Source organism: Flavobacterium sp. B114r (genome assembly GCF_056824125.1).
On record NZ_CP124858.1, the window covers coordinates 749,728 to 807,398 of the forward strand.

Annotated in this window: 48 protein-coding genes (2 of these 48 only partly in view); 19 read left to right on the forward strand and 29 right to left on the reverse strand. The window is 34.0% G+C overall.

The annotated features are described in order from the left end of the window. Together QLQ94_RS03470 and QLQ94_RS03475 are read left to right on the forward strand one after the other, a co-directional pair. Positions 1 to 948: the 3' portion of a D-TA family PLP-dependent enzyme gene (locus QLQ94_RS03470; RefSeq protein WP_482499214.1), read on the forward strand. Its footprint begins 168 nt before the window's first position; the window shows 948 of its 1,116 coding nt (coding positions 169-1,116); its start codon lies off the left edge, out of view; the stop codon is at positions 946 to 948. Between the two features lie 107 nt (positions 949 to 1,055). Further along, positions 1,056 to 2,126: a dipeptidase gene (locus tag QLQ94_RS03475; protein ID WP_271338211.1), complete on the forward strand. Its 1,071-nt coding sequence runs from the start codon at positions 1,056 to 1,058 to the stop codon at positions 2,124 to 2,126. Between the two features lie 198 nt (positions 2,127 to 2,324). Here QLQ94_RS03475 and QLQ94_RS03480 read toward each other — a convergent pair whose 3' ends face one another. After that, positions 2,325 to 3,104 carry a DeoR/GlpR family DNA-binding transcription regulator gene (locus tag QLQ94_RS03480; RefSeq protein WP_427402941.1) on the reverse strand — a complete coding sequence of 260 codons (780 nt, stop codon included), beginning with the start codon at positions 3,102 to 3,104 and terminating at the stop codon, positions 2,325 to 2,327. 189 nt (positions 3,105 to 3,293) lie between these two features. Here QLQ94_RS03480 and QLQ94_RS03485 point away from each other — a divergent pair, with 189 nt between their 5' ends. Then, positions 3,294 to 5,597 carry a family 20 glycosylhydrolase gene (locus QLQ94_RS03485; RefSeq protein ID WP_482499215.1) on the forward strand — a complete coding sequence of 768 codons (2,304 nt, stop codon included), beginning with the start codon at positions 3,294 to 3,296 and terminating at the stop codon, positions 5,595 to 5,597. 61 nt (positions 5,598 to 5,658) lie between these two features. On the opposite strand, the gene QLQ94_RS03490 is transcribed toward QLQ94_RS03485, so the two are convergent. The 3 genes from QLQ94_RS03490 to QLQ94_RS03500 all read right to left on the reverse strand — a co-directional run bounded on the left by QLQ94_RS03490 (position 5,659) and on the right by QLQ94_RS03500 (position 9,167). Then, positions 5,659 to 6,405 (reverse strand): succinate dehydrogenase/fumarate reductase iron-sulfur subunit, encoded by a 747-nt coding sequence (locus tag QLQ94_RS03490; RefSeq protein ID WP_271338214.1) that lies wholly within the window; start codon positions 6,403 to 6,405, stop codon positions 5,659 to 5,661. 80 nt (positions 6,406 to 6,485) lie between these two features. Continuing rightward, entirely contained in the window at positions 6,486 to 8,486 is a 2,001-nt protein-coding gene (locus QLQ94_RS03495; protein WP_271338215.1) for a fumarate reductase/succinate dehydrogenase flavoprotein subunit, read from the reverse strand. Between the two features lie 15 nt (positions 8,487 to 8,501). Next, a complete protein-coding gene (locus QLQ94_RS03500; RefSeq protein ID WP_271338216.1) occupies positions 8,502 to 9,167 on the reverse strand; it encodes a succinate dehydrogenase cytochrome b subunit in 666 nt (221 codons plus the stop codon). Positions 9,168 to 9,488: 321 nt separating this feature from the next. Between QLQ94_RS03500 and QLQ94_RS03505 the strand changes: the two genes are divergently transcribed. Further along, positions 9,489 to 10,850 (forward strand): hydroxymethylglutaryl-CoA synthase family protein, encoded by a 1,362-nt coding sequence (locus QLQ94_RS03505; protein ID WP_271338217.1) that lies wholly within the window; start codon positions 9,489 to 9,491, stop codon positions 10,848 to 10,850. Between the two features lie 70 nt (positions 10,851 to 10,920). On the opposite strand, the gene QLQ94_RS03510 is transcribed toward QLQ94_RS03505, so the two are convergent. From QLQ94_RS03510 to QLQ94_RS03525, 4 genes are all read right to left on the reverse strand, one after another. Beyond that, entirely contained in the window at positions 10,921 to 12,105 is a 1,185-nt protein-coding gene (locus QLQ94_RS03510) for an IS4 family transposase (protein WP_482498835.1), read from the reverse strand. Between the two features lie 439 nt (positions 12,106 to 12,544). After that, positions 12,545 to 12,982: a GNAT family N-acetyltransferase gene (locus QLQ94_RS03515; RefSeq protein WP_271338749.1), complete on the reverse strand. Its 438-nt coding sequence runs from the start codon at positions 12,980 to 12,982 to the stop codon at positions 12,545 to 12,547. A 207-nt stretch (positions 12,983 to 13,189) separates the two neighbouring features. Beyond that, a complete protein-coding gene (locus QLQ94_RS03520; protein ID WP_271338750.1) occupies positions 13,190 to 13,603 on the reverse strand; it encodes a hypothetical protein in 414 nt (137 codons plus the stop codon). 8 nt (positions 13,604 to 13,611) lie between these two features. After that, positions 13,612 to 14,967, reverse strand: coding sequence for a bactofilin family protein (locus QLQ94_RS03525; RefSeq protein WP_271338751.1), 1,356 nt, complete (start codon positions 14,965 to 14,967; stop codon positions 13,612 to 13,614). A gap of 122 nt (positions 14,968 to 15,089) precedes the next feature. Here QLQ94_RS03525 and QLQ94_RS03530 point away from each other — a divergent pair, with 122 nt between their 5' ends. From QLQ94_RS03530 to QLQ94_RS03540, 3 genes are all read left to right on the forward strand, one after another. Next, on the forward strand, positions 15,090 to 15,521 hold the full coding sequence (locus QLQ94_RS03530) for a helix-turn-helix domain-containing protein (protein WP_271338754.1): 432 nt from the start codon (positions 15,090 to 15,092) through the stop codon (positions 15,519 to 15,521). Positions 15,522 to 15,750: 229 nt separating this feature from the next. Then, positions 15,751 to 17,043 (forward strand): aminopeptidase P family protein, encoded by a 1,293-nt coding sequence (locus QLQ94_RS03535; RefSeq protein WP_271338752.1) that lies wholly within the window; start codon positions 15,751 to 15,753, stop codon positions 17,041 to 17,043. A 271-nt stretch (positions 17,044 to 17,314) separates the two neighbouring features. Continuing rightward, entirely contained in the window at positions 17,315 to 18,091 is a 777-nt protein-coding gene (locus QLQ94_RS03540) for an alpha/beta fold hydrolase (protein WP_271338753.1), read from the forward strand. 738 nt (positions 18,092 to 18,829) lie between these two features. Here QLQ94_RS03540 and QLQ94_RS03545 read toward each other — a convergent pair. Further along, positions 18,830 to 19,204, reverse strand: a complete 375-nt coding sequence (locus tag QLQ94_RS03545; protein WP_271337246.1) for a hypothetical protein — start codon at positions 19,202 to 19,204, stop codon at positions 18,830 to 18,832. A gap of 18 nt (positions 19,205 to 19,222) precedes the next feature. Then, on the reverse strand, positions 19,223 to 19,543 hold the full coding sequence (locus QLQ94_RS03550; RefSeq protein ID WP_078006835.1) for a roadblock/LC7 domain-containing protein: 321 nt from the start codon (positions 19,541 to 19,543) through the stop codon (positions 19,223 to 19,225). Positions 19,544 to 19,830: 287 nt separating this feature from the next. Here QLQ94_RS03550 and QLQ94_RS03555 point away from each other — a divergent pair, with 287 nt between their 5' ends. Then, a complete protein-coding gene (locus tag QLQ94_RS03555) occupies positions 19,831 to 19,974 on the forward strand; it encodes a hypothetical protein (protein ID WP_271337245.1) in 144 nt (47 codons plus the stop codon). Positions 19,975 to 19,983: 9 nt separating this feature from the next. Here the strand turns inward: QLQ94_RS03555 and QLQ94_RS03560 are convergent, their stop codons facing one another. The 7 genes from QLQ94_RS03560 to QLQ94_RS03590 form a co-directional block, all read right to left on the reverse strand. Continuing rightward, positions 19,984 to 20,658: an ATP-binding cassette domain-containing protein gene (locus QLQ94_RS03560; RefSeq protein WP_271337244.1), complete on the reverse strand. Its 675-nt coding sequence runs from the start codon at positions 20,656 to 20,658 to the stop codon at positions 19,984 to 19,986. A gap of 293 nt (positions 20,659 to 20,951) precedes the next feature. Then, a complete protein-coding gene (locus QLQ94_RS03565; RefSeq protein ID WP_271337243.1) occupies positions 20,952 to 23,717 on the reverse strand; it encodes a PD-(D/E)XK nuclease family protein in 2,766 nt (921 codons plus the stop codon). A 63-nt stretch (positions 23,718 to 23,780) separates the two neighbouring features. Beyond that, positions 23,781 to 25,244: an OmpA family protein gene (locus tag QLQ94_RS03570; RefSeq protein ID WP_271337242.1), complete on the reverse strand. Its 1,464-nt coding sequence runs from the start codon at positions 25,242 to 25,244 to the stop codon at positions 23,781 to 23,783. Between the two features lie 113 nt (positions 25,245 to 25,357). Next, entirely contained in the window at positions 25,358 to 26,551 is a 1,194-nt protein-coding gene (gene kbl / locus QLQ94_RS03575; protein ID WP_482499216.1) for a glycine C-acetyltransferase, read from the reverse strand. Between the two features lie 82 nt (positions 26,552 to 26,633). Next, on the reverse strand, positions 26,634 to 29,792 hold the full coding sequence (locus tag QLQ94_RS03580) for a UvrD-helicase domain-containing protein (RefSeq protein WP_271337240.1): 3,159 nt from the start codon (positions 29,790 to 29,792) through the stop codon (positions 26,634 to 26,636). Between the two features lie 143 nt (positions 29,793 to 29,935). Then, positions 29,936 to 30,535, reverse strand: a complete 600-nt coding sequence (locus tag QLQ94_RS03585; RefSeq protein WP_271337239.1) for a lipoprotein signal peptidase — start codon at positions 30,533 to 30,535, stop codon at positions 29,936 to 29,938. Between the two features lie 122 nt (positions 30,536 to 30,657). Continuing rightward, positions 30,658 to 30,873 (reverse strand): hypothetical protein, encoded by a 216-nt coding sequence (locus QLQ94_RS03590; protein ID WP_482499217.1) that lies wholly within the window; start codon positions 30,871 to 30,873, stop codon positions 30,658 to 30,660. Positions 30,874 to 31,050: 177 nt separating this feature from the next. Between QLQ94_RS03590 and QLQ94_RS03595 the strand changes: the two genes are divergently transcribed. Together QLQ94_RS03595 and QLQ94_RS03600 are read left to right on the forward strand one after the other, a co-directional pair. Beyond that, a complete protein-coding gene (locus QLQ94_RS03595) occupies positions 31,051 to 31,407 on the forward strand; it encodes a roadblock/LC7 domain-containing protein (RefSeq protein WP_427401252.1) in 357 nt (118 codons plus the stop codon). Positions 31,408 to 31,442: 35 nt separating this feature from the next. Next, a complete protein-coding gene (locus QLQ94_RS03600; protein WP_271337236.1) occupies positions 31,443 to 31,823 on the forward strand; it encodes a hypothetical protein in 381 nt (126 codons plus the stop codon). Positions 31,824 to 32,084: 261 nt separating this feature from the next. Here the strand turns inward: QLQ94_RS03600 and QLQ94_RS03605 are convergent, their stop codons facing one another. The 5 genes from QLQ94_RS03605 to QLQ94_RS03625 form a co-directional block, all read right to left on the reverse strand. Beyond that, the gene (locus QLQ94_RS03605; RefSeq protein WP_072964239.1) at positions 32,085 to 32,465 is read right to left on the reverse strand and encodes a TraR/DksA family transcriptional regulator; all 381 of its coding nucleotides are present in this window, start codon (positions 32,463 to 32,465) and stop codon (positions 32,085 to 32,087) included. 10 nt (positions 32,466 to 32,475) lie between these two features. Beyond that, positions 32,476 to 35,877 carry an isoleucine--tRNA ligase gene (ileS, locus tag QLQ94_RS03610; protein WP_271337235.1) on the reverse strand — a complete coding sequence of 1,134 codons (3,402 nt, stop codon included), beginning with the start codon at positions 35,875 to 35,877 and terminating at the stop codon, positions 32,476 to 32,478. 231 nt (positions 35,878 to 36,108) lie between these two features. Next, the gene (gene recO / locus QLQ94_RS03615; RefSeq protein WP_271337234.1) at positions 36,109 to 36,822 is read right to left on the reverse strand and encodes a DNA repair protein RecO; all 714 of its coding nucleotides are present in this window, start codon (positions 36,820 to 36,822) and stop codon (positions 36,109 to 36,111) included. 233 nt (positions 36,823 to 37,055) lie between these two features. Further along, positions 37,056 to 38,399, reverse strand: coding sequence for an NADP-specific glutamate dehydrogenase (gene gdhA / locus QLQ94_RS03620; RefSeq protein WP_271337233.1), 1,344 nt, complete (start codon positions 38,397 to 38,399; stop codon positions 37,056 to 37,058). 285 nt (positions 38,400 to 38,684) lie between these two features. Continuing rightward, positions 38,685 to 39,827 carry a cystathionine gamma-synthase gene (locus tag QLQ94_RS03625; RefSeq protein ID WP_271337232.1) on the reverse strand — a complete coding sequence of 381 codons (1,143 nt, stop codon included), beginning with the start codon at positions 39,825 to 39,827 and terminating at the stop codon, positions 38,685 to 38,687. A 105-nt stretch (positions 39,828 to 39,932) separates the two neighbouring features. Here QLQ94_RS03625 and QLQ94_RS03630 point away from each other — a divergent pair, with 105 nt between their 5' ends. Further along, positions 39,933 to 40,676: a DUF3298 and DUF4163 domain-containing protein gene (locus QLQ94_RS03630; RefSeq protein WP_271337231.1), complete on the forward strand. Its 744-nt coding sequence runs from the start codon at positions 39,933 to 39,935 to the stop codon at positions 40,674 to 40,676. Positions 40,677 to 41,214: 538 nt separating this feature from the next. On the opposite strand, the gene QLQ94_RS03635 is transcribed toward QLQ94_RS03630, so the two are convergent. The 4 genes from QLQ94_RS03635 to QLQ94_RS03650 all read right to left on the reverse strand — a co-directional run bounded on the left by QLQ94_RS03635 (position 41,215) and on the right by QLQ94_RS03650 (position 45,038). Continuing rightward, complete coding sequence (locus tag QLQ94_RS03635) at positions 41,215 to 42,366, reverse strand: ATP-binding protein (RefSeq protein ID WP_271337230.1); 1,152 nt, start codon at positions 42,364 to 42,366, stop codon at positions 41,215 to 41,217. A gap of 304 nt (positions 42,367 to 42,670) precedes the next feature. Next, positions 42,671 to 43,423, reverse strand: coding sequence for an SDR family NAD(P)-dependent oxidoreductase (locus tag QLQ94_RS03640; protein WP_271337229.1), 753 nt, complete (start codon positions 43,421 to 43,423; stop codon positions 42,671 to 42,673). A 217-nt stretch (positions 43,424 to 43,640) separates the two neighbouring features. Then, on the reverse strand, positions 43,641 to 44,147 hold the full coding sequence (locus QLQ94_RS03645) for a GNAT family N-acetyltransferase (protein ID WP_271337228.1): 507 nt from the start codon (positions 44,145 to 44,147) through the stop codon (positions 43,641 to 43,643). Between the two features lie 15 nt (positions 44,148 to 44,162). After that, positions 44,163 to 45,038 carry an aldo/keto reductase gene (locus QLQ94_RS03650; protein WP_271337227.1) on the reverse strand — a complete coding sequence of 292 codons (876 nt, stop codon included), beginning with the start codon at positions 45,036 to 45,038 and terminating at the stop codon, positions 44,163 to 44,165. Between the two features lie 223 nt (positions 45,039 to 45,261). Between QLQ94_RS03650 and QLQ94_RS03655 the strand changes: the two genes are divergently transcribed. From QLQ94_RS03655 to QLQ94_RS03690, 8 genes are all read left to right on the forward strand, one after another. Beyond that, positions 45,262 to 46,266: an AAA family ATPase gene (locus QLQ94_RS03655; protein ID WP_072964260.1), complete on the forward strand. Its 1,005-nt coding sequence runs from the start codon at positions 45,262 to 45,264 to the stop codon at positions 46,264 to 46,266. 80 nt (positions 46,267 to 46,346) lie between these two features. Further along, entirely contained in the window at positions 46,347 to 47,210 is an 864-nt protein-coding gene (locus QLQ94_RS03660; RefSeq protein WP_271337226.1) for a DUF58 domain-containing protein, read from the forward strand. A 146-nt stretch (positions 47,211 to 47,356) separates the two neighbouring features. Further along, positions 47,357 to 48,991 carry a hypothetical protein gene (locus QLQ94_RS03665; protein ID WP_271337225.1) on the forward strand — a complete coding sequence of 545 codons (1,635 nt, stop codon included), beginning with the start codon at positions 47,357 to 47,359 and terminating at the stop codon, positions 48,989 to 48,991. Beyond that, positions 48,991 to 49,992, forward strand: a complete 1,002-nt coding sequence (locus tag QLQ94_RS03670; RefSeq protein WP_271337224.1) for a vWA domain-containing protein — start codon at positions 48,991 to 48,993, stop codon at positions 49,990 to 49,992. The genes QLQ94_RS03665 and QLQ94_RS03670 overlap by 1 nt, the downstream gene beginning before the upstream one ends. Positions 49,993 to 50,131: 139 nt before the next feature. Further along, the gene (locus QLQ94_RS03675; protein WP_271337223.1) at positions 50,132 to 51,166 is read left to right on the forward strand and encodes a vWA domain-containing protein; all 1,035 of its coding nucleotides are present in this window, start codon (positions 50,132 to 50,134) and stop codon (positions 51,164 to 51,166) included. Positions 51,167 to 51,310: 144 nt separating this feature from the next. Further along, on the forward strand, positions 51,311 to 52,081 hold the full coding sequence (locus QLQ94_RS03680; RefSeq protein ID WP_271337222.1) for a tetratricopeptide repeat protein: 771 nt from the start codon (positions 51,311 to 51,313) through the stop codon (positions 52,079 to 52,081). Positions 52,082 to 52,181: 100 nt separating this feature from the next. Beyond that, positions 52,182 to 53,930 carry a BatD family protein gene (locus QLQ94_RS03685; protein WP_271337221.1) on the forward strand — a complete coding sequence of 583 codons (1,749 nt, stop codon included), beginning with the start codon at positions 52,182 to 52,184 and terminating at the stop codon, positions 53,928 to 53,930. 54 nt (positions 53,931 to 53,984) lie between these two features. Further along, complete coding sequence (locus QLQ94_RS03690; RefSeq protein ID WP_271337220.1) at positions 53,985 to 54,731, forward strand: tetratricopeptide repeat protein; 747 nt, start codon at positions 53,985 to 53,987, stop codon at positions 54,729 to 54,731. 82 nt (positions 54,732 to 54,813) lie between these two features. On the opposite strand, the gene QLQ94_RS03695 is transcribed toward QLQ94_RS03690, so the two are convergent. The 3 genes from QLQ94_RS03695 to QLQ94_RS03705 all read right to left on the reverse strand — a co-directional run. Next, on the reverse strand, positions 54,814 to 56,367 hold the full coding sequence (locus QLQ94_RS03695) for a vWA domain-containing protein (protein ID WP_482499218.1): 1,554 nt from the start codon (positions 56,365 to 56,367) through the stop codon (positions 54,814 to 54,816). Between the two features lie 446 nt (positions 56,368 to 56,813). Beyond that, positions 56,814 to 57,383, reverse strand: coding sequence for a 5-formyltetrahydrofolate cyclo-ligase (locus tag QLQ94_RS03700; RefSeq protein WP_271337219.1), 570 nt, complete (start codon positions 57,381 to 57,383; stop codon positions 56,814 to 56,816). Then, on the reverse strand, positions 57,370 to 57,671 hold the 3' portion of the coding sequence (locus QLQ94_RS03705) for a succinylglutamate desuccinylase/aspartoacylase family protein (RefSeq protein ID WP_271337218.1). 679 nt of this gene lie beyond the right edge of the window; the window shows 302 of its 981 coding nt (coding positions 680-981); its start codon lies beyond the right edge, outside the window; the stop codon is at positions 57,370 to 57,372. Before QLQ94_RS03705 ends, QLQ94_RS03700 begins: the two co-directional genes overlap by 14 nt.

Below are 57,671 nucleotides of genomic sequence, written 5' to 3' on the forward strand. Positions count from 1 at the left end.
CTGGATTTGTTTAAAACCTACAGCATCAATAAAATAAAATGCGCGACAATTGCCGAAGCTGAACTTGCCGCCATACACGAAATTCAGGACGTGCTTCTCGCCTATCAGCCTGTTGGCGTTAAAAAAGAAAGATGGATTTCATTAATACAAAAATATCCTAATACTTCTTTTTCGACTATCGTTGACAATCTTGATTCAGCAAAAGCTTTGAATAAAATTGCAAAAGAAAACGATTTAAAACTTACCGTTTATCTGGATCTTAATACAGGAATGAACAGAACCGGAATTTCGATTCATAAAGATTGGAGTGCTTTAATTTATGAAATTCTTGAGTTAGAAAATCTTCATTTCGCAGGAATTCATATTTATGACGGCCATTTAAAAGGCTATGCGGAAGAACGAATTGCTGCCGCTTCAAATTCTTTTTTTAGCATAAATGAGAGAATTGAAGCAATTGAACAAAAACTAGGTTACGAATTAAAAATTGTTGCCGGAGGATCGAATACATTTCCGTTTTATGCGACTCAAAAAAATGTAGAATGCAGTCCGGGAACTTTTGTTTTCTGGGATTCAAATTACCAGATTCATTTACCGGAACAAAATTTCGAACCCGCTCTGGTTATTGTTGGAACTATTGTTTCAAAGCCTACAAATGCTACATTTTGTATTGATATTGGATACAAAGCCGTAGCTTCTGAAAATCCTATTGATAAAAGATTAGTGATTTTAAATGATGAAAACCTAATCCCAACATCGCATTCAGAAGAACATTTAATTATAGAAAACAAAGGGAAAAACGAGTACGCTATTGGCGACACTATTTATGCCCAACCTTATCATGTTTGCCCAACCTGTGCCCTTTACGATTCGGTTCAGGTAGTAAATGCAGCGCATCAAATTTGCGATCAATGGCAGGTTGTTGCACGCAGCAGAAAAATTAACATCTAGGAGAAAAAGAATAGAAAATAGAGCGAAGAAGAAAGAGAATAGGCCTCACAATAACACTTGTAGAGAATCTCTGAGCCTTTGAACCTTTGTGACTTAAAAAAAATAATATGTTTATAATAGACGCACATCTAGACCTGAGCATGAATGCAATGGAATGGAATCGAGATTTAAGAAATGATGTACCTACATTACGTAATTTCGAAAAAGGAATGACAGACAAACCGGATCGCGAACGCGCCACGGTTTCTTTTCCAGATTTACGAAAAGGAAACATTGGTATTGTTGTCGCCACTCAAATTGCACGATTTGTAAAACCAGGCAGTATTATTCCGGGTTGGAATTCTCCTGAACAAGCCTGGGCACAAACACAGGGACAAGCTGCATGGTACAAAGCGATGGAAGAAGCCGGAGAAATTACAGCAATAACAGATAAAAAATCACTCCTAAAACAAATTGATTTATGGAATGACGGAACGCCAAACGATAAAAAACCTATTGGTTATATCTTAAGTCTTGAAGGTGCCGATTCTATTATTGATGTTTCGTATTTAGAAAAAGCATACAATTACGGATTACGTGCCATCGGACCTGCACATTACGGACCCGGACGCTACGCAAACGGAACGGATGCTACCGGAAAAATGCAGCAAAACGGTCTAGATTTGTTGAAAGAAATGGAACGTTTGAATATTATTCTGGACGCAACACATTTGTGTGATGATGCTTTTTGGCAGGCTTTAGATCATTATAACGGACCCGTTTGGGCAAGTCATAACAATTGCAGAAGTCTGGTCGATCATAACCGTCAATATAGCGACGAAATGATTCAGGCATTAATTTCAAGAGGAGCCGTAATTGGCGGAGCTTTAGATGCGTGGATGCTAGTACCAAATTGGGAAAGAGGTGTTTCGACTCCAAAAGGTACAAATTGCAATCTCGAAACTGTTTTCAAACACATGGATCACATTTGCCAATTGGCAGGAAATGCGAATCATATTGGTATTGGTTCAGATCTGGATGGTGCTTTTGGAACAGAACAAGGTCCGTACGATTTAGATACGATTGCCGATTTGCAAAAATTGGTTCTGATTTTTAAAAACAACGGATATTCTAATGAAGATTTAGATAAAATCTTTCATCAGAACTGGATTAATTTTTTAATGAAAAATTGGGATTAACCCGTTGAGTGTAATTATTTTTAACACATAGAAACATAGTTTTTTTAGCTCAAAATAAGACGTGTCACTTATTTAAAACACACATAGCTAGCTATGTGAAAGAAATGGGTTTCTTTTTATATTCTTCTTTACACATAAAATCTATGTTTCTATGTGTTAAATTGAAGTTAGTATGCATTACACCAAAAGAGGCTAGACTTAAAGAAATACTAAACTGGGAACTGCCTTCTTATACGATTGTAATTTTTCGTCGTTTGGATCAACTTCTGTAACGACATAATTAACCTCAGATAAGTTGGCAATTTTCATTTTTAGAACAGTATCGAGTTTTTCAGAAATAGTTAGAATCGCTGTTTTTTCAGAAGCCTGAATCATTGCTTTTTTTACCTGAACGGTTTCCCAATCAGAGTCTGAGAAACCACCTTCGATATCAAGAGCATTGGTTCCTAATATTAATAAATCGACTTTAATATTCGCCAATTGATTATAGACATCGCCGCTCACACACATTTGGCTGTAGGACGAAATGCTGCCGCCAATCATGATAATTTTAACATTGGGTTTATCCAAAAGTTCAACTGCTGATAAAACAGTAACGGTAAAAATGGTCAGATTCAAATCATCAGGAATCAAACGGATGAACTCACGAATTGTAGTTCCGCCGCCAATTAGTAAAACCATTCCATCATGAAGTAAACCTAACGTTTTTTGAGCAATAATTTGTTTAGATTCACCTGCATAAGTTTGATTATTAGAAGAAGCATGGTGATAGGCTTTTGTCATCGCACCACCTTTTACTTTAATCAATAAAGATTCTGATTCAAGTTCGTTAATATCACGTCTTACTGTATCTTCTGAAACAAATAATTTTGCAGAAAGCGTTTCAAAACTTACACGAGTATGCAAGTTTATCTCTTTTATAATAAGATTTTTACGTTCTTCTTTAGTGTAATTAATCACTTCATTATCATTACTCATGCAAATTCAATTTTATAGAAGCAAATGTAAACAATAAATGCAATATTATTGCGAAACAAATTATAACACAATGTAATAAAAAAGTTAATTTGTCTATTTTAAAGACATTTAAGTATAAATTCGTTTTGCAAAAAAAATGCAAACCTAACCAATAAACTATATTTTTGTCTAACAATCAAAAAAGCAACCATGCAAAAAAGCCTATTTCTCCTTTTACTATTTTGTTTTTCTTTCGGAAATGCCCAAACTTCTTTCACAAACAATTCTATTATCCCTGCTCCCAATTCATACAAAGCAACAGGAGATAGTATTCGTTTAAACGGACAGATAAAATTTACTTTCGAAAAAAATAAATACAGCGCAAGAGAACTTAAAACTGCACAAATTTTCGAGTCGGCTATAAACTCAAATATGCCAAACAAAAAAAGCAATCTTGAAGTTTTGTTTATTGCCAAAAATCCGGCTGAATCTTTAAAAAAAGAAGCTTATAAAATTGTCATTACTCCAAAAAAGATCACCGTTACCGGAAGTGAAGAAGGATTATTTTATGCTGTTCAGAGTTTATTGCAGCTTTTACCCAACAAACCAAAAAATCAGGAAATAAAACTACCTTGTGTTACCATAGAAGATGAGCCCAGATACAGCTACCGCGGGCTTCACCTTGATGTTTGCCGTCATTTTTTCTCTGTTGATGTTATAAAAGATTTTATCGCACAAATGTCTAGCTATAAGCTAAACAACTTTCATTGGCACCTAACTGACGATCAGGGATGGAGAATTGAGATCAAAAAATACCCAAAATTAACCGAAGTAGGTTCAAAAAGAGCACAGACTTTAGTGGGAAATAAATTCGAAAGATCACCCTACTTTTTTGACGGAAATCCGTACGGAGGTTTTTATACGCAGGAAGAAATCAAAGATGTAGTGAAATTTGCCGAAGATCATTATGTTAATATTATTCCGGAAATTGAAATGCCCGGTCATGCAACTGCAGCAGTTACGGCTTATCCTAATTTATCCTGTTTTCCGGATCGTCAATATAAAGTTATAGAATATTGGGGTGTTTTTGATGATATTTTCTGCGCTGGAAAAGAGGAAACCTTTACTTTTTTAGAAGATGTTTTGACCGAAATTATGGCTTTATTCCCAAGTAAGTATATTCATATTGGTGGAGACGAATGCCCGAAAACAAAATGGAAAGAATGCCCGAATTGCCAAAAACGAATCAAAGATTTAGGATTAAAAAACGAACATGAATTACAAAGTTACCTGACCACCCGAATAGAAAAATTCCTAAATGCACACGGAAGACAAATTCTGGGCTGGGATGAAATGCTGGAAGGCGGATTGGCACCAAACGCAGCGGTAATGTCATGGCAAGGTGAGTCTGGCGGAATTGAAGCCGCAAAACAAAAACACAATGTAATCATGAATCCGGAACAAGTGCTGTATCTGGATTATAATCAAGGCTATTCGCCAAATGAACCTTTAACAATTGGAAGATTAACGACAGTTGAAAAAATGTACAACTACAACCCAACTCCTGTTGATAGTTTAACCGTTGAAGAGCAAAAATATATTATAGGAGTTCAATCGAATCTTTGGTCTGAATATTTGACGAGTCCGGCAAAATTAAATTATATGATTTATCCACGAGTATTTGCTTTAGCCGAAATTGCCTGGACAGAGCCGAAAAACAAGAATTACAATCATTTTATTTTAAACCAAATTCCTTATCATTTAGAAAAACTGGAAGCGCAGAAACGATTGTATAAAGTCCCAACACCATTTGGCTCAGATGAAACAGCATTAATCGCATCAAAATATGTTCTGGATTTAAAACCAACCATCAAAAACGGTCAAATCTTCTACACTATTGACGGTTATAACCCTGACGAAACTGCTCAACTTTACACTAAACCCGTAACGATAAACATTCCGAAAGGAGAATTCAGAATCATCAAAACAGTTCAAATCAGTTCGAGCGGAAGAAGAAGTTCGATCAATAAGATATTAGTTCGAAATCCGGATTCAAAACCGGCTCTAGCCATAAAACCAACTAAGAAAGGTTTAAAATTCGATTATTATACCGGAACATTGTTTCAGCAAGTACAAGATTTAGATTTAGCAAAACCCGTTAATTCAGGAATTTTTGAAGGTGCGATAAGCAGTGAAAAATGGAAAACGAAAACGGAGCGTTATATTGGCTTAAAATTCGACGGATACATCTATATCGCAGAAACCGCAAATTATACGATTTCGACACTTTCAGACGACGGATCGAAGCTTTTTATCGATAATGAATTAGTGGTGAATAACGACGGAATTCATTGGCTCAACGAAGCATATGGGGTCATAAAGCTGGAAAAAGGTTTTCACAAATTGAACATCAGTTATTTTGATCAGATTGGCGGAACGACCTTAACTTGTTTTATCCAGCAGGAAGGAAAAGAAAAACAAGAAATAAGCGCTTCGCAATTGTATTATGAATAAGACATAAAAAAAGGTTCCGAAATATCGGAACCTTTTTTTATAAAACTAAAAGTCTTTTATATTATCCTTTTAAGCTTGCTGATAAATACTCACGGTTCATACGTGCAATATTTTCAAGAGAAATTCCTTTAGGGCATTCTACTTCACAAGCTCCAGTATTGGTACAGTTACCAAAACCTTCAAGATCCATGTGGTGTACCATGTTTAAAACACGATCAACAGCTTCTACTTTACCTTGAGGCAACAAAGCAAATTGAGATACTTTGGCAGCAACGAACAACATTGCTGATGAGTTTTTACAAGTTGCAACACAAGCTCCACAACCAATACAAGCAGCAGCATCAAATGATTTATCTGCATCGTGTTTGTTAATTGGAATTGTATTGGCATCAATTGTATTACCTGAAGTATTTACCGAGATAAATCCTCCTGCGTGTTGAATTCTGTCAAAAGAACTTCTGTCAACCACTAAATCTTTAATTACAGGAAAAGCTTTTGCTCTAAATGGCTCGATAAAAATCGTATCACCATCTTTAAACATACGCATGTGTAATTGACAAGTTGTTACTCCTCTATCTGGTCCGTGTGCTTCTCCGTTGATGAATAATGAACACATTCCGCAAATTCCTTCACGACAATCGTGGTCAAATGCTACTGGCTCTTCTCCTTTGTTGATCAATTGTTCGTTAAGAACATCAAGCATTTCAAGGAAAGACATATCTGGTTCGATTCCGTCGATTGGGTAATCAACAATTCCCCCTTTATCTTGGGCGTTTTTCTGACGCCATATTTTTAATGTAAGTTTCATACTGTTTTAGTTTGAAAGTCCTAAAGTCGAAAGTCAAAAGCCTTATTTGAGACTTTTGACTTTCGACTTTCGACCGAATTTTATTTGTAGCTTCTTTGAACTAATTTAATGTTTTCGTAAACCAGAGCTTCTTTGTGTAATACGGCATCACTTGGTTTTCCTTTGTACTCCCAAGCTGCAACGTATGCAAAGTTTTCGTCATCACGAAGTGCTTCTCCTTCTTCAGTTTGGTATTCTTCACGGAAGTGACCTCCACAAGATTCATTACGGTGCAATGCATCTTTCGCGAATAATTCTCCTAACTCTAAGAAATCGGCAACACGTGTCGCTTTCTCTAATTCCTGATTAAATTCGTTAGCGCTTCCAGGAACTTTTACATCTTTATAAAACTCTTCACGTAAAGCAGCAATTTCTACGATAGCCTCAGATAAACCTTGAGCATTACGAGCCATACCTACTTTATCCCACATAATCTTTCCTAATTTCTTATGGAAATAATCTACAGAATGAGTTCCTTTATTATTGATAAATCTGTCGATTTGATCTTTTACTTCTTTTTCTGCTGCTACGAATTCTGGTAAATCTGTAGAAATTTCTCCCATTTTAATATCCGGAGCTAAATAATCTCCAATAGTATAAGGTAATACGAAATATCCATCAGCCAAACCTTGCATCAAAGCAGAAGCTCCTAGTCTGTTTGCACCGTGATCAGAGAAGTTAGATTCTCCAATTGAGAAACATCCCGGAATTGTAGTCATTAAGTTATAATCAACCCAGGTACCACCCATTGTGTAGTGAACTGCAGGGTAAATCATCATTGGTGTTGTATAAGGATCCTCATCGACGATTTTGTAATACATCTGGAATAAGTTTCCGTATTTACTTTTCACGATTTCAGCTCCTAATTTTGTTACTAAAGCAGCATCTTTATCATTTAAACCTTTTACGAAAGCTTCTTCAGTTCCGTAACGTTTGATCGCAGCAGCAAAATCTAAGTAAACAGCTTCTCCGGTTTTATTAACTCCAAAACCAGCATCACATCTTTCTTTTGCAGCACGAGATGCAACATCACGAGGTACTAAGTTACCAAAAGCAGGATATCTTCTTTCTAAGAAATAATCTCTTTCAGCTTCAGATAAATCAGTTGCTTTTTTCTTTCCTTCACGGATCGCTTTAGCATCTTCTTGTTTTGCAGGAACCCAAATACGACCATCATTACGTAACGATTCAGACATCAAAGTCAGTTTTGACTGGTGATCTCCAGAAACCGGGATACATGTTGGGTGAATTTGCGTGTAACAAGGATTTGCAAAAAACGCTCCTTTTTTATGTATTTTCCAAGCTGCTGTTGCGTTACTTCCCATAGCATTTGTTGACAAGAAAAACACGTTTCCGTATCCTCCAGAACCAACAACTACTGCGTGAGCAGAATGTCTTTCTATTTCTCCCGTAATAAGGTTACGAGCGATAATACCTCTCGCTTTACCGTTCACGATAACAATGTCAAGCATTTCGTGACGGTTGTACATTTTCACTTTTCCACGACCAATCTGACGGTTCATTGCAGAATAAGCTCCTAGCAATAATTGCTGACCAGTTTGTCCTTGTGCATAAAATGTACGGGAAACCAAAGTTCCTCCAAAAGAACGGTTATCTAGTAATCCACCATATTCACGAGCCAATGGAACTCCCTGAGCCACACACTGGTCAATAATATTAGTAGAAACTTCAGCCAAACGGTGAACGTTTGCCTCACGTGCACGGTAGTCACCCCCTTTTACAGTATCATAAAACAATCTGTAAACCGAGTCACCGTCACCTTTATAATTTTTTGCCGCATTGATACCACCTTGTGCTGCAATAGAGTGCGCACGACGAGGTGAATCCTGAAAACAAAATGCTTTTACGTTATATCCCTGCTCCGCTAAAGTAGCCGCAGCTGAACCTCCAGCCAAACCTGTACCAACAATAATAATATCTAAATTACGTTTGTTTGCAGGGTTCACTAAATTAATATGATCTTTATAATCTGTCCATTTGTCCGATATTGGGCCGTGTGGAATTTTTGAATCTAATGCCATTATAATTTATATTAATTATTGTTTGAAATGATGAAATAATGCGATAATCACGAAAAGTGCCGGAACTACAACTGCAAAACCGTAACCCACTTTACTTAAAAATCTAGAATATTTATTGTGCATCCCCATTGATTGAAGAGATGAACCGAATCCGTGCCAAAGGTGAAAACCTAACAACACAAATGATACACAATAGATACCAGTACGAATTGGGTCATGAAATTTATGAACTAATTCACCATAATATCTTGTAGCATCCGGTGCGGCACCTGCAATATATTTATAGGTAACTTCAGGAAACCAAAAATCATAGAAATGCAATCCTAAGAAAGCCAAAATAACCAATCCAGAAATAATCATATTTCTAGAACTCCAGGAAGCATTAGCAGCTCCATTGTACTTTGCATATGCAATTGGTCTCGCAGCAGTGTTCTGAGCAGTCAATACAAATCCCATAACGAAATGGAAAATTACCCCGATTGCCAAAACTGGTTGCATTACATATTGAATCAGCGGATTGTATCCCATAAAGTGAGACGCTTCGTTAAAAACATCTTTACTAATAATAGAAATGAAATTTAAGGAAACATGCAGCGCTAAAAACGTGATTAAGAATATTCCCGAAAGGGCCATAGCCACTTTCTTTAAGATGGAAGCATTCAATAGTGCAGATTGTGCCATAATTGTTTAAGTAGTTTGTTTTAAAAAATTATACAAAAATAAAGCAATTAGACATGAACTACAACCATTTCGTTGTTATTTATAATGATTTTAAAGAGCTTTGCCCAATATTATTGCAAATTATTTAAAAACAAGAAAATAGATATTTTTCACAAGCCATTTTAACCTATTTCTAACTTTTACATAATTACCAAATTGCTATTTTTAGTCCCAATTTGATTTATTTTTCTCAAAAATAAACGCTACAACGATTTTAATCAACGAAAACAAGTAAATTCTAGAAGCATAATTTTACCTTTATCAGCTTCAAAAAACATGATAATGAAAACAGGAATTGACGCTATCTCTTTTGATGTAGCCAACATACATTTACCCATAAAAACCTTGGCAATTGCCAGAAACATTGAGCCTGAAAAATTAAAGAAAGGCCTCGGATTAATCAAAATGACTTTGCCGGACGTTCATCAGGACGCAGTTGTTTTTGGAGCAAACGCTTTGACTAAACTTATTCTTGAAAACGAAATAAACCTAAACGAAATTAGCAGGATTTATGTTGGGACAGAAAGCGGAATCGATAGCTCTAAACCTATCAGTTCTTTCTTAATCAGCTTAATGGAACAGAAATTTGGAGAAGATTCTCTGGAAAAATGTGATGTTGTCGATTTTACATTTGCCTGTATTGGCGGTGTAGACGCTTTACAAAACTGTATCGATTTTGTAAAACTAAATCCATCCAAAAAAGCAATAGTTGTTACGACTGATTTTGCGAAATATGATTTGAATTCAACAGGAGAATATACACAAGGTGCCGGAGCTCTTGCAATGCTAATAACATCGAACCCTAGAATTATTGCTTTTGATCATAATTGGGCAACAAGTACAAAAGGTGTTTTTGATTTTTTTAAACCCTACAGAACTATCTCAAAGGAATCGATTACGCAAAATGAGAATAACGATCCTTGGTTTGATAATTTAGAAGCCGAAATCGAAATTCATAAAGACCAGCCCGTTTTTGATGGTCAATATTCGAATCAATGCTATATGGATCGTACGAGATCTGCTTACTTTTCATTCAAGAAACTAAAAAACACAACCGAAACTTTATACAATTCCTGGAACAGCATTATCATGCACCTTCCCTACTCTTTTCAGGGACGCCGAATGTTATCTGAAATTTATGCTTTAGATCATGCTGATAAAATTATTGCAGACAATATTGAACCAGCAGATTATCAAACTAAAATCAAAGAAGTTGGGAAATCTGATGAGTACAGAAAATTCGTAACCGAGAAATTACAGCCTGCAGAATTGGCTTCTTCTTTAATTGGAAATCTTTATACAGGATCTATTTTCATGGGATTATTATCTACTTTGGCTCATTATTATGATACCAAACAAGACGTTACAGGAACTAAATTTGGATTCCTGGCTTACGGAAGCGGCTCTAAATCTAAAGTATTTGAAGGAACAATTCAACCGGAATGGCAATCGGCTTTAGTCAAAACTAAACTTTTTGAAAATTTAGAAGAAAGTGTAGAAATAGGTTTTGAAACTTATGAAAGTCTTCATAAAAAAGAACAAAAACAAAGTGTGAGAACCCCTAAAAACGAGTGGATTTTAGATCGAATCGAAAAAGAAATTCCTAATTTGATTGGGGCGAGATATTATAAGTGGATCGAATAAAAATTAAATTCCAATTAAATGCGCCTAACCTTTGTCAAAGCTTTAAACCAAGAGTGTAAGGAACTTTATTTTATGTATTGAATGTCTCTATTTTAGCAGGATCCCCACCACAATGTATTACTATTTGTTGAATGATTTCATTTTGTAATTGATTACAAAATGAAATTTTGGGGATCTTATATCCTTTTAATTCATTTAGTTTTATATAACTCAAGAGCAAGATTGATGCAATTAAAATAATATATATCATTACCTGAATTCCATTCCACTGTCTTGAAAAATAGTGCTTAAAATTCATTTCTTGCTTTATAAATCTAAAGAAACGCTCAATGTCCCAACGCTTTTTATAAATTTCTGCTATTTGATCTGCCGTAAATTCTTCTTCTGGCAAATTGCTTAAAAACAAGATCTTCTCTCCATCAGATTTTAATATCCCTTCCACTAATCTAAAAACTATTTTAGTCTTTTTTTGATTCGAGTAAAGATAAACCCTGCTATGTTTTGTTAATTTAAGAATATCATTTTCAAAATCCAATGGAGTGACCTTACTGCCTTTCTCTACTTCATATTTAGATGATTTATAAATTCGGGTTACAAAATATTTATCATCAGTAGAGAGATCAACCATTGTTTTTCTATTCTTCATTCCACGATCAAAAACGGCAATATCTTTTTTGTTGGCTATGTGCTCTTCTAGAATATTGCCCAAAGCCAAATCTTCACTAATCATTTTTTGATCCTTGTGAAACTTTACATTAAAGGGCAATTCATTAAAACCAATTGTAAATTTTATACTATTTTTGCCCTGTTCTCCTTTTTTGTTTTTCTGCCCATTTCGCATCCCGAAACTTAACAAAGAAGCAGATAAGCTTGTAATTGTGGAATCATACAAACTTAATTTGATCTTATCTTTATCATTGAGTTTATCCTGAAAAACAGTAACGGTGTGCTGATAAAGTTTTTCGAAATACTCAACGTTTATTTTTCCTATTCTCTCTGCAATACTGCTGTGACTTACACTTTTATCTTTGGGAATTTGAGCATATTTACAAAAAAAATGATTCTCATAAAAATTCTCAAATACTCTAGAGCTGGCTCTATTTTCATTTAAGACTCCAAAAACACAAAGTTTAAATAATTCCTTGCCTTTTAGTTTTTTAGCATTCCAGTCAACCATAGTTTGCTGAGCAAAAAAATCAAGTTGATCTTCTGAAATATAATTTAATATTTCTTTTACTTCTGTTCTGATTTGCATTTTCTGATAGATTTATAAATACAGAAAATAAAAATAATAGTTTTTTACAAAAGTTCCTTACACTCTTGGCTTTAAACTTTGACAAAGGTTTTTTTACGTACAATCTTGGTCATCGAAACAAAGCAAAACTCTGAAAAATGATTAACCACATTACAGCACACACACAACATCTTGTCATTTTCGAAGGGAGAAATCAGATAAAGCAAATCAGCAACAGCACTTTATCCCCGCGTGTAATTTCTCCTCCGTCGAAATGACAAAAAAGTATTACGTTCAGTAAAAACAAGAAGAATACCATTCCTTTTTATGTTGTTCTGTATAATTTTGATTTCCTCTAATGGTTTGATCTTCCTCGTTCATTCCGTTTACCATTCCCAACATAAAGGCGGTTATTATTACAATGAGTTTTCTTTTTATCCACTTCTCATCACCGTAAAGCTTACTTATAAATAGTAAACTTATTATGCGATAAACTAAAACCAAGATTCTCATAAATCAGCACATTTTCTACGCGCCTTTTATTGGTGGTAACTTCAATACTTTTCAAATTATTCTGATCTGCAAAATCTTTTATTTCATTTATCAGTAACCGACCAATGCCTTGACCACAATGCTTTTTATCAATAAAAAATTCCTGAATTTCTTCAACCGGACCACAATGATGCAAAAGATTCTGGGTATGAAAACTAACAAAACCTACACATTCATTTTCGTTTTCTGAGAGTAAATATAGACTGTTTAGATTCGAAATGTTTTCATTGAATATTATTGCAAAAACCTCGAAATCTACAACTTCATTTTCAAGTTCGCAGATTGACTTATAAACAAAATCTAAATCTTGTTTTTCGACTTTTCTAATTTTGATATTTGATTTCATATTCAATTTACAAGTTACCATAAACCACAATATGTTCAGCGTAGGTTAATTTATCGTTTAACCAATTTATTATTTCAGTCAAAAAAGCTTTCTCCTTTTTTTATTATCCTTTTCTATATGTTTTATTTTTTCAACAATCTATATGATCGTTTTATGATCAAAAAAATTATGCACAGTAGTATCAAATCCATTATCAAGTATATCATTTCACGGATTTCGTAATGGAAAAACAGATTGAAACTCTTTCAAGATAAGATCGAAATCTTCTGCCGAAACAAAAGCATCATTCCGTTTATCCGTTTTGTAGAATTCCCTTTCTCCATTCGCAGGCCATAAAATAAAACCAATTTTTGAAGATGCTGTTTTTCCTGTTGATATGATAATCGATTTTTGATTAATCCTTTCAATAGTCTTTATTATATCACACTTACAAATTCCATAATTTTCTTTTGCTATTTCATAATTGCATTCGGTCTTTAAACAGATTTCTTTAATATTAGTATCATGAAATTCTTTTTCGCATAATAATACATCACCATCATTTTTTTTAAGAAGCTGAACAGCAATACTTAAAGGAATCGAAATTCTGCTTCTTAATATTTTTAATTTTTCATCGTTCATTTTTCAAATCATAAATATTCACTCGACCCAAGACGCACAAATTTAACTTTATATTTTTGAACATATTTATTCCATTCCGTTTTATACTTTTCATTATTATAAATAGCGACTGCATAATCAGCAACTTCTTGACTAAAATGATTGCCAAAAATAGCATCAAGATTCTCAATTCCATAATCAATTACTCGTTTTAAGATCGCTAATTTATCTTTTCTGTTTTCTTTGCAAACTTTGTCGAGCCATAATCCTTTTCCAATTTTTACATATTCTTCGAGTAAACTATCGGTAATAAATTCAGAAGGAACATCATTGATATTAGGTTCGTTTTTGCCGTTTTTGAATGTCGTTAAAATTAATTCTTCCGAATAAAATTCATTTGGAATCAACGAAATCAATGTTCCACTCTGAGCAGCTTTTAAGCAAAGTTCTTTTGTTATAAACTGATCAGGTATTTTCTGAATTGCAAAACCATCTTTACTCACTAATTTTTCACAAAGTTCCGGCGTAATAAAATCCTGACCAACATAATCTAAAGCATGAAATGTTTTATTTAATGCCAACTCACACAATTCTCGAGTTTTAAACTGAAGCGGAACTAATTTTAAATCTCTATAATTTGATTTCATCCTATTTTGCCAATACTCATAGGTTTTTGCAGGCGGATTATTTTGTTTTAAAATCAATTCTCCAAATTCCAGTTCCCGTTTTAATTCTTCGAAAGTTCCTATTAAAGGATTATCAAGATGCTGGCGCAATTCGATTGATATAACATTTTCATTAAGATCATCATCATATTGGCAGGCATTTTTAGGGTCAAGATCTTCTGTTTTATCATTATAATAAAACAACTCATTTTTTTGTTTTGCAAAAGTGGTGTAATGATCGTCGACTATAAAAACCGGAGCTTCTATAATGCCAGAGCATTTAAAATTTCCGTGATTGTACGAAGTCATTACAGCTTCCTTGGCTTTTACGTTGCCTATTATTTCGACATTAGAACCGCCCAATAATAAACTCTGGCAATCGACATCTCCATTAATATAAATATAAGGTCCGTAATCTCCTTCGGCATTTATAATGCTTCCGGTTGTAGAGAAATTTCCGTTTATTAAAATCCCTTCGATTCTTATCGCATCAATTTCTTTTAATGGAAGACTTAAGATATTAGCAAGCCATTTTTTTTCTTTATCTTCATAAATATCCAAATAGAAGTTGCCTTCGAAATTTAAATCTTCGTCTGAAACTAAAAAGAAATCCTGATCGTCCCATTCATCAAAATAATCAAATCCTTCATGATCAATTAGAAATGAATATTGCGATTTTATGTCTTTTATTGTTACTAGTTTAAAACTTGAATTTTGCATTTTAATTTTATTAATCGAAGTTGATTTTTCTTTACTATCAAGATTACACATTTCTATATTCAAAATCAACAATAGTCAGAAAAATTGTATTTTTTCATTCGAGAAAACAATTTACAAAATGTATCTTACAAACAAACACTTGTTTTCTACCAAAACCAAGACACATCAGTAGAAACATTAGCCGAATCAGAGAGCTTAAAGACATGAAACAAGAAGCACTTGCACAAGCAATTGGCACGACTCAACAATCTATTTCTATTATTGAAGGAAGCGAAAGTGTTGATGATGAAAAACTTAAAGCAATTGCCGAAGCTCTGGGCGTTCCTACCGAAGTAATAAGGAATTTTTCTGAAGAAGCTGTTTTTAATATTATTGAAAATACTTTTGATATAGAAAACAACAATGGTTCTGCAATTAGTTACGGATGTACTTTTAATCCGTTTGATAAACTTCTTGAAGCTTTTGAAGAGAATAAAAAACTTTACCAATTATTAATTCAAGCAGAAAAAGAGAAAGTTGCTTTTTTAGAGAAGTTATTGAATGAGAAAAAGTAATTTCTACAAAAGATATATTTATAGAAAAACCGAAGTTTGACTGCTTCGGTTTTTTTATAAATAATTTTGTAATGTCTTCTCCATCGAAATAACAAGATTATAAAAAACTTAGTGCCTTAGTGTCTTCGTGGCAAAACCTAAACAAATAAGAAAACTTTAATAAATCAATCTTAGCCGATTCTCTTAAATTCACTATTTTTGAAATTCGAAGTTCAAAACTCACATTATTATGAAATATCATCAAATAAACAGCGCTCTTTTTGTAAAAAACCGCAAAAAATTCACGGCAGAAATGAAACCTAACAGTGTTGCCGTTTTCAACTCAAATGACATTTATCCGGTTAGTGCAGATAGTACTTTGCCATTTGCACAGCACAGAGATATTTTTTATCTAAGTGGTGTCGATCAAGAAGAAAGCATTTTGCTTTTGTTTCCGGATGCACCTTATGAGAACCAAAAAGAGATTCTTTTCCTGAAAGAAACAAACGATCATATTGCAGTTTGGGAAGGCGAAAAGTTAAGCAAAGAACGCGCATTTCAGGTTTCGGGCATCAGAACGGTTTATTGGCTGCAGGATTTTCATAAAGTTTTGAACGAAATGATGACGTATGCAGATACGATGTACATTAACACAAACGAACATTACCGTGCAACAGTAGAAACTGAAACTCGCGAGGCTCGTTTTGTAAAATGGTGGAAAGAACGTTATCCTGCACACCAAGTAGCAAAAAGCAACCCAATCTTACAACGCATTCGTTCTGTAAAAGAAAGCGAAGAAATCGATTTGATTCAGCAAGCTTGTGATATTACGGAGAAAGGTTTCCGTAGATTATTATCGTTTGTAAAACCAAATGTTACTGAATACGAAATCGAAGCCGAATTGATTCACGAATTCGTTCGTAACCGCTCTAAAGGTTTTGCTTATACGCCAATTATTGCTTCAGGAAATAATGCGAACGTTTTGCATTATATCGAGAACAATCAACAGTGCAAAGCCGGAGATTTAATTTTACTTGATGTTGCGGCTGAATATGCAAACTATTCTAGCGATATGACAAGAACGATTCCGGTTTCGGGAAAATTCTCAGATCGTCAAAAAGCGGTTTACAATGCTGTTTTGAGAGTAAAAAACGAGGCTACAAAAATGTTGGCTCCGGGAACACTTTGGAAACAATATCATATTGAAGTGGGTAAAATCATGACCTCAGAACTACTTGGTTTAGGTTTACTGGACAAAGCCGATGTTCAGAACGAAAACCCGGAATGGCCTGCTTACAAAAAATATTTCATGCACGGAACTTCTCACCACATGGGTCTTGATACGCACGATTACGGCTTGCTTCACGAACCTATGAAAGCTAATATGGTTTTTACGGTTGAACCGGGGATTTATATTCCAGGCGAAAAATTCGGAATCCGTTTAGAAGACAATGTTGTGGTTCAGGAAAAAGGAGAACCTTTTAACCTGATGCGCAATATTCCGGTTGAAGTAGATGAAATCGAAAGTTTGATGAATTCTTAAAGAAAGAGAAAAGAATATAGATTATCGAATAAAAACGGCTGGCAGAAATGTTAGCCATTTTTTTTATCAGAATTAAAATTTAATAATTTAAAAAGTTTGCTACGAATTCCACAAATTTTCACTAATTATTATTCCCTTTAATTCTATTAATAAAAAGCATAAATAAAATTCGTGCAATTCAATTTTTGAAGTTCCTTTTGATTCGTGTAAATTTGTGAAATTCGTGGCGAAAAAAAATCTTCGCTAACAAAACCCATTTAAAAATAATATTTTGAAAACTCTTTTATATAAAAATACCACAATTTCTTATACCGATTCAGGCAAAGGAACGGCGATTGTATTTCTTCACGGTTTTTTAGAAAATAAAAAAATGTGGAGTGATTATGTCGATTTTTTCTCTGAACAATATCACATCATCACAATCGATTTGTTAGGTCATGGCAAATCTGATTCTTTAGGATATGTGCACTCTATGGAGGACAATGCAAAGGTTGTTCATGAAGTTTTAGCCCATCTACAGGTTGAAAAAGCCATTATTATTGGTCATTCTATGGGTGGTTATGTTGGTTTGGCTTTCGCCGAATTATTCCCCAAAAACATCAACAAACTGGTTCTGCTAAACTCTACATCTAAAGCAGATAGCCACGAGAAAAAAATAAACCGAAATCGCGCTATCAAAGCGGTAAAACAAAATTATATAAATTTCGTAAATCTTGCGATTGGCAACTTGTTCAGCGAAAACAACAGAGCCAGATTGACCGAAGAAATTGAAGAAGCCAAGATTCAGGCTTTAAAAACTCCTTTGCAGGGAATTGTGGCTTCGCTTGAAGGAATGAAAATTCGAAAAGACAGGGTATTGCTTTTGCAAAAGAATTTATTTCCCGTTTTATTGATTTTAGGCAAAAAAGATCCTGTTTTAAATTACGAGGAAAGCATTCTTCAAATCGAAAATACCAATGCAAAACTGGTTTCTTTTGATGACGGACATATGAGCCAGATTGAAAACAAGAAGGAATTAAAAACTGTATTATTAGATTTCTTCGAATAATACCATCATTATAAAAATCGGATAGGAGCCTAGGGATTAATTCCCTAGGCGACCTTCCACACCACCCGGCATACGGATCCGTACCAAGGCGGTTCTTAATTTACGATACATTTTAAGATAGATACCTAACCTAAAGTACTTCCGTGAGGTTGTTTTCAGTTATCCCAATAAAGGTCTGCACTCCCTGGTAGCTGTCGGATTCCGTCCTATCCTTTCCAAGGTAGTTATCAAATTACTTGATATTTTCTGCATTCGTGCCTTCATAGGTAACATTCATTTACTACTCACTTAATTAAGTTCAGTCCTTCGGTACTCATTTACAGTACCTACTATGACCTCTGCTGACTTCTTATAGCAATTGTTATCCATAAGTGCTTTTCTTAAAAAAAAACTCCCCCTATGTCTATAAGACCTCCCCAGGTAAGAACGACAACTTTCCTCTCATATACCTGCTATATTTACCATGATGTTTCCGTACAGTTTTGGACTTCAGTTTGTGTTGCAACCTTATCCAACATCTTTGGCCTTTTATATAGTTTCTGTTCGTCAGGTCAAGAGTTTGCCTACTGCTTCCTTCAGATTCCACCTCGCGATGGACACCCTTGCATTCAGCTAACACTTCCCACTGTAAAGGCGTGTTCGGGACTTACACCCTAGAGTTATCGCCCATGCTGGGCACACAACAAAAAAGGCTGTTCAGAAATTCTGAACAGCCTTTTCTCATTATTGGGGCAAATATTATAGTTTTGAAATAATGTCTTTTTTGAATTTAGACAAAGTCGCTCTTGTTAATCCAAGGTTCGCTTTTGTTGAATCTACAGCTAAATAAATAAAATATTTACCATCTTCAGATACATCTATAATATGTATTTGATCTGTTAGTGTAATTAAGATATCATTGATTTTTTGGTTTAATCCTAAAGCTTTAATAGCGCTTAATTTTGCTTTTACAACTTCTAAATTATAAGCAGATGCTAATTCCGGGTCAAAATTTGGATTTAAAGAAAGTGAAGAATAAGACATTCCCGTTTCAACTTCAGTTACTGAAACAGCAATGAATCCGTTGATATTTTCTTTTAAATCGTTTTGAAAATTCTGTAAAAAATCTGACATGTTTTAATTGTATTTAAATTAATTATTGAAAACGGTATCCATCTTGCGCAGCAAAAGTCCCATTTTACTTATATCTTTAGAAAGCAACGCAACGCAGTTATCCTGCTCGTCTTTATTAGCCACCACAATACCATCTTTATTCTTAATCATGACTTGTTTAAGATCTCCATTATTAACATCTTCAGACATTTCTAAACACATCTTAAGTATCATTCCAATCATTGCCGCTACATTACCATCATACTCTAAATTAACAGATTCCAACAAGATGCCATCTATATTAAAAGTCAATCCAGATTCAGCCCCAGTTTCTTCTACAAGTGTATTTAAATCAATCATATCTTTTGTTATTCATTTTTAAGAAGGGTCAAAGATATTTTAATAAACAGAATTGTCCGATAAACACTTGTTAAAAAAAAAGGCACACGTAACCATTTGAAATACTTTTATTTATACGATACTGTTTCTTTATTTTTAAAATAAATTTTATAAAAAACGCAAACAAAAAAAGAAGATTTATCTAAAAAAACAGCAATCTAATTCAGATATCTTAAATATTATTTTAACATTTAGAAGAAATTTAGTTTACTGGAAGTTTTTCATAGCTTTGCAAAAAAATGACTGAAATGAAAACTGTTGACGAAGTACGTTTTGACTTAAATGTAAAATTGATGAAATTTAGAAGATTCCGCTTTGAAAACGGAAACATAAATAATCCCGATTTACAGGAACGAGCAAAAAAAGGTTTTTTCAAAAAGATTTTTAGCTAGAAAAAACAACTATAAAAAAGCTGAACTGTTGAGATAACCTTTATCCACAAGTTCAGCTTTATCTTTGATACAATGCGTTTTACCATCTTTAATCAGAATTAATTTAGTCGAAATCCTGATTACGTTCAGATAATTATGATCGGTGATAATAATTCCTTTTTTAGCTGAATTCACAATTATCAATTCATTTACCACATCTGCCATAATTGGCGACAAACCATTGTAAGGTTCATCGAGCAAAACAAACTTTGAAGGATTAAACAGCACTATTTTAATTTCAAGGTATCGCAATTCTCCACTAGACAATTGATTTATTCTTTTCCTTAAAATTGACTGAATAAATTCATCTTCATAGAAAAGTATTAGTTTTTGTTTATCGATCGATAATAAAATCGCCTTTTTTACAGACAAATGATTTGGAATAAATTGTTCCTGCGACAAATAACTTATTTCTTTCGACAAACTATTTTCATTGTTCTTTGACACAGAATCAATTCGAATACATTTATTAGGAGCTGATTCTATACCGAAAATAATCTTCAACAAAGTCGATTTCCCTGAACCATTTCTTCCTAGTAGACCAATGATTTCAGCAGTTTCACATTTCAGATACACATCTGAAAGGATCACTCTGTCATTAAACTTTTTTTGAATTCCATCAACTTCTAAAATATGCTTTTTCAAAATATTCTTTTTATTAAAAAAGTTATCAAACCAATTAAAAGTGTAATACAAATGGTCAGGAGATAACTAAAAATCAAAAGTCTCGCCTTTGAAATCCCATTATTCGAATAAAACAAATATTCATTCTTGCGATATAATTCCTTAAAAACTATGCTTATCAAAAAACCAAAGCTCAAAAACACAGCAAAGAAGTAATCAAAACCGGTCAACAAAACAGCGATAGCACAAACCGATACGTTTATAACTAAGGTAGTTTGAAAAAATTCGAATATATTATAAAGCTTTCTGATCGATTAATTTATTTTTTCCTCGAAAGGAATATTGATGTCAAAAATTTCTGTCAGCAATATAACAATTTCCTCTATATAACTCTTCAGAATTTCATTTGTAACCGTTGTATCTAACTCCTTATCTTCTTTAAACCCAAAAGGAAGAAAACCTGATTTTAAATTTTTAAAAGATATAATCCCAACTTCAATAGGCAAACCGGCCGCTTCATTCTCGTACATAAACGCATATGCTAAAACCTGAATGATTTTGTCGTTTTTAAGCTCTTGTGTTAATCCGTTCCAAGACTTAAGTATTACATTTGCTTTTTCGACTTTACCAGTCTTATAATCGACAATTCTAATTTTACCGTTGCGTTGTTCAATTCTGTCAACATTTCCTTTAATTAAAACAGGAAAAGGCAATTTTGGATGATTCAATTGGCGTTCATAAGTCTTTTCTAACGCTATAATTTTAATGGCATCTCCATTTTTTATAGACTCTAATTCCATTTTCAGGAAATTAGAAACATTTCGCTTTGCCACTTCAAAAGCCAAAAGATTACGCCCTTTTTTGATTTCTCCTTCTTTATAAACTTCTTTAAATTGTTTTAAAACTTCATTATCCAACAATTTGAAACAGTTTTCAATGTCTGCTTCCGAAATAAATCTACCAACAAAAGGATCATACAAAGCTTTTAGCGTTTCGTGAATTATAGTTCCCAATGTATTTAATGCAATATTCTCTTCTACTTCCTCTACTTCCCGAATACGAAGAATCTTTTGAAAATAAAACTCAATCGGGTTCCGAATATAACTCGTTAATGCCGAAGGTGAAAAACCAACCGTTGCAATTTCTTTTAAACGCTCCATTACAGCATCAGATTTTGCCACAACCATTGGCTGATATGCTGATGTTGGCAATACCGGATTATAGATATCGAAAGTCAGATTGTGTTTCGATTGTTTTTCAACTTCCAATTGCGTTATAAAACGACTTCGTTCTCCGGCATCCAATCCATCATTTTCAGTGTTATAAATCAGATAAATATTTTTCGCCCTTTGCAATAAATGATAAAAGTGATAGGTATAAATCGCATCTTTTTCTTTAAAAGTCGGCAAACCTAATTCTCTTTTTACATCATACGGAATAAACGAATTCTGGGACTTTCCGGCAGGAAACTTTCCTTCATTCATCGAAGTTATAATTACCGTATCAAAATCTAAAACCCGGCTTTCAAGAACACCCATAATTTGCAATCCATGCAAAGGCTCCCCTTCAAACGAAATTTCAGCAACATCGATAACTTGTTTATAGATCGCGTGCAATGTATCTATATTATCAATATGACTATGTTGGGTGTAATAATTAATCAATTTATTTATCACTTTAAAAACAGCATAAACAAATGCTTTTGCAATCTTTTCTTCCTCGTTGTCATTGCTGAAATTTTCTTTTACCAAAAGTAGAATAGCTGAGACATTTTCAAGAACAGCAACTGATCCACTTTCCCATTTACGGAACAACAATTTAAACAATTGCGATTGATCTGAGTTGAGTTCTACAATCCGATTGTGAGTAATAAAAGTATAATTATTCTCTTTGATTATTCTAACCAGATTTCTGGCATTTGCATAAGGCTCAACCAACGGATGCGTTAAAATATCAAGCACATCTTTATAATAAAACACATAACTTTCGCCTTTTCTGGAAAGCGCATTGGTATGCATTTTAAATAATTTTGCAATCAATATTTGCGACGGATTATTCTTTCCGGAATATCCCATTGTAATATTCAAACTTCCTACAGAAGATGGTAATGAATATAAAACAGGCATTAATAAATTTTCTTCACCAAGTACTATAGCAACCTTATCGAGAGATGTTGCAGGGTTCTCGTTGATAATATTTTCGATAATACTTCCGGTTAATTTTGCCTGACCAATAGTTTTAGGAGTTCCTATTACCTGAATATTTTTAGATTGAGAAAAATCATCTACAATCCACTCAAAAATATTTGATTTATAATGTTTCCAGCTTTCCTTAAAACGTCGAACAAAAAGCCCCGCATCATGATAAGGATCATTGAGAAAAGTCTGATCAACATCCCAATAAATTTTAGCCCGATCCAATGCCAAAAGATGCTGTACAATTTTTTCCTCCGCAGCATTTAAAGCATTAAAGCCTGCAAAAATAAAAGTCTTATTTGAAACGGTATTAGAAAAGTGATTCAGATTATTCACTGCTTCCCTGTAAATCAATCCTTGGTATCCCACAGATTTATTAAGCAAATGATTGTATAAGGCGTCATAATACATGGGAAGAAGTTTCCAGAAATCAATATAATTCTCTAAGAGTTTTGTACTGTTTTCGACTTCTATTCCCCATTTTTTTATGTCTTCAATATCTTTTAAGTAAGACAAAACATGCGCCGGATCTAATAAATAGCGATCAATCTCATTAAAATCCTGTAAAAGTGTTTTTGCCCAATTTGCAAATAACTCAAATGATTGTTGATGTTGTTTCTCAGTTACTGACAAGTAAACTTCATAGAACTCAAATAAAAGTTCAATTGCATCGATAGATCGTATTGATGCGACATCTTGCACAAAATCCTCAATACTAATGATTTCAGGCGAAAGCATTGTATGCTGAGTTTCATTTTTCAGAGCTTCAATCAAAAAAACTTTAGCTCTTTTATTTGGCAATACAATGGTAGTCTGAACAAGTTTAGTTGAATAATCCTGAATTATAACAGTTGCAATTTTTCCGAGAAAAGAAGTATTTATCATTTGATAAAAATAAAAAAAGCCATTCAATTAAGAATGGCTTTTAGATTTTATTTAGAAATTAAATTAGATTTTACCTTGGTATTTAGAACCAATATGTCTAATTTCTGTTCTTCTGTTTTGTGCTCTACCTGCAGCAGTTTTGTTACTTGCAACTGGTTGAGAAGATCCAAATCCTTTAGCTTCTAAGTTTTCTGGATTAACACCTCTTTCGATTAATGCATTCATCACAGCTTCAGCTCTCTCTTTAGATAACTTGTCGTTGATTTTTGCAGAACCTGTACTATCTGTGTGTCCTTCAATAGAGAATTTCGCGTTTGGATAGTTTTTAAGGATTTCTTTAATTGCATCTAATCTAGCTGGAGTTTCTTTGTCTCCTGCTTTGAAAGTAGCTTTACCTGTGTTAAAGTATACAGCTCTTGCTTGAACTTTAAGATCTTCTAAAGCTTCAGTAGTAACTTCAGGACAACCTCTGTTAGAAGCAGGACCGTAAACTGTAGGACAATCATCATCTTTATCAGCTACACCATCTTTGTCAGCGTCTAAGAAAGGACAACCACCATTTTCTTTAGGACCAGCAACTGTAGGACATTTGTCATCTTTGTCTGGAACACCATCTCCGTCAGTATCAGGACATCCGTTGAATTGTTTTAAACCAGCAACATCTGGACAAGCGTCATCTTTATCAGCAACTCCGTCTCCGTCTCTGTCTGGACAACCGTTTAATGCAGCTAAACCAAATTCAGTAGGACAAGCATCACTAGCGTCAACGATTCCGTCTCCGTCAGTATCAGGACATCCGTTGAATTGTTTTAAACCAGCAACGTCTGGACAAGCATCATCTTTATCGTAGATTCCGTCTCCGTCAGTATCTTTACCTCCGAATTTGAAAACTAAACCAGCAGTGTGTTGAAAGTGAGATGGAGCATCTGGAACACCAGCTGCATCTTCTCTATCACCACTAACTGACCATTTGTATCTTGTAGCAAGCTCAAGACCAATAGCATCAGTAAACCAGAAAGTAATTCCAGCACCTGGATTTACAGTTCCATAGCTACTATCACCAAAGAAAGTATAACCTCCACCAACAGATAACGAAGGATCGATTACTTTAGATTTGATTAATTCCTGGAAGCTATATTTAATAGTAGCATCAATTCCGTAATACATCAAATCACCAGGATTAGTTACAACATTACCTCTTGAATCGTGCCCTGGAGCAGCTGGATTAAAAGTAACATATTTATCAATTTTGTTCACAGATCCTTGTAAACCAATAGAGAAACCACTACCTACGTATCTAGACACACCAATGTAAGATAAAGAAGGAAGAATATTCCAGTTGTCTTTTGCAGCGAATGGCTGAGAAAAGTGTTGATCAAAGAAACCACTTCCTGCACCAGAACTGGTTCTAGTGTCAACGGCATTAACTCCAAAAGAGATAGCCCATGGATTGTTACTGTCTTGTGCGTGAGAAGTTAAACCCATCACCATCATCACAGCAACTAAAAGTTTGTTAAGATGTTTCATACTTAATTTTTTTTAATTACAATTTAGTTAATTACAAGCAAAAGTAACACCAAATTTTTTAAATACAAAATGAAATGTTAAAAAAAACCTACAAAAATTCCTCTAAGTGGAAATTATATAACTTTTAACATCTGTCCGACAACTATAAACGCTTCTACAGCCCTATCTAAGTGCTCTTTAGTATGTGCAGCAGATAATTGAACCCTAATTCTGGCTTTATCTTTGGGCACAACAGGAAAGAAGAATCCGATTACATAAATTCCCTTCTTCAAAAGCTCATCTGCCATTGTTTGCGACAATTTTGCATCATATAACATAACAGGAACTATCGCAGAGTCTCCATCAATAATATCAAAACCTGCTTTTTTCATTCCCTCTTTGAAATAGTTTGTATTCCACTCTAATTTATCTCTTAAAGAAGTATCTTTTTCTAATAATTCAAAGACCTTTATAGATGCCCCCACAATTGCCGGCGCAAGTGAGTTCGAAAACAAATATGGTCTAGAACGTTGACGTAATAATTCTATTATTTCTTTTTTTGCTGTTGTATAACCACCCATTGCTCCGCCAAGAGCTTTACCTAAGGTTCCCGTTATAATATCAACTCTTCCCATAACACCTTTTGCTTCAAGCGTACCTTTACCTGTTGCACCAATAAATCCGGCAGCATGACATTCATCTACCATAACCATAGCATCGTATTTATCTGCCAGGTCGCAAATTTTATCTAATGGCGCTACAAGACCATCCATTGAGAAAACACCATCGGTAACAATTAATTTAAAACGCGCTCCGGCTTCATTAGCCTTGATTAATTGCTGTTCTAAATCCCCCATATTACTGTTTTCGTAACGGTAACGCGCTGCTTTACACAAACGCACACCATCTATAATAGAAGCATGATTTAAACTATCTGAAATTATCGCATCGTTTTCTCCCAACAAAGGCTCAAAGACCCCACCATTAGCATCAAAAGCAGCAGCGTAAAGAATTGTATCTTCTGTACCATAAAACTCAGCGATTTTTTTCTCTAATGTTTTATGAATATCCTGAGTTCCACAAATAAAACGCACAGATGACATTCCGAAACCGTGAGTATCCATCGCATCTTTTGCTGCCTGAACTACTTCAGGATGTGATGAAAGACCTAAATAATTGTTGGCACAAAAATTCAAAACTTTTTCTCCTGTCGAAATAGTAATTTCAGCACCTTGTGCAGAAGTTATAATTCGTTCTTTTTTGAAAATCCCATTTTCTTCAATAGTCTGCAACTCACTTTGCAAATGTTCTTTTATTTTACCGTACATTTTTTATTTATTTAAAACGTTAAAAATTAACAAATTAGATCTCTTAAAATCCAAATTATAATTTAACACCTGATTAATTTCTTCACAAATTTACCACATCGATTTCTGTTCCTATATATACCAAAGCCTTTTTTAACACTTTATACCCTAAATCTTCAATAGCATCCTGATATTCCTGAATTTGCTGTGTGTATTTTGAATTCACAGCTCCGGTTTTATAATCTAAAAGATATGCTTCTTTATCTGGAGTCAATACGATTCGGTCCGGCTTCAAAATCCTTCCTTCTTTCTGAACAATCGTTTGTTCATTTAGAATAGTATAATTCCCATCAAAACAAATACTGAGTTCAGGATGATGCACAATTTCCTGCAGAGATCCTAAAACCATATCCATTTGATCCACTTTAATCAAACCATTTTCGATTGCTTTTGTAATTGCCAAATCGACATCTGACTTGTCTTTAACAAAAGCCAGAATCTCGTGAATTATATTTCCGTATGCGATTGCTTCTTGTTGATGCGTTCCCCACATTAAAGCTTCACGCTGTGCTATCTTAATATTTTTAGGATTTAAAACTTCTGACACAACAGGTATTGTTTTTACCAAATCGACTGCTTTTATTGGCAACGAAAGTTTGACCTTATTTCCAAACTCATATTCTAGCTGCTCAGAATCATACAATCCTTTATGAATTAGATATTTAATAAAAAAAGAAGCCATATTACTCGGGAACTCTCCGTCTTTTCTTTCTTTTAGAGATTGTGAGATTACATACAACTGCTCTTCTGCACGGGTTAATGCTACATAGAGAACATTTATATTATCGAGTAATTCTTCTTGTTTTTTTAAATTAAAAACAGCCGAAGCACTTTCTCCAAAACCCTCAACCGCGCTGCTGTTATCAATCAAAGCCTTTGGCACATCCAGATCAGCACCGTCAGTATCAAGCCATAACTTATCTTTTGGCTTGCGATTATAATCTTCTTCAGCAAAGGGCATTATCACCACAGGAAACTCCAATCCTTTCGACTTATGGATCGTCATAATTCGCACCGCATTAATTCCTTCAGGAGACGGAATACTAAACTTCTCCCCGTTTTTATCCCAATAAGTCAGAAAATCAGCAATTCCGGCCTGATTTCTAATATCCCGTTCTAAAACAATATCCAGAAAAAACTGAATATATGCATTTCCTTCTGAAAGAGGTATAAATTTTGAAATAATAACTTCTACTGCTTCGTAAAGTGATTTTTTCCGAACATTTTCAAAAGAAAGAGAAACATCAAAAGTCAAAAGCCATTTTTCAAAATCAACTTCAATCTTTTGCGCCATTCCTTTTGCAATGAAATCATGCACCGGCATTTCAAGCTCTTTGTTTGATGCTAAAAAATGCAAGAAATTAGCTTTCGATTCCAGATCAGCACTATTATTTAGATATTTCAACAAATGAACGATCAAACGAACTTCAACAGCATTCTGAATCATCAATGTCTCTGAAGACAAAATAGGAACTCCTTGTTCCGTCAAATAATTTGCAATTGCAATTCCCTGATCTCTTTTTCGGGTCAGAATAACAATATCATTATACTCAAAACCTTCACTATTTACTTTTTGAATTGTATTTAAAGTTGCTAAAACATACAAATCTGATTTCTCTACAACTTCTTCTTCATCAGCAAAATCATTTTTCTCTATTATCGGAAGAAAAGAAATATTGACATAACCTCCGTTTTTTGAATTCGACTTTTGAAAACTGTGATTCTCGTATAAATCCTTATAATCTTCATTAGAAAACTCTGTCGAAATCAACTTAAAAAAATCATTATTAAAATCAATTACTTCACTAAAACTTCTGTAATTGGTATCTAAATGTTTTATTACCTTATCCTTATTATTGAAGGGATTTAAGCCCTTACTCAATTCTATAAATTGCTCTGCTTTTCCTCCTCGCCAACGATAGATAGATTGTTTGGGATCTCCCACAATCATCAAAGTTCCTTTATTTCCAAAATCATCTAAACCAGAAAGCGAATTATCGATTAACGGGATCAGGTTTTGCCATTGCATCTCTGAAGTATCCTGAAATTCATCAATAAAAAAATGACGATACCGTTCTCCAATACGCTCATAAATAAAAGGGGCTGGCTGGTTTTGAATTTCCCGATGAATTATAGCATTAAATTCTGAAATTGATAAGATATTTTGTTCAGATTGTATTTTTGCCAATTCATTACTAACGGTATTTAACAGGGAAAGTGGCGTAATATTTTTCAGGAATGCTTTATAAAAATCTCTTTTTTCGAAATTTTTATAAATCTTCTCTAAAATTTGAAGTAGTTCAGGAATTATATTTTCGATTAATGCTTTGTCTTTAGCCGTTTTATTAATTGCAATATCATCAAACTCATGAAACGTTTTATTACGGGGATTAAATTTCCCGTCACGAATACTTTCCAGATGATTTGGGAAGGTTCCTCTGGAAAATGATTTTAAATCAATACCGCTTTTATCAATAAGTGAAAGCGCTTCCGTAGCAAAATTTCCATTTTCAGATTCCAGGCCTTTACAAAGAGCCAGCATCTTCTTTTTTATTACAACAAACTCTTCGATAGATTTATCCTGAAAATGAGAAATTTCATTTCGGTTATTCTCATTAAGAACTAGTCTTCCGGTATCTAAAATTTCACGTGAAATGTCCCAACTTTTATCATCGTCAGTTTTCTCCATCGTAAAGTCAATCAATAATTTCGTCAAAGTTTCATCCTGACCAGCCTGCGCAATAATCGCATCAACTGCTTCTACCAATAGATTTTCAGTATCTAAAGTTACCTCAAACGTCATTGGCAAATTCAAATCATGTGCAAAAGCACGAATCACTTTATGCGTAAACTTATCAATTGTAGAAATATCAAAAGCAGCATAATTATGAATAAGATGTTTTATTATGCTTTGAGACTTTATTTTGATTTTAATGATAGAAAGACCTGTATCGCGAGACAAATCTTCCATTAGGTCAAGTGCTTTTGCCGAAGGCTCTTCTTTTGCAAATTCAGACAAGCTCCCTACAATACGGCTTTTCATTTCGTGAACCGCTTTATTAGTAAATGTTATCGCTAGAATATTTCGGTAAGCATCATTTTTAGAAGAAGAAAGAATAATTTTAAGATATTCCTTAACCAAAGTATAGGTTTTTCCCGAACCTGCAGAGGCATCATAAAGAGAAAAGGACGGACTTTGCATAACTTTAGTTTTATACTGCAAAAATAGCACAATAAATATTAAACCCCAATAATAGAAAATTCCAAATTCCAATATCTGCCCGCAATGAATACGTCAAATATTGGAATTTGGAATTAATTATTCTTTTGAATTTTATACAATAACTAAGCTGTTTTAGGAAAGACTCTTTTATTAAAAACTAACAAAATTCCCACTCCTGTAGAAATGGCCATATCAGCAACATTAAAAATAGCATTAAAGAATGACACATCTTCACCACCCCAAATAGGAAACCAATTTGGCAAAGTTCCTCTCCATATCGGAAAATAAAACATATCTACCACTAAACCATGAAACCAGGTTCCGTAAGGTTCCGGAGAAAAAAGTGTTGCAAGATTACCATTACTGTCATCAAAAATAACCCCGTAAAAAACAGAATCGATTATATTTCCTGCCGCACCTGCAAAAATAAGCGCAATTGCAACGACTAAATAAGTCGAATGACGCTTCTTGATCGAATCAGACAACCAATAGGCAATTCCGAAAACAGCAAAAATTCTAAAAATAGTTAAGATCAATTTTCCATATTGCCCCGGTATTTTTGTACCCCAGGCCATTCCTTCATTTTCGATAAAATGAATTCTGAACCAATCAAAAACTACCACCTCATCACCTAAAGCAAAGTTTGTTTTTACATAGATTTTTGAAAGCTGATCAACAATTAAAACTAAAAATATAAGGAAATACGCTTTTCGTAATGACATTTAAATAAATTTTGATGGGCAAAAGTAACAATTTAAACAAAAAAAACGCCCCCTAAGGAGCGTTAATTCTTTCACAACACAAACTTAGATGCGTCGGCTTATTTTAATCACTATCAAAAAGTTTATTTTTTAACCGTTGACTGGACAGGTTTCTTTGGACTATCGGCAAAAAAATCAGAGATAGACTTAAGCAAACCTTTACCCTCTTTTCCTGCTGTTGCCTTCTTGACTTCAGCCTTTTTTACATCGGATTTAAATTTAATGCGGATTTTTTCAAAATCTTTCAATCTGCTCTCCACATCAGAGTTCACGTCTTTGAATTTCAATACTTTAGCCATTGTGTAAGTTTTTTATGTTAAATAAATAAATTATTAATGATTTGGTATTACAATAATACATAATTTAATTTATATTTGTTAGTAAAAATTAACACTTGTTTAGATCGAAAAGCAACATTTTTCACTAATAGACATCGAAATGAATTAATTTTAACAATTCCCCCAAATCCTACAAATATGAATGAGATCACATCCACACTAAACGACTTCCTGGTTAACACCAAATCTTCTGCTGCATTAATCTTAAATGGAAAAGGAAAATTAATCACATCTTTAAATATAGATTACGGAGACAGTGTCGCTGCAATGAGCGCTGCAATTTTATCAATGAGCGAAAAATTCTTAATTGATTTAGACAAAGGTGTATTAAAACAGCTTTTTTTAAAAACATCTGAAGGGGTTGTCGTTGGAAATAAAATAAGCGGTACTAATTTTATTATTGCTTTTTCAAAAGACGGAAGCAATCTGGGTTTATTAATGCGGTCAACAGATGAAGTTGCGACAGAATTGAGTAAGAATTCCCTATTAAAATAACATAAATCTATTCACCCAACAAATCCACCTAAATTATGAGTAACGACTTTTTAAATGTGTTTTTAAACGAAATGAAAACCAACGTAAATGGATTTATAGCAGTGGCTGTAACCGAAATTGAATCAGGATTAAGTTTTGGAAATTTAACAGTTGACCCCGGTTTTGATCCTGAACTTGCAGCAGCTTACAACCTTGAGGTTGTAAAGGCAAAACTAAACGCGGTAAAGGCCTTAAACTTAAACCAGGACATTGAAGATATCCTGATTACTCTTTCGAATCAAATTCACATTATCGACATTTCTCCAAACAAAAAATTCATGATTTATCTTGCCGCAGATGCAAGTAAGGCAAATTTAGGAATGACAAGAGCTGTCTTAAGAAAACACAAGTTAGAGCTAGAGAAAAACTTAGCTTAATTTTTTAGTTCTATTTTAAATTAGAGCTATCTGTATTCAGGATAGCTCTAATTTAAAACAAACAATCTTCGCCCCAAATCGAATGCTTTTACTTCTTACAAAAAAAAGCGGATACAATTTCGACTTCTTTTTAGAAATTGCAATTAAATTCTTTCAAAAGCTTTACAGCTATCCATAAACACATTTTCGTAAAACATTAAACAAACAAACAAAAAAAAAAAAAACGCCCCTAAAAGGAGCGCTTATTTTATTAAGTATTTATTATCGTTGCAAGTTTTTCGCTTCGATACTCATTGTAGCATGAGGAACGATTTTTAGCCTTTCTTTGCCAATTAACTTTCCTGTTACTTTACAAATACCGTATGTTTTATTTTCAACACGGAATAATGCATTTTTCAGATCGCGTATAAACTTTTCCTGTCTGATAGCCAACTGTGAGTTTGCTTCTTTTGACATTGTTTCGCTTCCTTCTTCAAATGCTTTAAAAGTTGGAGAAGTATCATCTGTTCCGTTATTCAAATCATTCATATAAGCACTTTTTATTAAATCCAGATCGGCTTGTGCTTTTTGTATTTTATTTTGAATTATTTCTTTGAACTCAGCTAAATCAGCATCAGAGTATCTTGTAATTTCATCTGTCATGGTATTTATATTATTTTGAAATTAATATCATTGTTTTTATATCATCGAATTCAATTTCTGTGCCGTTTTCTAATGCATCCACAAAAACCAATTCATCTGTTAATGTCTCAGACTTTATATAGTCTATATTTTTCAGAATTGCTTCTTCTAAAATACCGCTTCTTTTTATTTGAACTTTAATTTTATCAGTAACCTCAAATCCAGAATCTTTACGGATATTTTGAATTCTGTTTACCAACTCTCTTGCGATTCCTTCGTTTTTCAATTCTCCAGAGATTGTGATATCAAGCGCAACTGTTATTCCGTTTGAATTTGCAACCAACCAGCCTTCGATATCCTGAGATGTTATTTCGACATCTTCTAATGATAAAGTTACACTATTTCCAGCAATAACAATGTCTAACGTGCCTTGCTTGTCTAATTGATTAATCTGATCTGCAGAAAAAGATTGTATCTCTTTGGAAATCAACCCCATATCTTTACCAAAACGAGGACCTAACGCTTTAAAATTAGGCTTAATTTGTTTTACCAGTATATCTGAATCATCCTCTAAAAGTATGATTTCCTTAACGTTTACCTCCGCTTTTATAAGCTCAGAAATTGCCTGAATTTCGGCTCTTTGATTTTCATCAAGTACCGGAATCATTACCTTTTGCAAAGGTTGACGCACCTTAATCATTTCCTTTTTACGAAGCGATAAAACAAGAGATGAGATGGTTTGCGCCTTCTGCATTTTGCTTTCTAACGTTTTATTAACAAAGTTTTCGACAAATTTTGGGAACTGAGCCAAGTGAACACTGCTATATTGCTCGGTTCCTGTAGAAGTCGTTAAATCACGGTATAATTTATCCATGAAAAAAGGAGCGATCGGAGCGCTTAATTTACTGATCGTTAACAGACAAGTATAAAGCGTTTGATAAGCTGCAATTTTATCGTGGGCATATTCTCCTTTCCAGAAACGACGACGACATAAACGAACATACCAGTTACTCAGGTTTTCCTGAACAAAGTCAGAAATTGCTCTTGCTGCTTTGGTAGGCTCATAATCCGCATAACATTCATCAACAAATTTTATTAATGTATGCAATTCAGATATAATCCATTGATCGATTTCAGGTCTTTCGTTTAACGGTATTTCCGCTTCAGCGTATTTAAATCCATCGATATTGGCATATAACGAAAAGAATGAATAGGTGTTGTATAATGTTCCGAAGAATTTACGACGTACCTCAGCAATTCCTTCAAGATCAAATTTTAAGTTATCCCAAGGATTTGCATTCATAATCATGTACCAACGTGTGGCATCAGGACCGTATTCTGCAATGGTTTTAAAAGGATCAATTGTATTCCCTTTACTCTTAGACATCTTAATTCCGTCTTTATCTAAAACCAAACCATTCGAAACTACATTTTTATACGCTACTTTATCAAAAACCAATGTTCCGATTGCGTGCAATGTATAAAACCAGCCACGAGTCTGATCTACACCTTCTGCAATAAAATCAGCAGGAAAATCTTTATTCTCGTCAATTTTGTCTTTATTCTCGAAAGGATAATGCCATTGTGCATAAGGCATTGCTCCAGAATCGAACCAAACATCAATTAAATCGCTTTCGCGTTTCATTGGCTGGCCGGAAGCCGAAACTAAAGTAATTTGATCGACTACATTTTTATGCAGATCCACTAAATCATAATTAGATTCAGACATATTTCCGATCTCGAAACCTTTAAACGGATTTTCTTTTTGAAAACCTGCTTCAATAGATTTTTCAATCGCATTGTACAATTCTTCAACAGAACCAATAAGAACTTCTTCTTTTTTATCTTCTGTTCTCCAAATTGGCAACGGAATGCCCCAATATCTAGAACGAGATAAGTTCCAGTCGTTGGCATTTTTCAACCAATTCCCAAAACGTCCTTCACCAGTAGACTTAGGCTTCCAATTGATAGTTTCGTTCAGGTCGAACATTCTATCTTTTACATCGGTTACTTTTATGAACCAGGAGTCTAGCGGATAATATAATAACGGCTCGTCAGTTCTCCAGCTGTGTGGATAACTGTGTACGTATTTCTCAACCTTAAAGGCTTTATTCTCTTCTTTTAATCGAATAGCAATTTCTACATCTACAGAACGCTCCGGAGCTTGTCCTGCATCATAATATTCGTTCTTGACGTATTTACCGGCAAGATCTCCTAAATGCGAAGTGAATTTTCCTTGTAAATCGACCAAAGGAACTGCCGTTCCGGTTTCGTCTAAAACTAACATTGGCGGAATTTCCGGCTTTGCTTCTTTTGCTACTTTAGCATCATCAGCACCAAAAGTTGGAGCAGTATGAACAATTCCGGTTCCGTCTTCTGTAGTTACAAAATCTCCGGCGATTACTCTAAATGCATTTTCAGCATTTTGATAAGGCAATACATATGGCAATAATTGTTCGTAACGAATCTCGACTAGATCTAAACCTTTTCCTTCTGCCAGAATTTTGTACGGAAGTTTTTTATCACCTTCTTTTACATTAATAAAGTCAGCATCGTCTTCACTTGCAAAAAATCCTTTCCCAAATTGTTTACCAACTAAATTTTTAGCTAAAACAACATTGATTGGTTCGAAAGTGTATTGATTGAATGTTTTTACTAAAACGTAGTCAATTCTTGGACCAACTGTCAATGCAGTATTCGACGGCAATGTCCATGGAGTTGTCGTCCAGGCCAAGATGTGAATATCTCCAAAACCTTGTAAAAATGAAGGCAATGTTTCCGGCAATGTTTTAAACTGTGCTACAATTGTAGTATCTGTAACATCACGATATGCTCCAGGCTGATTTACTTCATGAGAAGACAATCCTGTTCCTGCTTTAGGAGAATATGGCTGAATTGTGTATCCTTTGTACAACAAACCTTTATCATAGATTTGTTTCAAAAGCCACCAAACAGACTCCATATATTTAGGTTTGTAGGTAACATATGGATCTTCCATATCTACCCAATATCCCATTTTTTCGGTCAGGTCATTCCACACGTCAGTATAACGCATTACGGTTTTTTTACACGCTTCGTTATATTCTTCGACAGAAATTGTTTTACCAATATCCTCTTTTGTAATTCCAAGTTCTTTCTCGGTACCTAATTCTACTGGCAATCCGTGAGTATCCCAACCGGCTTTTCTTTTTACCTGAAAACCTTTTTGAGTTTTATATCTGCAAAAAATATCTTTAATCGCACGTGCCATCACGTGGTGAATTCCCGGTAATCCGTTTGCTGAAGGCGGACCTTCAAAAAATACGAAAGGCTCTGCACCTTCGCGAGTAGTTACACTCTTTTCAAATATATTTTCTTCCTTCCAAAAATCAAGTACTTCTGACGCTACCGCTGGCAAGTCAAGTCCTTTGTATTCAGTAAATTTTGTGCTCATTTTATCCTTTTCTTAAACGAGGTGCGAAAGTAAGGAATTTTGGATTATTGACCATCAATTTCTTGAAATTTCACAAACTTTTGTTGAGATAATTGGTACAAAAACATAAGAATTGATTAGTTTCCGGTACTAATCTCAAAAAACCGAGTTAATAATCCAGAAACCAATCAATTCTAAATATTATTTTTTATATAAAAAAAGTCTTTTTAAATCTCACTAAAGCATGAGTTATTAAGAAAATATTTCTTTCAAAACATCAAGGGATTTTGGCCTTTTAAAGCCATCTAAATGAAAACTGTAATAATCAATCAGAATTTTTAATAAAATCTGTCTCTCGATGACATGAAAGACTTTTTGGGCGTTATCAAATTTCAAATCTATTAGTTTTTTAAACAAATTTGTTTCGTGTTCCGTAAGCGCACTCAAACCATGAAAGTGCGTAAAAACACCATCGTTCATTTCAAAATATGGCAAATCAATGTCTGATGTATCAGGATAAAAACCCAAATATTTTGTTATTTCTAAAAGTAAAATCAAATGAAAATTAGAAATTTCATCATGATGATCCAACCAGGTTAAAGCTGTTTCTAAAAAAACAAAAAGTGACTCATTTTTTTCTTCTTCCTGAATGGAGTAATGCAGCATTTCTGATAAAAACATCACCATTGTGCTTTTTACAATATCAGTATGAATGCTCTGAAAAGGGACTGCTGTTTTTATTTCTTTGAAATTTTCTAACGTGCCCTTATTTTTATGCACGGCTTCGATTTCGAGAATTGATAATGGCTGAAAATAAGCAATTTTCTGACTGGCTTTCCGACTCGAAAAAGCATCACGTACAAAATACGTTTTCAAGCCGTTTGAAAGCGTAAAACATTTTACAATCAAACTTTTCTCCTGAAATTTTAATGACGAGATTACTATTGCTTTGGTTTTTACTAACAAAATAAGATTTTAAATATTATTCACGAAGTTACTTTAACCTTTGAACATAAGGACAAAATAAACACGATTTTCACTAATTGTCATTAATTAGTTGCTGAAATTAATTCCACCAACCCGATTAACATAATTAAATTTTGGGCAAATTCGTAAAATCTGTGCTTTTAAAAACAAAGATGCCTTCACACATCTTTTAAAAAGATAAATGAAGGCATCTTAAAATCTTCGGTTAAAATTTATACTACGCCCTGAGCAAGCATAGCATCTGCAACTTTAACAAATCCTGCAATATTAGCTCCTTTTACGTAGTCAATATATCCTGATTTATCTGAACCGTATTTTACACATGAAGCATGAATTGCTAACATGATTTCTTTTAATCTTTGATCAACTTTTTCAGAACTCCAGCTTAAACGCAAAGAATTCTGTGACATTTCAAGTCCTGAAGTTGCAACACCTCCGGCATTAGAAGCTTTTCCTGGAGCAAATAAAATTTTAGCATTTACAAAAGCGGTAACTGCTTCTGGCGTAGATGGCATATTAGCTCCTTCTGCAACAGCAATACATCCGTTAGCAACTAAAGTTTTAGCTTCATCACCATCTAATTCATTTTGAGTAGCGCAAGGCAAAGCAACATCACATTTTACTTCCCAAGGACGTTTTCCTTCTACATATTTTGCATTAGGATATTTCGATACATACTCACTGATTCTTCCTCTCAATTCATTTTTAAGCTCCATTACAAAAGCTAATTTCTCAGCATCAATTCCGTCTGCATCATAGATATATCCATTAGAATCAGAAAGAGTAACTACTTTTGCGCCTAATTCGTTGGCTTTTTCTACTGCATATTGCGAAACATTTCCTGAACCGGAAACAACAACCGTTTTCCCCTTAAAACTATCTCCTTTTGTCTCCAGCATGCTCTGAGCAAAATAAACTGTTCCGTATCCTGTAGCCTCTGGACGTATTAACGATCCTCCGTATTGAATTCCTTTTCCTGTCAGAACTCCGGTAAACTCATTTCTTAATCTTTTGTACTGACCAAATAAATAACCAATTTCACGACCACCTACTCCAATATCACCTGCAGGAACATCAGTATTATCACCAATATGTCTTGAAAGCTCTGTCATAAAACTTTGACAGAATTTCATGATTTCATTATCTGATTTTCCTTTTGGATCAAAATCAGAACCACCTTTTCCACCACCCATTGGTAATGTTGTTAAACTATTTTTGAAAGTTTGCTCGAAAGCTAAAAACTTTAAAATGCTTAAATTAACTGATGGATGAAAACGCAAACCGCCTTTATAAGGTCCTATGGCAGAGTTCATTTGAATTCTATATCCTCTGTTTACCTGAATTTCGCCTTTATCGCTTAACCAGTTTACTCTAAACATGATAACACGTTCAGGCTCAACCATACGCTCTAAAAGCATTTTATTCTGATATTTTTTATTTTCTTCAATAAAAGGAATTACCGTTTCGGCAACTTCTAAAACTGCTTGTAAAAACTCTGATTCATTCGGGTTTTTTTCGCTAACCGAATCCATAAAAGCGGCAATACTTTGTGACATGATTATTAGATTATTAATATTTAAGAAAACGTTTTCGTTAATGGCAAATGTACTCTAAATTGATATTTACTAAAAAAAAATTAAACATCAATTACAACTTTTGTCTATAATATGACTTATCTGAAATATCTACGTTTCAGGTTCGCTAATTTACAGTAATTTGACACTGTTATATTCATTATTTTAATATTTTTAATAAAAATTCATTAATCGGACTTTGTATTAAGAATTATTAGTAAAAATAAACAGAAAGCCCCAATTCTTTAGAGTTGGGGCTTTCTGTTTTTATGCAAGAGCTTGCTCAATATCTGCAATTAAATCTTCAGCATCTTCGATACCAACACTTAATCGAACCAAATCGTCAGTAATACCAACTTCAGCTCTTTTTTCTGCCGGAATAGAAGCATGTGTCATTAAAGCCGGATGATTGGCCAACGATTCAACTCCGCCTAAAGATTCCGCCAAAGTAAATACTTTCAACTTTTCTAAAAATGCAATAGAATCTTCTTTTTTACCTGATTTAAAAGTAAAAGAAACCATTCCGCCAAAAGCTTTCATTTGCTTTTTAGCAATTTCATGAAACGGATGGCTTTTTAAACCCGGGTAATAAACTGTATTTATTTTAGGGTGATTGCTTAAATATTCTACTACTTTTTCTCCGTTTTCGCAATGTCTTTGCACTCGTAACGAAAGTGTCTTGATCCCTCTTAAAACCAAAAAACTATCCATTGGTCCAAGTGTTGCGCCAGTTGCAAATTGCTGAAAATGCAATTGTTCTCCTAAAGCCTCGTCTTTTACAATCAAAGCTCCGGCGATAACATCAGAGTGTCCTCCTAAATATTTTGTAGCAGAATGCATTACAATATCAGCTCCCAAATCAAGTGGTTTTTGCAAATATGGTGTTGCAAATGTATTATCAACAGCAAATAAAATATTATTCGCTTTAGTAATTTTTGCTACTTCCTGAATATCTGCTAATTTCATTAACGGATTTGTAGGTGTTTCAACCCAAATCAATTTCGTATTTTCGTTAATCAAGGATTTCAATTTCTCGATATCTGTCATATCAACAAAATGAAATTTAATTCCTGAATCTTTATAAATGCGTGAGAACATTCTATATGTTCCACCGTATAAATCATCCATCGCAATGATTTCGTCACCAGCTTTAAACGATCTTAAAACACAATCTGTCGCTGCTAAACCTGATGAAAAAGCCAATCCCCGAGTACCATTTTCAATACTTGCCAAAGCATTTTCTAAAGCCGTACGAGTTGGGTTCGACGCCCTGCTATACTCATAATCCGCCAAAGGTTTTCCCGGACTTGTTTGTATAAAAGTTGAAGTTTGATATACCGGAGGCATAACAGCTCCTGTACTTGGATCATGATGTTGACCGCCATGTATAACTTTAGTATTGAATTTCATAATGTTACAAATTTTAAATGCTTAAACGTGGTACAAATTTACCGTTTAATTTATTTTAATCCTGATACAACTTCTTACCTTTGTATATAATTAACACTTTTTGATATGAAACATTATATTTTATCAGCCTTTTTGTTTTTAGTACTCACAAGTTGCCACAAAGAGCTTGCATTTGAAAATGAGACATTTGAAAAAGAATCTACAATTACTTGTAAAAAAGATTGCCCAAAAATTACTATCTCAGTTCCTGTCGCCAAAAATGTTCCTATAGTTGCTGACAGCATCAACAAAAAAGTGTTTTCGGTTATAAAAGAGATTGTTTATTTTGAGGAAGATCCATCAAAAGCAAATGATTATAAAAGTCTGGCAGCCTCTTTTATTACTTCTTATGAAGAAATGCACAAAAAATTCCCTTCTGAAACTTTTGGCTGGGAAGGCAAAATAAAAGGAAACGTCGAATTTGAATCCGATCAGATTATCAATATAAAACTTGACCATTATACTTTTACCGGTGGCGCTCATGGTTATCAGGGTTTTCGATCTTTATTATTCGATCCTAAAACCGGGAAAACCATTTTTACCCATCAAATATTCAAAAACGAAAAAGAATTTAAAGCTTTCGCCGAAAAAGAATTCAGGGCGAAATATAAAATTCCAGAAAATTTAAATATTAATGCTACAGGATTAATGTTCGAAAATGACAAATTTCAATTACCTCAAAATATCTTTTATACCAATAAAGGTTTGCTTTTATATTACAACTCTTATGAAGCTGCTTCGTATGCAGATGGTGCAAAAGAGATTTTGTTTCCTTATGAAAAAGTGAGTAAGTATTTGAAGTATCAATAATTTATTTTTGACTTGAAATATCGATAATTTGGCTAAAGCCAATGAACACAACTCATTAATCATAATCTCCAGTTAAAGCGCAATGTCATTAAATCAAGCTTTTTTTTAAACAATTATGGCTAAAAAATTCGCGCAAAGTTGCAAAGGAAATGGATGTAACTTAGCGCCTTTGCGCAAGATCTATTCGACAAAAGAATCATAGATCTTCCCTTACTAATGACATTGAGCTTTAGCTGGAGGCAATTCAAAAAACGAAAACCCTTTATGTTAAACGCACTGCTGTGCGCCTCTACGATCAAACTCTACAGAAAACCTTTGCCACTTTGTAGCCTGAACCTCTGAACCTTAAAAAAAACCTTTGTATTAGACGCACTGCTGTGCGCCTCTACGATCAAACTCTATAGAAAACCTTTGCCACTTTGTAGCTTTGAACCTCTGAACCTTAAAAAACCCTTTGTATTAGACGCACTGCTGTGCGCCTCTACGATCAAACTCTACAGAAAACCTTTGCCACTTTGTAACTTTGAACCTCTGAACCTTATTTAGTCCCTTCCTGAAAATCATATTTCATTTTTCTAAGAATCCTCAACGCTTCTTTAAAAGATAAATAGATATTTCCAAAAGGTTTCAAAAGCAATTTAGCGTCAATCAGCTTTTGCTTGGCATCATCAAAACCATTTAAATAACAAATCATAAAAGTTGATGGAAGATTCTCCAGGTCTTTTAGTTCCCGTTCAGATAATGCAATACCTTTTTGCAGTTTTTGAAGCAATGCAGTATTTGCATTATAAATATGATACAACATTTTTCTATTGAATTCCGGTGGCTGAAAAAGCATTACCCGATCGATCTTATAATAACCGTTATCAAAAAAGTGAATTGTTTGTTTCTCTAAAGGATAAAAACTTGTTTTATCATTTAATCCAAGCGGAACATATTCGGTTATCGTAAAACTATCGTCGTCAAAAACAATCGTAACCACATCCTGAGCCGAATAAAAAAGTTTAATTTGTTCGTTGATCAATTCGATATCAACACGTGACAAAAAGGTTTTATCACGGGATTTATTAGAAACTCCCGCCCAGCAAATCACAAATAATTCTTTAAAAACATGATATTTAGGCGACATGTCTTTGTGCCTGAAATTCATAAAATCGATTACCCCATCAAGTGTATACTGAATACTATTGCGGGAACTATTCTCGATCCCAATTACGGTTTCAGTATTTTGATAATTTTTTTCAATTTCTCCTTCAACAGGAACAGAGTTGCTGCCGCGTCGTATAAAAACACTATTGGCCGGAGTTGTGTGAATTCCTTTTTTGAAATACGATATTTTGCTTTTGGGTTTAATGGTAACCAACCCTACTACCTTATCTTTTGGAAGATTCGGAAACGGCACATTTTCGTATTGAATTTTAGGCGGATTTTCCAGAAAAGCATTTACCAGATTCTGAATTCTGCTATCGTCGAAAAAGTCATCGCCAACAATTTCGTTATCATGATCTTCGACTCCAACCACGATATACGAATTATTAGTTGGGTTTGAATTCGACAACGCACAAATGTGTTTCAGAAACTTCCCCTTGCCTTCACGAGAATGCAAATTCAATTGCCTTTTTTTGTCATAAAAACTGCTCTCATCATTATGAGCAAGTAGATTTTTTATTAAAAGGCGTTTATTGATCATAGTTTAGTTTTTTTCTGCCACGAACTGCACTAATTTACATTAATTTTATTTATCCGAAACACTTTTAAATTTGTATTACTCCAAATTTAAAACTTCAAAATAAAGCTCCAGCGGAGCGTTATATTTATAGCTAATAATACATGTCTATCAAGAAGCAAAGCTCCAGCGGAGCGATATCTGAGCACTGATTTATATAATATTTCACCCCGATGGGTTGATGTTTAATAAATTTAAAAAAATCTATAAATATGGCGTCCCGCTGGGACTATGATAATCATAATAAAAAATAGAAATAAATAATATTTTACACTCTCTTAACAATTGTCGACGATGCTTGTGCCGTACTCATCACTACTAAATCAGCAATGTTTACATGATACGGTCTTGAAACTACAAAATGAATAATGTCTGCAATATCTTCTGCCTGCAATGGATCAAAACCTTTATAAACATTCGAAGCCTTTTCTACATCTCCTTTAAAACGCACTTCGCTAAATTCTGTCGCTACCATTCCGGGATGAATTGCTCCAACACGAATATTAAAAGGATTTAAATCAATTCGCATTCCGGCAGTTATAGCATCAACTGCATGTTTTGTACCGCAATACACATTTCCGTTTGGGTAAACTTCTTTGGCCGCCGTTGAACCTATATTAATAATATGTCCGGACTTTCTTTCTGTCATTTTCGGAATCACTGCTTTTGAAACATACAAAAGCCCTTTTACATTGATATCAATCATAGCATCCCAATCGTCTAAATCTCCTGTCTGAATCGGATCTAAACCATGGGCATTTCCGGCATTATTGATCAAAATATCAATATCTGAAAATGCAGCAGGAAGAGAATCAATTTTTTCAAGAACATCTTTTTTATCGCGAACATCAAATGATAAAGAATGTACTTCTGTAAAAGCCGAAAGCTCTTTTTCAAGCTCCACTAAGCGGTCTTTACGTCTTCCGCAAAGCACAACTTTATAATTATTCTTAGCCATTATTTGTGCGGTTGCTTTACCAATTCCGCTTGTAGCTCCAGTAATCAAAACTGTTTTTTTCATTGTAAATATTATTTTTAACACATAGATACATAGTTTAAAGCTTAAAAAAGGCGTTTTACTTTGCATGAATTCATCGCTATGTAAAAATGATTTATCATCTATTTTTACCTTATTCAAAACAATAAAAATCTATGATTCTATGTGTTTATTTATTTTGCCACAGATTAAATGGATTAAAATGATTTTATAATCCATTTAATCTGTGGCATAAAAATTTTTAATCTTTCCTGATCCAATTATCTAAATCCAACTGCATATTGAGAGCTGTCCAGGTTTCACTATCCATTTCCCGAACAAATTTTTTATCCCTATTAATAACAAAACCAATCTTTTCATAGCATTTGATGGCACTCGTATTAAAGTCAAAAACATTGAGCTCAACATTTCTCTGCTTACTATTTTCAAGAATAAATTCCAGAAGCAAAGTCAGGATTTGTTTCCCAATTCCTTTTCCCCGAAGCAATTCATCCATAATCAGAATCTTTCCCAGATTTGCAAACTTGTCTTTAAAACAAATTTGACAATGTCCGATAGTCGAATCATTAGAAACATTTACAACCCTAAAAGCAATCCTGTTTTTATCAGAAAGCGATCTCTCTATTTGTTCTTCTGTTAAAGGAAAAGTGAATTCCGGTCCTGCAAATTGCATCAATTCACGGGCATCCTTAATACTATTGATTAATTGTGAATAGTCTTTTGTATCGAATTTTTCTAATCGTATCATTTCAGAATGTACTATTTAAGGCACATCATCTCCCATACTTTCTGTCCAGACAGCAAACCAGTCTTCTTTATCCATTTCTAATTCTACAGCTTTCATAAGCGATTGAATTCTGGCAATATTTACTGTTCCCGCAATTGGAGCTACTCCTGAAGGATGTTTTAAGATCCAGGCTAACAAAAGCGTATCAGAACCGAAACCATATTTCTGAACCAAATCAGACAATAATTTTTTCAAACGACGTGTTTGTTTGGTATCTTCTCTAAAAACAGTTCCAAGAGGATTCCATGACAATGGTCGGATTCCGTGTGTTTGCATATAATCTAAGCTTCCATCTGTCATTGGCTCATAATGTGTAGCCGAAAATTGCACCTGATTGTAACTTACTTCTGTTTTCTGACGAATCAATTCCGTTTGAGAACTCGTAAAATTCGAAAGTCCAAAATCAATAATTTTTCCTTCTGCTTTTAATTGTTCTACTGCCTCTGCAATTTCATCGGCCTGCATTAAAGGACTAGGTCTGTGCAATAAAAAAACATCAACATAATCTGTTTTCAGTTTTTTTAGTGATTCCTCAACAGACCAAATAATATATTCTTTAGAATAATCGTAATGTTTGATTTTGTTTTCCGGGCGTTTTTCAGCAATCATCTGAATTCCGCATTTAGTAATTAATTGTAATTTCTCTCTCGGGATTTTGCTGTTATGAAATGCTTTTCCAAAATCAGCTTCTGTGGTATAAGATCCGTAAATGTCTGCGTGATCAAAAGTTGTAATTTTGTTTTCGATACATAGCTGTATCAGATTCTCCATTTCTTTAGTTGTAAGGTTTTTATCCCAAACTCCCCAATTCATAGTGCCCGAAATTATGGGCGATAATGCTGTTTTACTCATGGTTGTATTGCGTTATTTTTGGTAATAAATATGCTTTTCTGAAGCATAATCATCAAAGTTCTTAAAAATATAAAAATAGATTCACAATTAGTCCTTAAAATTAGGTCGTTGGTCGAAGTTTTAACCATTCTTTAACATCTTACTTCTCAAAAAATATTCAATTTGCACTCTCAAAAGTAAGGCATAAAAATCAAGGTTTTAAAAAGGTTTTAAAAATATTCATATGGAAGAAAATACAACGACTTTAGACATTAGAGCGATAAATGAAAAAATTGAAAGAGAAAGTGCTTTTATAGACCTTCTTACAATGGAAATGAACAAAGTTATTGTGGGCCAGAAACATATGGTCGAGCGTTTACTAATTGGACTTCTGGGACAAGGGCACATTTTGCTTGAAGGTGTTCCGGGATTAGCCAAAACTTTAGCGATAAATACTTTGTCGCAAGCAGTGCAGGGTTCATTCAGCCGTATTCAGTTTACTCCCGACTTATTACCTGCCGATGTAGTTGGTACGATGATTTACAACATCAAAGCAAATGAGTTTTCGATTAAAAAAGGACCAATCTTCGCTAATTTCGTCCTTGCCGATGAGATTAACCGTGCTCCGGCAAAGGTTCAGTCGGCACTTTTGGAGGCGATGCAGGAAAAACAAGTAACAATTGGCGACACAACTTTCAAACTTGATCGTCCGTTTTTAGTATTGGCAACTCAAAATCCTGTTGAGCAAGAAGGAACATACCAACTTCCGGAAGCGCAAGTCGATCGTTTTATGCTTAAAACCGTAATTGATTACCCAAAAATTGACGAAGAGCGTTTTGTAATTCGTCAAAACTTAAAAGGATCTTACGAAAAAGTAAATGCAGTAGTTTCTGTAGAGCAAATTTTACGTGCTCAGGAAGCGGTTCGTGAAGTTTACATGGACGAAAAAATCGAAAAATATATCTTAGACATCATATTTGCTACTCGTTACCCAGAGAAGTACAAACTTGCGGACTTAAAACCTCTTATTAGTTTTGGAGCATCACCACGTGGAAGTATCAATTTAGCTGTTGCAGCAAAATGTTACGCTTTTATCAAACGTCGTGGATATGTAATTCCGGAAGATGTTCGTGCTGTTGTACATGATGTTCTACGTCACAGAGTTGGAATCACGTATGAGGCTGAAGCTGAAAACATTACTTCTGTAGACATTATCAACAAAATCGTAAACGAGATTGAAGTACCTTAAAAATTTGTTTAATGTTTCAAGTTTCAGGTTGTTGTAAAGCAAACTTGAAACTTGAAACTTCTAAACTTTAAACAAATAAAATGGATACAAAAGAGCTTTTAAAAAAAGTACGGAAAATAGAAATCAAAACCAAAAGACTGAGTAATCATATCTTTTCGGGAGAATACCACTCTTCATTCAAAGGGCGCGGGATGACTTTTAGTGAAGTACGTCAATACCAATACGGCGATGATATTCGTAACATCGATTGGAATGTAACTGCACGCTACAACGAAGCCCACGTAAAAGTTTTTGAAGAAGAACGTGAATTGACCATGATGTTAATGGTAGATATCTCGGGTTCAGAAGGTTTTGGTTCAAAAAGTCAATTCAAGAAAGACATCGTCACCGAAATTGCGGCAACGATGGCTTTTTCGGCTACACAAAATAATGACAAAATTGGTTTAATATTATTTTCTGATAATGTAGAATTGTATATTCCGCCAAAAAAAGGCCGTTCACACGTTTTAAGAATCATTCGTGAATTGATCGAATTCGAACCAAAAAGTCAAAAAACAGATGTTGGAGCTGCTTTAAAATTTTTATCAGGAACTCAGAAAAAGAAAGCAATCGTTTTTGTTATTTCTGATTTCATGTCTGAAAATTATGAGCAAACCTTAAAAATTGCTTCCAAAAAACACGATATTACCGGAGTTCGCGTATATGACATTCGTGAAGAGAAAATCCCGAATTTAGGGATGGTTACGATGCTTGATGCCGAAACTGGGAAAATTCAACTGGTCGACACAGGTTCAAAAACGGTGCGAATGAATTACGAAAAACATTATCACGACAGAGTGAATTATTTCAAAGAAATATTCAGTAAATCTGGCGCCGGCGTCGTAAACACAAGAGTTGACGAGAATTATGTGACTAAATTGTTGGGATATTTCAAATCAAGATAATTTTAGATTTCTTAGACTTCTTAGATTGTTAGAATATTAGATTTTAAAAATATAAATATCCAAAAATAAAATCCGCTTGAATCCGCGTCATCCGCGTGCCAATTAAGCATTCATTTTAGAATAAAATCTGAAATTAAAAAAATCAAATGAAATTAAAGTTTTACATCTTTTTATTTTTACTTTCCTCAGCTATTTTTGCCCAGCAAAAACAAGTAGAGACGAGCATTGATACTACAAAAAATAAAATTGGAGCCGAATTTAAGCTTACGCTTAAAACGGTTGTCAGCTCTAAATCTAAAGTTGTTTTTCCTAAACTAAAAACCATTGGTCAGTTAGAAGTAATTCAATCATATCCAATTGATACGGTTAAAAAGAATGACACTTATGAGCTGATCAAAAAATATGGTTTAACGCAATTTGATTCCGGAAAATACACTATTCCAAGTATTAAGATTCTGATTGACAAAAAGCCATATCTAACTGATTCTATTCGTGTTGAAGTTGCCAGTGTAAAAGTGGACACGCTACAGCAAAAAATGTATGATATTAAAGATATTACGTCACCAGATACTGGTCTTGGCGATTGGTGGAAATACATTTTAGCTTTGATCGTAATTTTAGGAATTGGGGCTTTTGTATACTGGTACGTTAAAAAACATCAAAAGAAAAAAATTGAAGAAGAAGTTTATAAAACTCCTATCGAAAAAGCCACAAGTTTATTGAATAATCTGGAGCAAAAAGAACTTGTTCAAAAAGGAGAGATTAAGGAATACTATAGTGAACTAACAGATATTGCCCGTAATTATATTGAAGAAGCGATTCATATTCCGGCAATGGAAAGCACCACTTCTGAATTGATCCAGGCGATCAGGAATGCTTCTACTAAAAAGAAGATGACGTTAACTCCTGAAACTGTTGAGAATTTAGAGCGTGTTTTACGTCAGGCCGATTTGGTGAAATTTGCAAAATCTAAACCTTTAGAATTTGAAATTACTGAAGACCGAAATAAAATCCAGAAAGTAATTTTAACGCTTGATAACGCAATCCCAACTGAAGTTCCGGCTGAAGAAGAAGATCAGTTATTAAATGAAGCGCAGAAACAAAAGCAGATTAAACTTCAATTATTAAAAAAACGCAACAAACGTATTGCCATTGCTGTGGGAACAGTTTTGTTTTTAATAATTGCTACAACTGTATTCTTTATAGCGACTAAAGGCTTTAAGGTTGTAAAAGACAATGTTTTGGGTAATGCATCAAAAGAATTACTAGAAGGTCAATGGGTAAAAAGTGAATACGGAAATCCGGGTGTTCTAATTGAAACTCCAAAGGTTTTAAAACGAATGGACACTCAAAAAGTACTTCCAAAAGAAACTATGGCTTTAATAAAAGAGATGCAGCTTTTTGCTTACGGAAGCATGGTCGATAATTTCTTTGTAACGGTTTCTACAAGTAAATTTAAAACACCAACTGAAATAGATTTAGCAAAAGCTTTAGAAGGTTCCATAAAAATTATTGAATCTCAGGGCGGGCAAAATATAATTGTAAAACAAGAAGATTTCCAGACAGGTCAAGGTATTCAGGGAGTAAAAGGTTATGGAACAATGACGATTTTAAACCCGGTTGACAAAACAAGTACAAGGGCTTACTATGAACTATTACTGTTTAAACAAGATCAGGGATTACAACAAATTTTGATTATACACGAAGAAGGCGATACCTATGCCAATGATATTACGACTAGAATTTTAAATTCTGTTGAACTTAGAAAAGCGAGCAACTGATGAATAAAATAACTTTTTTAAATCCAGAATTTTTTTGGTTGTTTCTATTAATTCCAATTGCAATCGCTTGGTTTTTCTGGAAGCGCAACCAGCAATCGGCTACCTTAAAGATGAGTTCGACTCAGGGTTTCAAAAACAGCGAATCGTTGTTAACAAAATTAAAACCTTCTTTGTACGTTTTCAGGATTTTGGGACTAAGCTCTTTAATTATTGCATTGGCAAGACCAAGAACCGTTGATATTAGCAGTCAGACTAAAACAACAAAAGGTATTGATATTGTTTTGGCAATTGACGTTTCAGGAAGTATGCTGGCGAAAGATTTAAAGCCAAACCGTATGGAAGCTTTAAAAAGAGTAGCAGCAGATTTTGTTGGAGAACGACCTAATGACAGAGTTGGATTAGTTTTGTATGCTTCTGAAGCGTATACCAAAACTCCAGTTACAAGTGATAAAGCAATTATTCTTGAAGCTATAAAAGGAATTAAATACGATACAGTTCTACAAGACGGAACCGGAATTGGGATGGGACTTGCAACAGCTGTAAACCGTCTTAAAGACAGTAAAGCAAAAAGCAGGGTTATTATTTTGATGACGGATGGTGTAAATAATGCTGGTTTTATTGAACCGGAAACAGCATCAGACATCGCAAAACAATACGGCATAAAAGTCTACACCATTGGGATTGGTACAAACGGAATGGCAGAATCTCCATACGCTTACGCTCCAAACGGTGGATTTTTATATAAAATGCAAAAAGTAGAAATCGACGAACAATTAATGAAGAATATTGCTCGTAAAACTGATGGAACTTATTTTAGAGCAACCAGTAATGATAAATTAGCTGAAATATACAATGCTATTAATAAATTAGAAACCACTGAAATCCAGGAATTAAAATTCTACGATTACGACGAAAAATACAGAGGTTTTGTTTTACTGGCAGTCTTTTTATTATTATTGGAAGTTGGCTTAAGAAATACCGTTTACAGAAGCTTTATTTAATTTTTTCAAAATTAAAAAATTCCAATTTTAGAAATTCCAAATAACAATTGGAATTTGGAATTAGCTTTTTAGACAAACAACAGAAATTGGAATTTGGAATTTATCCCGAAATTTAGAGGATTGGAATTTTAAAACATTTATGGAATTAGACGAAAAAAAATATTTATACCTTTTATTATTAATCCCAATTGTGGTGTGTGTTTTCTTTTTCAATATGTATTGGAAAAGAAAAAAACAGCGTGAATTTGGTGATCTGGAAATGGTAAAAAGACTGAGCCCGGAAAGATCTGTTTTTAAACCTGTATTAAAATTAAGCATAATACTTTTGGCGTTAACCTGTTTGATTATTGGGTTAGTAAATCCAAAAATTGGAACAAAAATGGAAACTGTAAAACGTGAAGGTATCGACATTGTTTTTGCCGTTGACGTTTCGAAAAGTATGCTTGCAGAAGATGTGGCACCAAGTCGTTTAGAGAAAAGTAAACAACTTGTTTCGCAAATCATCAATAATTTAGGAAGCGACAGAATTGGAATTGTAGCGTATGCAGGAAGTGCTTTCCCGGTTTTGCCTATTACATCAGATTATAGCGTTGCCAAAATGTTCCTGCAAAGTATGACTCCTGATATGGTTTCATCACAAGGAACATCTCTTGACGAAGCCATCAGATTATCTGCTACTTATTTTGATGAAAAAAGTAAAACAAGTAAGTTATTGATTTTGATTTCTGATGGAGAAGACCATTCTGAAGGCGCTTCGGCAGCAGCTGAAGAGGCTAATAAAATGGGAATGAAAATCATAACCATTGGTGTTGGAACAGAAAAAGGAGGAACGATTCCGCTGAAAGAAAATGGCGTAGTCAAAAGCTATCAGCAAGATCAAAACGGACAAACTGTTATTACAAAACTAAATCAGGAAGGATTAAAAACCATTGCAAAAGCGACAAAAGGCGGTTATGTATATGGCGGCAGTACTAAGGAAGTTTTAGAATATGTAAAAAACGCCTTAAACAACATTCAGAAAACAGAATTTGAAGCGACTCAAATGGCCGATTTTCAATCGCAATTTCAGTGGTTCATCGGTTTTGCTTTCTTACTATTGTTTATTGATATCTTCCTTTTAGAAAGAAAAACAAATTGGATAAAAGAGTTGAATTTATTTAACGAAAAAAAATAATAAAGTCAGCCGCTAATTACACGAATTTACACGAAAAAGAAACCTTTTAAATGAGTCTTCTTTTTGAAATTCAAATATAAAAAACAATCTGATTAGTGATAATTAGTGCAATTTTTGGCAAAATAAAAAACATAAAAAATTAGAATGAAAAATTTACTTCTTTATATTTTACTAACATTCTCTTTGGCGGTTTCAGCTCAGGAGAAAGACAAGACATTGCCTGATGCCAATGAAGAATATAAGCAGAATAAATTTGTTGATGCTGAAGCCAATTACCGAATTTCAGAATCAAAATTTCCAAAACGTGCCACTGCTCCTTACAACTTAGGAAACACGATTTACAAACAAAATCAGGTTTCTGAAGCTAAATTCGCCTACGCGAAAGCGATAAAGAATGCGAAAACAAGACCTGAAAAACATAAGGCATTCCACAATTTAGGTAATGTTTTCATGAAAGAGAAAGATTATACGCAAGCTGTTGAAGCGTATAAAGAAGCTTTACGCAACGACCCTACAGATGATGAAACGCGTTATAATTATGCTTTGGCAAAACAAAAACTAAAAGAGAATCCTCCTAAAAACGATAAGAACAAAGATAAGGATAAAGACAAAGACAAGGATAAAAACAAAGATAAAGACAAGGACAAGGATAAAAATAAAGACAAGGATAAGGACAAAGACAAGAAAGACGACAAAGGCGATAAAGACAAAGACAAAAAAGATGGTAAAGATGATCCTAAGAAAGACGACAAGTCTGATAATAAAGGAGAACCAAAACCACAGCCCGGAGGAATTTCTAAAGATCGCGTCCAGAATTTATTAGATGCTGTAAACAACGAAGAAAAGAAAATACAGGATAAAGTAAACGCTCAAAAAGTAAAAGGAAATCCTAGAAAAACAGAGAAAGACTGGTAAAATTTGGTTTATTTGTATAATCGTTAATTTGTTTAATTGTAGAGGCGATTATACAAATTAACGATTATACGGTTAACGTAAAAAACACTGAAAACAATTAATGAAAAGATATTTAATTCTATTACTATTCACTTTTCAAGGGCTTATGGCTCAAGTTCAATTTGAAGCCAAAGTAAGCAAGAACACGCTTGGAATAAACGAAAGGTTGCGCATTGACTTCATCATGAATGTTGATGGCGATAACTTTGACCAACCTTCATTTGAAGGCTTTAGAGTTGTTGGCGGACCAAGTCAGCAAGTAAGTCAATCCTGGGTAAACGGCAGAAGTTCTTTTCAGAAAGCATATTCTTATATTTTACAACCCAATCAAAAAGGTACCTTTTTTATCAAACAAGCTGCTATAGAATATAACGGCCAGGTTTATAAAACGGCACCTATAAAAATAGTCGTAACAAATGCTGTCGCACAAGAAAGAGATCCTTATGATAACAGCAGACCACAAGGTGTACCAAATGAAACCCTGAGTCTTGTTGCTGAGATTTCGAAAACAAATCCATATTTAAATGAACCCATTACCGCGGTTTATAAATTATACTTTAACAACATTAATGTTACCGGTTTTAAAGAATTGGCAAAACCTAAGTATAATGATTTCTGGAATCAGAATATAGATATCAAACAATTGTCTACCGAAGAGGGAACTTTTCAGGGACAAAGATGTTATTTCGTTATTCTGAAAAAGACTATTTTATATCCTCAAAAATCAGGAAGACTTACTATCGAACCGCTTTCTCTTGACATTGGTGTACAATTGCCTTCAAATCGCCGCGATATGTATGGCCAGATGATCTTAACGGACGATAACAGGGTTGTATCTGCCGGCGCAAAAACAATTAACGTAAAACCACTTCCGGAAACAGGTAAACCAGAAGGTTTTGGTGGCGCTGTTGGTAAATTTAACTTTACGGTTACGCCTTCTAAAACGACACTTAAAAGCGGGGAAAGCCTGGACTTAATTGTGAGTGCTTCCGGAAACGGAAACATGAAATTGTTCACACTTCCAAAACCTGTCGTACCAAATGCATTAGAAATGTATGATCCTGTTCATGATGAACAAGTGACAACATCACTTTCAGGAATGTCAGGAAAAATTACTGATAAGTATTCTATAGTGCCGCAATACAAAGGAAAATATGCCATAAAAGCAATGCAGTTTTCTTATTTTGATGTGAATACCGGTTCTTATAAAACAATAACTTCACCAGAGATTATGGTGGATGTTTTAGATGGCCCAACGCTGGCAGAAGCAAATCCAACTGCTGCTAAAAATGTAATTGCGACAACAGAACAATTCAAGTATATTAAACCAAAAACAATTTTAGCCCCAATTGCTAAGAATGATTTTTATGGTTCTAATTTGTATTATATGTTATTATTCCTGCCTTTCGTGATTTTACCAATTATTGTTTTGGCTAAGAAACGAAAAGAAGCAATTGATGGTGACGTGACAGGAAACCGAATTAGAATGAATAATAAACTCGCGAAGAAATATTTATCTGAAGCGAAAAGACAACTTAAAAACAAAGAGCTGTTTTATATTGCTTTGGAGAAAGCAATGCACAATTTCTTAAAAGCAAAATTGCATATCGAAACTTCAGAAATGAGCAAAGACAACATTAGTGAATTATTATTGTCAAGAAATGCAAATCCGGAATCTGTTCAGAATTTCATTAATTTGACAGAAAACTGCGAATTTGCCCGTTATGCTCCGGCATCAAGCGCTTCGATTCAGCAGGATTTTGACAAAGCTGTTTTGATTATTTCGGAATTAGAAAAGCAAATTGTCTAGTTTAAAATCAAACCCGACAGGTTTTAACAACCTGTCGGGTTTAACAAAAATAAAATGAAAAATATAGTATATCTTTTTTTATTAATCACACAGGTTTTCTTTGCCCAAAGCAGCTTTGAAAAAGGAAATGCCATGTACCAAAAGGGACAATATCAGCAGGCTGTTGATGTTTATGAAAGTATTATCAAAGAAGACAAGCAACACTCTGCAGAGTTGTATTTTAACTTAGGTAATTCGTATTACAAACTCAACAAAGTCGCACCTTCAATTTATAACTATGAAAAGGCTTTAGTTTTAAAACCTCATGATCCTGCGACTTTAAACAACCTGAAATTTGCCAAGAAACTAACAATCGACGAGATCAAAGAAATCCCGAAAGTAGGTTTTGCAAAACTGATTCAGAACTTTACCGGAATTTTTGATTATAATACCTGGGCAAAAATTTCTATCGGAATTGCATTTGCTTTTTTATTGAGTTTTATTGGATATTATTTCTCGCAGCTTACGCTTCCTAAAAGAATCTATTTCGTAGGAATGTTTGTTTTTTTAGTCGCATTATTATTAAGCATTTTTGCAGGAATGTCAGAAAAAAATCATTTCGATAATGATCGCCCGGCGATTGTTTTTGCTGAATTAAGTGAAGTTCGTAGTGAACCGCAAAAAGGCGGCGCAGCTATTTTCTTATTGCATGAAGGCGCAAAAGTTTACGTTATGGAAACTGTAGGCCAATGGAAAAAAATCGAACTAACAGACGGCACTGAAGGCTGGATTGATGGCTCGACAATTAAAGAAGTGAAATAAAACTTTTAAAAATCCCAAAATAAAAAATCCCAAATTCCAATTATTAGTATGGAATTTGGGATTTTACATTTTAGAACTTAATCTAGTTCACAGCTTCAACAAGTCTTACAAACTCTGCTTTGTAACCGTCTTCATCATTTGACATACCTGATTTCGCTAAGTTTTTTATATCAGAAGAAGAGGAATTACTTATAAATTTTGAGTCTCTTAATTTTAATCCAAACCATGCAACGGCGGTTGTGAACTTGAAATCTGAAGAGCTTTTATCAAGAATAACTTTTTTATTCTCTATCGTGTTTACCATTTCGATGCTTGTATCGCCATCAGGTTTTTTATATCGAAATTTAATTGTAGCCAGTTCGTCACTATAATTAGAGTCGTCTTTTTTTACTTTTGTGTATTTTAAATCTGATGGAACGTAGCTACTTTCAACGCCTGTTGGAATAATCTCATACAAAGCAGTAACGGTATGACCACTTCCTAATTCTCCGGCATCAATAGCATCATTCTTAAAATCTTCAGGCTTTAATTTTCGGTTTTCATATCCAATTAATCGGTAAGCCTGAACATGTTTAGGATTAAATTCTATTTGAATTTTTACATCTTTGGCAATAGCAAACATCGAACCCTTGAATTCTTTTCCCAGAAAACGATTTGCTTCCTGAATGTTATCAATATAAGCGTAATTTCCATTTCCTTTATCAGCCAGAACCTCCATTTTACTGTCCTTATAATTCCCCATTCCGTAGCCTAAAACAGTTAGAAAGACACCCGATTTTCTTTTGTCCTCGATTAGTTTTTCCATATCCGCATCTGATGAAGCACCAACATTAAAATCTCCGTCAGTTGCTATAACAACTCTGTTATTTCCTTCTTTAATAAAATTTTGCTGTGCTAATTTATAAGCCAATTCTATTCCCTCACCTCCGGCTGTACTTCCACCGGCACTTAGATTATTAAAAGCATCTAAAATCTCCTCTTTTCTATCGCCTGAAGTTGGCTCCAGCACAACACCTGCTGAACCTGCATAAACCACAATAGAAACTTTATCCTGAGCACGAAGCCCTTTTACCAAAATTTTCATGGATTCTTTTAATAATGGGAGCTTGTTTTGCTTACTCATTGAACCCGAAACATCGATTAAAAAAACCAGGTTCGAAGCTGGCAAATTGGTCATCGGGATATTTTTCCCCTGCAAACCAATCCTTAGTAACTGACTGTTTTTATTCCACGGCGCATCACTCAATTCCGTATTGATCGAAAACGGATGCTGTCCTACCGGTTGCGGATAATTGTATTTAAAGAAATTCACCATCTCTTCGACACGAACCGCATCTTTAGGCACTTTTTGACCTTCATTAATAAAACGTCTTATATTGGTATAAGAAGCATTATCGACATCTATAGAAAAAGTAGAAAGTGGAGATTTTTGAGGAGACTCGAAAGGATTTTCTTCCAGTCCTACATAACTTTCAGTGTTAGGATCTGAAATATACTCTTCGGGAACTGCATCAGTAGTAGTAACTGCCATATCTGTAGCTTCTGCGGCATACTCTTCCTCTGAATAAGATTGTTTCTTACAACTAACCAAAACAACAATAAGGAATGCCAACAAATAAAAAGGTTTATTTTTCATTTTAAAATAAATTTTAGGAATTAGTAATTGATTTTTCGATCAAATAAATAATTAGCATTCCGGATGTACTAAGAAAATTATCTGCAATTCCCGCAATCCAAATTTAATGCCAAGATTCCTGTTAAATATTTTATACTAAAAAATATATTCTGCTTCACCATACAAGTGATATAAGTAAATTTAAGCCTGACTATGATTAGACCAATGTTTTATTTATAGTAAAAAACATTAAACCCAGCATATTGTAGAGGCGCAAAGCAGTGCGTCTAAATCTGGCATAACAATAACTTTGCGAAGATGCACGGCAGTTTGTCTCTATATAATGCGATGTAAAAATTAAAATAAGTCCAAACCATACCTAATTTCTTTGCACTTGATAGATATCGGGATTGCAGTAAAAAATATCCCGCTTTATATTTTCTTATTTCACTTATATGGTAAGAAAATCAAAACTCGTAAACTTTATCAGGCGTCACACAATAATCCAACTTCACATCAGATTCAAAAACATCTTCTATTTCATTTTCTGCTTCAAAGAAAGAAAGCCCGATTTTAATCGTTTCCGGTTTGCATTCTGTTAGAAATTTATCATAAAAACCTTTCCCGTAACCCACGCGATTTCCTGAAAGATCAAAAGCCAGGAGCGGTACAAAAACCACATCAATTGTTGCCGATGGTACAGGTAATCCGTTGACAGGTTCCGGAATATTGTATTCGTTCTTTTTGATTCTGGTATTATCCGTTAATAAAAAATGCGACATTCCACGAGTTTCAAAATCACTTCTAGAAACCACAATTTCTTTATCTTTTCCGGAAAGCAAATGCAAAACATATTCTGTATTTACTTCTTTATGTTCTTCGATAGGCAGAAAAACATGATAATAGGTTTTATCCCAAATGGGCAATTGAATTAGATTATTGGCAACAGCCAAACTCTTTTCTTCAATATTATCATTGGTAAGTTCTTTGCGAAGATTTTTATAGTGCAGTCGTAGTTCTTTTTTATTCGTCGGCATTTTCAGGGTTATTTTTAGACATGTGATAAATCGCATCGCCTTCATAAACTATCGGCGAGTGATTAGCGTTGATGACAAAACCGTCATGTGGCGCTTTTACTTTTTGCTCAAATTTACCAAACGGATCTGTAATAATAGCCAAAATAGTTCCTTTGGTCACGAACTTGCCAATCAAATTATAATCATGCAGCAAGCCGGAACATTTAGCACGCAGCCAAACCGAATATTTTATATAAATGGATGGATCATGAGCTTTTTCGACCACTTGTTTGGGATCAAGCATATTCA

What these genes read in the sequence shown, in the direction of transcription:
- QLQ94_RS03475 (WP_271338211.1), top strand. Translation starts at nt 1,056, where the DNA reads ATGTTTATAATAGACGCACATCTAGACCTGAGCATGAATGCAATGGAA.
- QLQ94_RS03480 (WP_427402941.1), bottom strand. Translation starts at nt 3,104, where the DNA reads ATGAGTAATGATAATGAAGTGATTAATTACACTAAAGAAGAACGTAAA.
- QLQ94_RS03485 (WP_482499215.1), top strand. Translation starts at nt 3,294, where the DNA reads ATGCAAAAAAGCCTATTTCTCCTTTTACTATTTTGTTTTTCTTTCGGA.
- QLQ94_RS03490 (WP_271338214.1), bottom strand. Translation starts at nt 6,405, where the DNA reads ATGAAACTTACATTAAAAATATGGCGTCAGAAAAACGCCCAAGATAAA.
- QLQ94_RS03495 (WP_271338215.1), bottom strand. Translation starts at nt 8,486, where the DNA reads ATGGCATTAGATTCAAAAATTCCACACGGCCCAATATCGGACAAATGG.
- QLQ94_RS03500 (WP_271338216.1), bottom strand. Translation starts at nt 9,167, where the DNA reads ATGGCACAATCTGCACTATTGAATGCTTCCATCTTAAAGAAAGTGGCT.
- QLQ94_RS03505 (WP_271338217.1), top strand. Translation starts at nt 9,489, where the DNA reads ATGAAAACAGGAATTGACGCTATCTCTTTTGATGTAGCCAACATACAT.
- QLQ94_RS03510 (WP_482498835.1), bottom strand. Translation starts at nt 12,105, where the DNA reads ATGCAAATCAGAACAGAAGTAAAAGAAATATTAAATTATATTTCAGAA.
- QLQ94_RS03515 (WP_271338749.1), bottom strand. Translation starts at nt 12,982, where the DNA reads ATGAAATCAAATATCAAAATTAGAAAAGTCGAAAAACAAGATTTAGAT.
- QLQ94_RS03520 (WP_271338750.1), bottom strand. Translation starts at nt 13,603, where the DNA reads ATGAACGATGAAAAATTAAAAATATTAAGAAGCAGAATTTCGATTCCT.
- QLQ94_RS03525 (WP_271338751.1), bottom strand. Translation starts at nt 14,967, where the DNA reads ATGCAAAATTCAAGTTTTAAACTAGTAACAATAAAAGACATAAAATCG.
- QLQ94_RS03535 (WP_271338752.1), top strand. Translation starts at nt 15,751, where the DNA reads ATGAAATATCATCAAATAAACAGCGCTCTTTTTGTAAAAAACCGCAAA.
- QLQ94_RS03545 (WP_271337246.1), bottom strand. Translation starts at nt 19,204, where the DNA reads ATGTCAGATTTTTTACAGAATTTTCAAAACGATTTAAAAGAAAATATC.
- QLQ94_RS03550 (WP_078006835.1), bottom strand. Translation starts at nt 19,543, where the DNA reads ATGATTGATTTAAATACACTTGTAGAAGAAACTGGGGCTGAATCTGGA.
- QLQ94_RS03555 (WP_271337245.1), top strand. Translation starts at nt 19,831, where the DNA reads ATGAAAACTGTTGACGAAGTACGTTTTGACTTAAATGTAAAATTGATG.
- QLQ94_RS03565 (WP_271337243.1), bottom strand. Translation starts at nt 23,717, where the DNA reads ATGATAAATACTTCTTTTCTCGGAAAAATTGCAACTGTTATAATTCAG.
- QLQ94_RS03570 (WP_271337242.1), bottom strand. Translation starts at nt 25,244, where the DNA reads ATGAAACATCTTAACAAACTTTTAGTTGCTGTGATGATGGTGATGGGT.
- kbl (WP_482499216.1), bottom strand. Translation starts at nt 26,551, where the DNA reads ATGTACGGTAAAATAAAAGAACATTTGCAAAGTGAGTTGCAGACTATT.
- QLQ94_RS03580 (WP_271337240.1), bottom strand. Translation starts at nt 29,792, where the DNA reads ATGCAAAGTCCGTCCTTTTCTCTTTATGATGCCTCTGCAGGTTCGGGA.
- QLQ94_RS03585 (WP_271337239.1), bottom strand. Translation starts at nt 30,535, where the DNA reads ATGTCATTACGAAAAGCGTATTTCCTTATATTTTTAGTTTTAATTGTT.
- QLQ94_RS03590 (WP_482499217.1), bottom strand. Translation starts at nt 30,873, where the DNA reads ATGGCTAAAGTATTGAAATTCAAAGACGTGAACTCTGATGTGGAGAGC.
- QLQ94_RS03595 (WP_427401252.1), top strand. Translation starts at nt 31,051, where the DNA reads ATGAATGAGATCACATCCACACTAAACGACTTCCTGGTTAACACCAAA.
- QLQ94_RS03600 (WP_271337236.1), top strand. Translation starts at nt 31,443, where the DNA reads ATGAGTAACGACTTTTTAAATGTGTTTTTAAACGAAATGAAAACCAAC.
- QLQ94_RS03605 (WP_072964239.1), bottom strand. Translation starts at nt 32,465, where the DNA reads ATGACAGATGAAATTACAAGATACTCTGATGCTGATTTAGCTGAGTTC.
- ileS (WP_271337235.1), bottom strand. Translation starts at nt 35,877, where the DNA reads ATGAGCACAAAATTTACTGAATACAAAGGACTTGACTTGCCAGCGGTA.
- gdhA (WP_271337233.1), bottom strand. Translation starts at nt 38,399, where the DNA reads ATGTCACAAAGTATTGCCGCTTTTATGGATTCGGTTAGCGAAAAAAAC.
- QLQ94_RS03625 (WP_271337232.1), bottom strand. Translation starts at nt 39,827, where the DNA reads ATGAAATTCAATACTAAAGTTATACATGGCGGTCAACATCATGATCCA.
- QLQ94_RS03630 (WP_271337231.1), top strand. Translation starts at nt 39,933, where the DNA reads ATGAAACATTATATTTTATCAGCCTTTTTGTTTTTAGTACTCACAAGT.
- QLQ94_RS03635 (WP_271337230.1), bottom strand. Translation starts at nt 42,366, where the DNA reads ATGATCAATAAACGCCTTTTAATAAAAAATCTACTTGCTCATAATGAT.
- QLQ94_RS03640 (WP_271337229.1), bottom strand. Translation starts at nt 43,423, where the DNA reads ATGAAAAAAACAGTTTTGATTACTGGAGCTACAAGCGGAATTGGTAAA.
- QLQ94_RS03645 (WP_271337228.1), bottom strand. Translation starts at nt 44,147, where the DNA reads ATGATACGATTAGAAAAATTCGATACAAAAGACTATTCACAATTAATC.
- QLQ94_RS03650 (WP_271337227.1), bottom strand. Translation starts at nt 45,038, where the DNA reads ATGAGTAAAACAGCATTATCGCCCATAATTTCGGGCACTATGAATTGG.
- QLQ94_RS03655 (WP_072964260.1), top strand. Translation starts at nt 45,262, where the DNA reads ATGGAAGAAAATACAACGACTTTAGACATTAGAGCGATAAATGAAAAA.
- QLQ94_RS03660 (WP_271337226.1), top strand. Translation starts at nt 46,347, where the DNA reads ATGGATACAAAAGAGCTTTTAAAAAAAGTACGGAAAATAGAAATCAAA.
- QLQ94_RS03665 (WP_271337225.1), top strand. Translation starts at nt 47,357, where the DNA reads ATGAAATTAAAGTTTTACATCTTTTTATTTTTACTTTCCTCAGCTATT.
- QLQ94_RS03670 (WP_271337224.1), top strand. Translation starts at nt 48,991, where the DNA reads ATGAATAAAATAACTTTTTTAAATCCAGAATTTTTTTGGTTGTTTCTA.
- QLQ94_RS03675 (WP_271337223.1), top strand. Translation starts at nt 50,132, where the DNA reads ATGGAATTAGACGAAAAAAAATATTTATACCTTTTATTATTAATCCCA.
- QLQ94_RS03680 (WP_271337222.1), top strand. Translation starts at nt 51,311, where the DNA reads ATGAAAAATTTACTTCTTTATATTTTACTAACATTCTCTTTGGCGGTT.
- QLQ94_RS03685 (WP_271337221.1), top strand. Translation starts at nt 52,182, where the DNA reads ATGAAAAGATATTTAATTCTATTACTATTCACTTTTCAAGGGCTTATG.
- QLQ94_RS03690 (WP_271337220.1), top strand. Translation starts at nt 53,985, where the DNA reads ATGAAAAATATAGTATATCTTTTTTTATTAATCACACAGGTTTTCTTT.
- QLQ94_RS03695 (WP_482499218.1), bottom strand. Translation starts at nt 56,367, where the DNA reads ATGAAAAATAAACCTTTTTATTTGTTGGCATTCCTTATTGTTGTTTTG.
- QLQ94_RS03700 (WP_271337219.1), bottom strand. Translation starts at nt 57,383, where the DNA reads ATGCCGACGAATAAAAAAGAACTACGACTGCACTATAAAAATCTTCGC.